Annotated in this window: 51 protein-coding genes, 2 tRNA genes and 1 pseudogene; 41 read left to right on the top strand and 13 right to left on the bottom strand. The window is 70.1% G+C overall.

Features of this window, described 5'->3' with window-relative positions:
• Positions 1-174: 174 nt before the first annotated feature.
• Both ACIHCQ_RS07395 and ACIHCQ_RS07390 read left to right on the top strand, forming a co-directional pair.
• The gene (locus ACIHCQ_RS07395; RefSeq protein WP_399659164.1) at positions 175-630 is read left to right on the top strand and encodes a hypothetical protein; all 456 of its coding nucleotides are present in this window, start codon (positions 175-177) and stop codon (positions 628-630) included.
• Between the two features lie 102 nt (positions 631-732).
• Positions 733-885, top strand: a complete 153-nt coding sequence (locus ACIHCQ_RS07390; RefSeq protein ID WP_399658799.1) for a hypothetical protein — start codon at positions 733-735, stop codon at positions 883-885.
• Positions 886-915: 30 nt separating this feature from the next.
• Here ACIHCQ_RS07390 and ACIHCQ_RS07385 read toward each other — a convergent pair whose 3' ends face one another.
• Both ACIHCQ_RS07385 and ACIHCQ_RS07380 read right to left on the bottom strand, forming a co-directional pair.
• On the bottom strand, positions 916-1,473 hold the full coding sequence (locus ACIHCQ_RS07385) for a CGNR zinc finger domain-containing protein (protein ID WP_399658797.1): 558 nt from the start codon (positions 1,471-1,473) through the stop codon (positions 916-918).
• A gap of 260 nt (positions 1,474-1,733) precedes the next feature.
• Positions 1,734-2,147 (bottom strand): SsgA family sporulation/cell division regulator, encoded by a 414-nt coding sequence (locus ACIHCQ_RS07380; protein WP_003959770.1) that lies wholly within the window; start codon positions 2,145-2,147, stop codon positions 1,734-1,736.
• Positions 2,148-2,337: 190 nt separating this feature from the next.
• On the opposite strand from ACIHCQ_RS07380, the gene ACIHCQ_RS07375 reads away from it, so the two are divergent.
• Together ACIHCQ_RS07375 and ACIHCQ_RS07370 are read left to right on the top strand one after the other, a co-directional pair.
• The gene (locus tag ACIHCQ_RS07375) at positions 2,338-2,871 is read left to right on the top strand and encodes a TIGR02611 family protein (RefSeq protein ID WP_399658796.1); all 534 of its coding nucleotides are present in this window, start codon (positions 2,338-2,340) and stop codon (positions 2,869-2,871) included.
• 54 nt (positions 2,872-2,925) lie between these two features.
• Positions 2,926-2,997 (top strand) — tRNA-Val (locus tag ACIHCQ_RS07370).
• A gap of 48 nt (positions 2,998-3,045) precedes the next feature.
• Here ACIHCQ_RS07370 and ACIHCQ_RS07365 read toward each other — a convergent pair.
• A complete protein-coding gene (locus ACIHCQ_RS07365) occupies positions 3,046-5,952 on the bottom strand; it encodes an SCO7613 C-terminal domain-containing membrane protein (RefSeq protein WP_399658794.1) in 2,907 nt (968 codons plus the stop codon).
• Between the two features lie 117 nt (positions 5,953-6,069).
• Between ACIHCQ_RS07365 and ACIHCQ_RS07360 the strand changes: the two genes are divergently transcribed.
• Entirely contained in the window at positions 6,070-6,516 is a 447-nt protein-coding gene (locus tag ACIHCQ_RS07360) for an SRPBCC family protein (protein WP_399658792.1), read from the top strand.
• A gap of 39 nt (positions 6,517-6,555) precedes the next feature.
• Positions 6,556-6,627 (top strand) — tRNA-Val (locus ACIHCQ_RS07355).
• A gap of 42 nt (positions 6,628-6,669) precedes the next feature.
• Here ACIHCQ_RS07355 and ACIHCQ_RS07350 read toward each other — a convergent pair.
• Positions 6,670-7,395 carry a 3'-5' exonuclease gene (locus tag ACIHCQ_RS07350; protein ID WP_399658790.1) on the bottom strand — a complete coding sequence of 242 codons (726 nt, stop codon included), beginning with the start codon at positions 7,393-7,395 and terminating at the stop codon, positions 6,670-6,672.
• 218 nt (positions 7,396-7,613) lie between these two features.
• On the opposite strand from ACIHCQ_RS07350, the gene ACIHCQ_RS07345 reads away from it, so the two are divergent.
• The 4 genes from ACIHCQ_RS07345 to ACIHCQ_RS07330 all read left to right on the top strand — a co-directional run bounded on the left by ACIHCQ_RS07345 (position 7,614) and on the right by ACIHCQ_RS07330 (position 12,551).
• On the top strand, positions 7,614-8,210 hold the full coding sequence (locus ACIHCQ_RS07345) for a DUF4365 domain-containing protein (protein WP_399658789.1): 597 nt from the start codon (positions 7,614-7,616) through the stop codon (positions 8,208-8,210).
• Positions 8,207-9,496 carry a hypothetical protein gene (locus tag ACIHCQ_RS07340; RefSeq protein ID WP_399659162.1) on the top strand — a complete coding sequence of 430 codons (1,290 nt, stop codon included), beginning with the start codon at positions 8,207-8,209 and terminating at the stop codon, positions 9,494-9,496. Before ACIHCQ_RS07345 ends, ACIHCQ_RS07340 begins: the two co-directional genes overlap by 4 nt.
• A gap of 372 nt (positions 9,497-9,868) precedes the next feature.
• Positions 9,869-11,845, top strand: coding sequence for a threonine--tRNA ligase (gene thrS / locus ACIHCQ_RS07335; RefSeq protein WP_399658787.1), 1,977 nt, complete (start codon positions 9,869-9,871; stop codon positions 11,843-11,845).
• A 145-nt stretch (positions 11,846-11,990) separates the two neighbouring features.
• Entirely contained in the window at positions 11,991-12,551 is a 561-nt protein-coding gene (locus ACIHCQ_RS07330) for an HIT family protein (protein ID WP_399658786.1), read from the top strand.
• 14 nt (positions 12,552-12,565) lie between these two features.
• Here the strand turns inward: ACIHCQ_RS07330 and ACIHCQ_RS07325 are convergent, their stop codons facing one another.
• Together ACIHCQ_RS07325 and ACIHCQ_RS07320 are read right to left on the bottom strand one after the other, a co-directional pair.
• Positions 12,566-14,221: a hypothetical protein gene (locus ACIHCQ_RS07325; protein ID WP_399658785.1), complete on the bottom strand. Its 1,656-nt coding sequence runs from the start codon at positions 14,219-14,221 to the stop codon at positions 12,566-12,568.
• 178 nt (positions 14,222-14,399) lie between these two features.
• Complete coding sequence (locus tag ACIHCQ_RS07320; RefSeq protein WP_399658784.1) at positions 14,400-16,607, bottom strand: elongation factor G-like protein EF-G2; 2,208 nt, start codon at positions 16,605-16,607, stop codon at positions 14,400-14,402.
• 280 nt (positions 16,608-16,887) lie between these two features.
• Between ACIHCQ_RS07320 and pgsA the strand changes: the two genes are divergently transcribed.
• The 15 genes from pgsA to ACIHCQ_RS07245 all read left to right on the top strand — a co-directional run bounded on the left by pgsA (position 16,888) and on the right by ACIHCQ_RS07245 (position 33,144).
• The gene (gene pgsA, locus ACIHCQ_RS07315; protein WP_399658783.1) at positions 16,888-17,583 is read left to right on the top strand and encodes a phosphatidylinositol phosphate synthase; all 696 of its coding nucleotides are present in this window, start codon (positions 16,888-16,890) and stop codon (positions 17,581-17,583) included.
• A complete protein-coding gene (locus ACIHCQ_RS07310; protein WP_399658782.1) occupies positions 17,583-18,539 on the top strand; it encodes a phosphatidylinositol mannoside acyltransferase in 957 nt (318 codons plus the stop codon). Before pgsA ends, ACIHCQ_RS07310 begins: the two co-directional genes overlap by 1 nt.
• Complete coding sequence (locus ACIHCQ_RS07305; protein ID WP_399658780.1) at positions 18,536-19,699, top strand: glycosyltransferase family 4 protein; 1,164 nt, start codon at positions 18,536-18,538, stop codon at positions 19,697-19,699. Before ACIHCQ_RS07310 ends, ACIHCQ_RS07305 begins: the two co-directional genes overlap by 4 nt.
• A gap of 747 nt (positions 19,700-20,446) precedes the next feature.
• Complete coding sequence (locus ACIHCQ_RS07300) at positions 20,447-20,992, top strand: hypothetical protein (RefSeq protein WP_399658779.1); 546 nt, start codon at positions 20,447-20,449, stop codon at positions 20,990-20,992.
• Between the two features lie 61 nt (positions 20,993-21,053).
• A complete protein-coding gene (gene pdxS, locus ACIHCQ_RS07295) occupies positions 21,054-22,010 on the top strand; it encodes a pyridoxal 5'-phosphate synthase lyase subunit PdxS (protein ID WP_399658777.1) in 957 nt (318 codons plus the stop codon).
• Between the two features lie 14 nt (positions 22,011-22,024).
• Positions 22,025-22,603 carry a pyridoxal 5'-phosphate synthase glutaminase subunit PdxT gene (gene pdxT, locus ACIHCQ_RS07290; RefSeq protein WP_399659161.1) on the top strand — a complete coding sequence of 193 codons (579 nt, stop codon included), beginning with the start codon at positions 22,025-22,027 and terminating at the stop codon, positions 22,601-22,603.
• Between the two features lie 62 nt (positions 22,604-22,665).
• Complete coding sequence (locus ACIHCQ_RS07285) at positions 22,666-23,418, top strand: YebC/PmpR family DNA-binding transcriptional regulator (RefSeq protein ID WP_399658775.1); 753 nt, start codon at positions 22,666-22,668, stop codon at positions 23,416-23,418.
• Between the two features lie 184 nt (positions 23,419-23,602).
• A complete protein-coding gene (ruvC, locus tag ACIHCQ_RS07280; protein WP_399658774.1) occupies positions 23,603-24,169 on the top strand; it encodes a crossover junction endodeoxyribonuclease RuvC in 567 nt (188 codons plus the stop codon).
• The gene (gene ruvA, locus ACIHCQ_RS07275; protein WP_399658773.1) at positions 24,166-24,795 is read left to right on the top strand and encodes a Holliday junction branch migration protein RuvA; all 630 of its coding nucleotides are present in this window, start codon (positions 24,166-24,168) and stop codon (positions 24,793-24,795) included. The genes ruvC and ruvA overlap by 4 nt, the downstream gene beginning before the upstream one ends.
• Positions 24,796-24,847: 52 nt before the next feature.
• A complete protein-coding gene (ruvB, locus tag ACIHCQ_RS07270) occupies positions 24,848-25,936 on the top strand; it encodes a Holliday junction branch migration DNA helicase RuvB (RefSeq protein WP_399658772.1) in 1,089 nt (362 codons plus the stop codon).
• A gap of 167 nt (positions 25,937-26,103) precedes the next feature.
• On the top strand, positions 26,104-26,625 hold the full coding sequence (gene yajC / locus ACIHCQ_RS07265; RefSeq protein ID WP_399658770.1) for a preprotein translocase subunit YajC: 522 nt from the start codon (positions 26,104-26,106) through the stop codon (positions 26,623-26,625).
• 148 nt (positions 26,626-26,773) lie between these two features.
• Entirely contained in the window at positions 26,774-28,510 is a 1,737-nt protein-coding gene (secD, locus tag ACIHCQ_RS07260) for a protein translocase subunit SecD (protein ID WP_399658769.1), read from the top strand.
• Position 28,511: 1 nt separating this feature from the next.
• Positions 28,512-29,663, top strand: coding sequence for a protein translocase subunit SecF (secF, locus tag ACIHCQ_RS07255; protein ID WP_399658767.1), 1,152 nt, complete (start codon positions 28,512-28,514; stop codon positions 29,661-29,663).
• Positions 29,664-29,674: 11 nt separating this feature from the next.
• Positions 29,675-30,220 (top strand): adenine phosphoribosyltransferase, encoded by a 546-nt coding sequence (locus tag ACIHCQ_RS07250; RefSeq protein WP_399658765.1) that lies wholly within the window; start codon positions 29,675-29,677, stop codon positions 30,218-30,220.
• A 356-nt stretch (positions 30,221-30,576) separates the two neighbouring features.
• Positions 30,577-33,144 carry a RelA/SpoT family protein gene (locus ACIHCQ_RS07245; RefSeq protein WP_399658763.1) on the top strand — a complete coding sequence of 856 codons (2,568 nt, stop codon included), beginning with the start codon at positions 30,577-30,579 and terminating at the stop codon, positions 33,142-33,144.
• Positions 33,145-33,284: 140 nt separating this feature from the next.
• On the opposite strand, the gene ACIHCQ_RS07240 is transcribed toward ACIHCQ_RS07245, so the two are convergent.
• Together ACIHCQ_RS07240 and ACIHCQ_RS07235 are read right to left on the bottom strand one after the other, a co-directional pair.
• Positions 33,285-34,514 (bottom strand): DUF349 domain-containing protein, encoded by a 1,230-nt coding sequence (locus tag ACIHCQ_RS07240; RefSeq protein WP_399658761.1) that lies wholly within the window; start codon positions 34,512-34,514, stop codon positions 33,285-33,287.
• 178 nt (positions 34,515-34,692) lie between these two features.
• Positions 34,693-35,481 (bottom strand): peptidylprolyl isomerase, encoded by a 789-nt coding sequence (locus tag ACIHCQ_RS07235; protein ID WP_399658760.1) that lies wholly within the window; start codon positions 35,479-35,481, stop codon positions 34,693-34,695.
• A gap of 179 nt (positions 35,482-35,660) precedes the next feature.
• Between ACIHCQ_RS07235 and ACIHCQ_RS07230 the strand changes: the two genes are divergently transcribed.
• Both ACIHCQ_RS07230 and hisS read left to right on the top strand, forming a co-directional pair.
• Positions 35,661-36,368, top strand: a complete 708-nt coding sequence (locus ACIHCQ_RS07230) for an MBL fold metallo-hydrolase (RefSeq protein WP_399658759.1) — start codon at positions 35,661-35,663, stop codon at positions 36,366-36,368.
• A gap of 12 nt (positions 36,369-36,380) precedes the next feature.
• Entirely contained in the window at positions 36,381-37,646 is a 1,266-nt protein-coding gene (gene hisS, locus ACIHCQ_RS07225) for a histidine--tRNA ligase (protein WP_399658758.1), read from the top strand.
• Positions 37,647-38,379: 733 nt separating this feature from the next.
• Here the strand turns inward: hisS and ACIHCQ_RS07220 are convergent.
• From ACIHCQ_RS07220 to ACIHCQ_RS07205, 4 genes and pseudogenes are all read right to left on the bottom strand, one after another.
• Positions 38,380-38,998 (bottom strand): annotated as a pseudogene (locus ACIHCQ_RS07220) (response regulator).
• On the bottom strand, positions 38,995-40,308 hold the full coding sequence (locus ACIHCQ_RS07215) for a sensor histidine kinase (protein WP_399658757.1): 1,314 nt from the start codon (positions 40,306-40,308) through the stop codon (positions 38,995-38,997). The pseudogene ACIHCQ_RS07220 and the gene ACIHCQ_RS07215 overlap by 4 nt, the downstream one beginning before the upstream one ends.
• Positions 40,266-41,123: an ABC transporter permease gene (locus tag ACIHCQ_RS07210; protein WP_399658755.1), complete on the bottom strand. Its 858-nt coding sequence runs from the start codon at positions 41,121-41,123 to the stop codon at positions 40,266-40,268. The genes ACIHCQ_RS07215 and ACIHCQ_RS07210 overlap by 43 nt, the downstream gene beginning before the upstream one ends.
• Positions 41,120-41,974: an ABC transporter ATP-binding protein gene (locus tag ACIHCQ_RS07205; protein WP_399658753.1), complete on the bottom strand. Its 855-nt coding sequence runs from the start codon at positions 41,972-41,974 to the stop codon at positions 41,120-41,122. The genes ACIHCQ_RS07210 and ACIHCQ_RS07205 overlap by 4 nt, the downstream gene beginning before the upstream one ends.
• A 211-nt stretch (positions 41,975-42,185) precedes the next feature.
• Between ACIHCQ_RS07205 and ACIHCQ_RS07200 the strand changes: the two genes are divergently transcribed.
• Positions 42,186-42,821 carry a vitamin K epoxide reductase family protein gene (locus tag ACIHCQ_RS07200; RefSeq protein ID WP_399658752.1) on the top strand — a complete coding sequence of 212 codons (636 nt, stop codon included), beginning with the start codon at positions 42,186-42,188 and terminating at the stop codon, positions 42,819-42,821.
• A gap of 51 nt (positions 42,822-42,872) precedes the next feature.
• Entirely contained in the window at positions 42,873-44,252 is a 1,380-nt protein-coding gene (locus tag ACIHCQ_RS07195; protein WP_399658751.1) for a replication-associated recombination protein A, read from the top strand.
• 18 nt (positions 44,253-44,270) lie between these two features.
• On the opposite strand, the gene ACIHCQ_RS07190 is transcribed toward ACIHCQ_RS07195, so the two are convergent.
• Positions 44,271-44,966, bottom strand: coding sequence for a DUF2470 domain-containing protein (locus ACIHCQ_RS07190; protein ID WP_399658750.1), 696 nt, complete (start codon positions 44,964-44,966; stop codon positions 44,271-44,273).
• 197 nt (positions 44,967-45,163) lie between these two features.
• Here ACIHCQ_RS07190 and rpsD point away from each other — a divergent pair, with 197 nt between their 5' ends.
• The 12 genes from rpsD (at position 45,164) to aroQ (ending at position 56,419) form a co-directional block, all read left to right on the top strand.
• The gene (gene rpsD, locus ACIHCQ_RS07185; protein ID WP_399658748.1) at positions 45,164-45,778 is read left to right on the top strand and encodes a 30S ribosomal protein S4; all 615 of its coding nucleotides are present in this window, start codon (positions 45,164-45,166) and stop codon (positions 45,776-45,778) included.
• Between the two features lie 191 nt (positions 45,779-45,969).
• A complete protein-coding gene (locus tag ACIHCQ_RS07180) occupies positions 45,970-46,419 on the top strand; it encodes a DUF948 domain-containing protein (RefSeq protein ID WP_399658746.1) in 450 nt (149 codons plus the stop codon).
• Between the two features lie 6 nt (positions 46,420-46,425).
• The gene (locus ACIHCQ_RS07175; RefSeq protein WP_399658744.1) at positions 46,426-46,788 is read left to right on the top strand and encodes a DUF6167 family protein; all 363 of its coding nucleotides are present in this window, start codon (positions 46,426-46,428) and stop codon (positions 46,786-46,788) included.
• A complete protein-coding gene (alaS, locus tag ACIHCQ_RS07170) occupies positions 46,788-49,472 on the top strand; it encodes an alanine--tRNA ligase (RefSeq protein WP_399658743.1) in 2,685 nt (894 codons plus the stop codon). The genes ACIHCQ_RS07175 and alaS overlap by 1 nt, the downstream gene beginning before the upstream one ends.
• Positions 49,472-49,936 carry a Holliday junction resolvase RuvX gene (gene ruvX / locus ACIHCQ_RS07165; protein ID WP_399658742.1) on the top strand — a complete coding sequence of 155 codons (465 nt, stop codon included), beginning with the start codon at positions 49,472-49,474 and terminating at the stop codon, positions 49,934-49,936. The genes alaS and ruvX overlap by 1 nt, the downstream gene beginning before the upstream one ends.
• 104 nt (positions 49,937-50,040) lie before the next feature.
• Positions 50,041-51,912 carry an endolytic transglycosylase MltG gene (mltG, locus tag ACIHCQ_RS07160; protein WP_399658741.1) on the top strand — a complete coding sequence of 624 codons (1,872 nt, stop codon included), beginning with the start codon at positions 50,041-50,043 and terminating at the stop codon, positions 51,910-51,912.
• Positions 51,909-52,739: a shikimate dehydrogenase gene (locus tag ACIHCQ_RS07155; protein WP_399658739.1), complete on the top strand. Its 831-nt coding sequence runs from the start codon at positions 51,909-51,911 to the stop codon at positions 52,737-52,739. The genes mltG and ACIHCQ_RS07155 overlap by 4 nt, the downstream gene beginning before the upstream one ends.
• Before the next feature lie 35 nt (positions 52,740-52,774).
• Positions 52,775-53,059: a hypothetical protein gene (locus ACIHCQ_RS07150; RefSeq protein ID WP_399658738.1), complete on the top strand. Its 285-nt coding sequence runs from the start codon at positions 52,775-52,777 to the stop codon at positions 53,057-53,059.
• Positions 53,060-53,191: 132 nt separating this feature from the next.
• A complete protein-coding gene (gene aroC / locus ACIHCQ_RS07145; RefSeq protein WP_399658737.1) occupies positions 53,192-54,376 on the top strand; it encodes a chorismate synthase in 1,185 nt (394 codons plus the stop codon).
• Positions 54,373-54,888: a shikimate kinase gene (locus ACIHCQ_RS07140; protein WP_399658735.1), complete on the top strand. Its 516-nt coding sequence runs from the start codon at positions 54,373-54,375 to the stop codon at positions 54,886-54,888. The genes aroC and ACIHCQ_RS07140 overlap by 4 nt, the downstream gene beginning before the upstream one ends.
• Positions 54,885-55,985: a 3-dehydroquinate synthase gene (gene aroB, locus ACIHCQ_RS07135; protein ID WP_399658734.1), complete on the top strand. Its 1,101-nt coding sequence runs from the start codon at positions 54,885-54,887 to the stop codon at positions 55,983-55,985. The genes ACIHCQ_RS07140 and aroB overlap by 4 nt, the downstream gene beginning before the upstream one ends.
• Positions 55,982-56,419, top strand: coding sequence for a type II 3-dehydroquinate dehydratase (aroQ, locus tag ACIHCQ_RS07130; RefSeq protein WP_399658732.1), 438 nt, complete (start codon positions 55,982-55,984; stop codon positions 56,417-56,419). Before aroB ends, aroQ begins: the two co-directional genes overlap by 4 nt.
• The last annotated feature ends 762 nt before the right edge of the window (positions 56,420-57,181 follow it).

Genomic DNA, 57,181 nt, shown 5'->3' with positions numbered 1-57,181 from the left:
CGCGCCCCAACCGGGACCTGCGGAGGAGTCAATCCCGGGGATGCCCCGGATATCTTCCGGGGATCTCCCGGAGATCCCCCCTGAGGTCGTACGGGACCGTGGCCCGGACCGTGCCGGACGGTGCAGGATGGAAGGGACGTAGCCGCCCCTGCCCGCGAATGCCTGGAGGACCGGATGCTTGCCGAGACCATTTTTTCCGCGGTGTCCGCGGCGGGCCTGGGCATCGCCGCTGTCACGGCGTACCGCAAGCGTTTCCTCGCCGCGACCCGGATCGCCGCCTACTCCCTGGTGCCCATCGGTCTGGTGCTGACCGGCGCGGTCGAATGGGCCGTCGACACGGCATTCAGCCCGACCGCCTGGCTCGGCTTCGGCCTGCTCGGCGGCGCCTGGCTGCTCTTCATGAGCACCCGGGCCGTGGAGCGGCGCCGCGGCGGGACCCGTAAGGAGCGCAGGGCCGCCACCAAGGCGGCACAGCGCGAGGCGGTCGCCCCGGCGGCGTCGGCGCCCTCCCTCGGGCCGGGCAGCGCGGGCCAATCCAAGGCAGCGCAGCCCAAGGCCAAGCCGAAGGCAGCCGGCTCGGGTGACGACTTCAGCGATATCGAGGCCATCCTCAAGAAGCACGGGATCTGATCGCCGCAGGCAGGGACGCGCCACGGGAAGTGATGAACTGCCGCGCTCGCGGGGCGTGTTGATTGATCATGAGGGCGCGCTCTGCGTCATCATCACCCCGAGATGCTCGATACCTCCCGGGGCAAGGCCCCCGCACCGAGCGAAGAGCCGCGTGGCTGCCTCTTCGCGCTTTCCCAGCCACCCCTGATGATCTTTCTCGCGGTGATCGGCAGCTTGCTGCTCATGGCCGCGGTACACGATCTTTTCCTGCTGTGATGCGTATGACACCTGTCACGCCTGTGGTCCTCAGCCGGCCGCTTCCTTGCGGCGCGCGCGGTACGCGGCGACATGCAGGCGGTTGCCGCACGTGCGGCTGTCGCAGTAGCGACGGGAGCGATTGCGCGAAAGATCGACGAAGGCGCGTCCGCAGTCCGGCGCCTCACAGCGCCGCAGCCGCTCCTCCTCGCCCGCGACGACCATGAAAGCCAGCGCCATCCCGCAGTCCGCCGCGAGGTGATCGGCGACCGACGCGCCGGGTGCGAAGTAGTGCACATGCCAGTCGTAGCCGTCGTGGTCGGTGAGTTGCGGGGTGGTGCCCGCCGCCGCGACGAGCTTGTTGACCAGCGCGGCGGCGGTACGGCTGTCGGGCGCGGCGAAGATCTCCGCGAACCGTGCCCGTACGCCACGCACCGCCTTCAGGTCCCGCGGGCCGAGGTCGCCCACACCGCTGACGTTGTGGCTCCGTACGAAGTCGTACAGCCCCGCGAGATCCGCGAGTGCGTCGTCCTGTCCGCCGTCGGGTGCGGTGTTCACCAGATCGACGACGGTCTCGAGGGCGATCCGGGTGTCGTGGGGAATCAGCACGATGCACTCCCTGGCCTGGGTGCCTGCCTGCCGCGGGCCGGTGCCCGCCGAATTGCGCCGACTTTAGCCGTTGGCGGCGGGGGACCGGCCGAGAGGGAGCGCAACGGCGCCGCCACCGCGCTGGATTCCGCGGTGGCGGCGCCGTTGTCCGCCGTGTGGGGTCGTCCCGTATGTGGTTGTCCGCGCGGCGCCGTCGCCCCGAGTTTCGGACGGCGCCGTGCAGGTCTCTGTCCGGGCTCAGCCCCTCGGCCGGCTCTGGTTCAGCTCTCGGCCAGAATGTGCGAGAGCTCCGTATCGAGATCGAAGTGACGGTGCTCGGTGCCCGGAGGCACCGCGGCGTCGGTCCGCTTCAGGAACGACTCCAGGGCGCGCGCGGGCGCCTCGAGGAGGGCCTCGCCCTCCGGGGAGCTCAGGGCGATGCAGACGACGCCCTGGCCATGGCTGCGGGACGGCCAGACTCTGACGTCACCCGTGCCGGTGGGCCGGTGCAGGCCCTCGGCGAGAAGATCGCGGGCGAATACCCACTCGACCGTCTCTTCGGCTCCGGTGTGGAAAGTGGCGTGCACGGCGTAAGGATCGGCCGTGTCATACCGCAGGCCCGCGGGTACAGGCAGTGAGGACTCGCTCGATACAACGAGGCGCAGGTGCAGCTCGCAGCTGACCGTGGTGTTCATAAGCGCCAGGGCCTTTCGCTCAGTGTGCGCTCGGGGATTCGCACGTCGGCGAAATCGACATGCCACCTACGGTGCCGTTGTAAACCCCTCTGACCGTTTTGTGATCCTTCAGGTCGCTCGTACGGCGGTGCGAGACTTTCGGTTGTACCGCCATTCTGGTGACGCGACGTGATCCGGTAGGTTTGGCATCATGAATGCGGAGAGTGACGAGCGGGGAGAGCGGAGCGAAGGTGTCGCGGCGACACCTTCACGATCCGCGGCGGGGGACGCGACGCCGGACGCGGCGGCAGAGGGGCTGGTGGACGCGACGGTGGACGAGGACACGGGACTGACCGTGACCGTGACGCCGGAGCAGTTGCTCGGCTCGAAGGCACCGCACTTCATCAAGCGGTCCAGGACACTGCATCTGAGCTGGCAGGTCGGGGTCTTCGTCGTCGGCCTCGCGGTGGTCGGCGCGGGCATCGTGATGCTGCCGCTGCCGGGTCCCGGCTGGCTGGTGATCTTCGGCGGCATGGCGATCTGGGCGACCGAGTTCGTCTGGGCGCAGCTGGTGCTGCGCTGGACCAAGCGCAAGGTCACGGAGGCGGCTCAGAAGGCCCTCGATCCCAGGGTGCGGCGACGGAACATCATCATCACCACGATCGGTGTCGTGATCATCGCCGTACTGCTCGGAATCTATCTCTGGAAGTTCGGAATGGAGATGCCTTGGAAGATCAAGCAGTGACCCGGAATTTGGTCAGAGGCCGCCGCTGACATGCGGTAAAGTTTCCGGTGCGCCGGGCGATTAGCTCAGTGGGAGAGCGCTTCGTTCACACCGAAGAGGTCACTGGTTCGAACCCAGTATCGCCCACCCGGACGGAAGCCCCGGAGACTCCAAGTCTCCGGGGTTTCCGGCGTTTCAGTGCATGCGGGCGAGGGTGTTCCGCAGCTTGCGCGCGTCGCGCAGCCGCTGCTCGTACGTCGCGCCCACCCCGAGGAGCAGCAGCCCGGCCAGCGCGGGCGGCAGCCACCGGGGGAGCGCCCCGACGGCCTGTACGACGTACGGCGCGAGCTCGTGCAGCGCGACCAGCGACAGCGCCGCGCCGCCGAGCGCCAGCAGCGCCTGAAGCCGCAGCCGCGCACCGACGAGGGTCAGGACCAGGGCCGCGCCGCCGAGCGCCAGCGGACGCGCCCAGTGCTCGTCGCCCCAGGCCGCGACGAGGCTCGGCAGCAGCGTGGCGGCCAGACCGGGGCCGTACGCCGTCCACGACGACGCCTCCGGGTCGCGACGGCGGCGCAGCACGCCCACGACGAGCGCGGGGACGGTGACCGGCAGGGTGTACGCCTCCGGGGACGCGACGCCCGACGCGGCCAGCCGTACCCAGGTGGCCAGGACGAACAGCACTGCCGCGAGATATCCGGCGACGGGGCGGTGTTCGGCCCGTAGCGCCGTACCGGCGGCGATGACGCCGCAGAGCGCGAGCACGAGGGCCAGGGTCGGCCGGTGCCCGGCGGCGAGGCCCACCGCGAGCAGACCCGCCGTGGCGCCGGTGAGCTCCAGGGGCAGGGCGACGGGGTGACGGCCGAGCCGGGCGGCGAGCAGAGCCACGACGGCGGGGACGGCGAGGAGCGCCAGGGCGGCCCGGTGGGCCGGAAGCCCGGCGTCAGCGGCGACCGCACCGACGAGCCCGGTCGCGAAGACCGTGGCGGCGCAGGCGAGGAGAGCCTGCACCGGGGCGATGGCGCGGGGCGGCCGGGCGGCGGCGGCGGCTGCGGCGGCTGCCGCGAGGGCGACGACCAGGACGCCCAGCACGGCGAAGGTGGCGGGGCGGGTGGCGAGGGACAGCAGGGCGACGCTTACGGCCCCCACGAGGCCGCAGACGAGGGCGACGGCGCGGGTGGCGGTGGCGGTGGCCGTGGCCGTGGCGCGCCGGGTGGGGCGCACGGCGAGCGCCAGGGCGGCGATGGCCAGCAGCAGGTGGCAGGTCACGGCCGCCGCGTAGCCGAGATCGAGCACGGGCGGCAGCACAAGCAGCCCCGCCCACGCGAGGACAAGGCCACCACTCCTGGCGGCGGCCCACGATGCTCCGGCGACTCCCGCTCCCGCTCCCGCTCCCGGACCTGGGCCCGGGCCGGGTGCGCCGGTGGGCGGGGTCGTCGCACGGTCCGGAGCGCCCTGGCCCGGGGTACCTGCGGCTCGGCCGGAGGTACCTGCCGCGCCGGGTGCGCCGGTGGGCGGCGGCGGGGGCGATCCCGCTGCCGTGCCGGATGTCGATGCGCCGGGGCTGGACGGGGCCGCCGCCGGAGCGGGCGTCCCGCCGGGCACGGCGGCTTCCCCGGCCGCCGACAGGCCCGTGGGGCCGGGGCGGTCCGCAGCCGCATGGTCCGGAGTACCTGCGGCCTGGCCGGGTGCGCCAGTGGGCGGCGGAGGTGATCCCCGTCCCGCACCCGGCGTCGATGCGCCAAGGCTCGACGAGGTGGGACCGGGAGCGCCCGAGGGCTGTCCCGCAGCCCAGCGCAGCGAACCGGCGGAGGCCGCACTCCGGGCCGGCCACCAGCGGGAGGCCGTGGCCAGAACCGCTGCCACGATCAGCAGTACCAGCGGTGCCGCCGTTAGGCCTGACTCCGCAAGCTCCAGGCCGCCCAGTACCCCGCGCGCGTCCTCCGGCGCCCCCGACCAGATGTCGTTCAGCTGTGCCGCCGGACCCGCCAGCGTGAACACCACCAACGGCAGTGCCGAGAGCGCCGCCGCAGCGTGCACCGCGCCCGCCGCGCCGGTCAGGCCCGAGGTCAGGCCGCGCGGCAGCCCCGCCCGTACCACCGGCAACAACGCGACCGCGCACAGCAGATAGGCCAGAATCGCCCACTCCTCAGGCACCGCCGCGCGGGCTGTGCCGCCCACCGCCACGATCGCCGTGAGGCCCGCCACCACCGAGGTGACGACGGCGGCCGACGGCGCGCGCCAGGCCGCGAAGAGCGCCAGACCGGCCCCCACGAGCAGCAGTACAGCAGGCGCGAGGGCAGCGAGCGGCGTGTCGGCTGACACGGACCGCAGACAGCCGATCAGCAGCGCCCAGCCGCCCGTCACCACCGCGCCGGTCACGGCGCAGACCCGTACGGCCCCGGGCCCGCCCTGCCTGCCCCACAGCGCGACCGCGACACCGAGCGCGGCAGTCGCCAACAGAGCCCACTCCAGCGGCGGCGCGCCCGCCGAGGCGGTCAGCGACCACAGCGGAAGCGGGAGTTGAGCAGTCAACACCGCCGTCGGCAGCGGAATGCGCAGCCGGTCCAGCGAGAGCCCGTACGCGGTCCAGAGGCCGGCGAGCACCGCCGAGGCGAAGGCCGCGTAACCGAGGCCGTCGGTCTCGGGCAGGGCCACCCGGTGCAGCGCGTACGCGTCGAGCACCGTCAGCACCAGGCCCAGCGCGGCCACCGACTCGGCGGTCGATGTGAGCCGCCTGCGCAGCAGCGCGACCGGCGCGGCGAGCGCCGCGACCGTCACCGCGCCGAGCACCGCCGAGCGCCCGCCGATACCCATGTGACCCCAGCTGACCAGCGTGAACGCGATCGCGGCGATGGCCAGGAGCACCCCACCCAGGGAGAGCAGCAGGTTCTGCACGCTCGGCGCGGAGGCCTCGTGCGGCGGCGCGAAGGGCTGCGCGCCAGAGGGCCGCGCAGCCCACACAACCGGCGCGGCAGGCGGCGGCCGCATCGCAATGAGCAGCCAGGACCTACGGGCCAGCAGCTGTGCCCGACGGGCGTCCAGTTGAGCCAGCTCTCGGTCGAGGATCGCCAGTTCCTCGGCAGGTGGCGGAACGTTCTCCATAGTGCCGGAGTGTGGCCCGCGCCACACTCCACGTCATGGGCGCGGATACTCAGACGGCGCCTGAGTACGTTCCTCCCGTCCCTCCCGGGCCTTCCCGGACCCCGCAGACTTGGTGCCATGAACTGGTGCCACTACCGCTTCCGCAGCGTCTGGGATCTGACCGCCCGGCCGAACGCCGTGTACACGGTCCTCGAACGGGCCGAGGACTATCCCCTGTGGTGGCCGCAGGTCCGCGAGGTGACCCCCCTCGACGAACACACCGGCACCGCGCGCTTCCGCTCCTTCCTCCCGTACGAACTGCGCGTCACCGCTCGCGCGCGACTGCGCGACCCGGTCGGCGGGGTGCTCGAAGTGGGCCTGGCGGGCGACCTCGAAGGGTGGGCCCGGTGGACGCTGACCGCACGCTCCACCGGCACCCGGGCAATCTACGACCAGGAGGTCGAGGTCCGTAAACCGCTGATGAGGCGGCTGGCGCTACCGTGCCGCCCCGTCTTCCGCGCCAACCACGCGGCGATGATGCGCGCCGGGCGGCGAGGGCTGGCGGTGTACCTCGGGGGAGTTTGAAGGAAACCCGAGGAGGCCTGTATTGTTCAAGACGTTCCCGGGCGATTAGCTCAGTGGGAGAGCGCTTCGTTCACACCGAAGAGGTCACTGGTTCGAAACCAGTATCGCCCACCGGGAAAGGCCGGTCCGTCACTGACGGGCCGGCCTTTTTTGTCAGGCCGCAGCGGGCAGTTCGGGCCGCAGCGGCCACGCCGGATCCACCAGCTCCGGAGCGCCGTTGCGGGCGAACCACGCCTCAAGCCCGCGCGCCTGTGCCGCGTGCCACACCGCCTGCAGGGTATGCAGCTCGGCCGGTGACAGCCGGTCCATCCGCGCGGCGAAACGGCGCGCCACCGCTCGTACGACCTCCAGCGCCGCCGTCGCGTCCGAGGCCGGGTCATGGGCGTCGTCCAACTCCACCTCGTACTGCGCGCACAGATCGCTGAGCGTGCGCCGCCCCTTGCGGTAGCGGTCGAGGTGCTTGTCGAGGACCCTCGGGTCGAGCACGCACAGCGGTACGTTCTCCAGGTAGCGGCAGAGCGACGACGCGCGGTGCCGCCGCAGCTCGCGGTCGAGGATCGTCAGATCGAACGGCGCGTTCATCACCACGAGCGGGCGGGTGGCTGCGCACTGCTCGGCCAGCGTCCTGGCTATCTCTTCCATCACCGGCGCCGGCCAGCGGCCGTTGCGCTGCAGATAGTCGTCCGTGAGACCGTGCACCTCGATGGCAGCAGGTGGCACGGGGATTCCTGGATTGACCAGCCAGCGGGTAACCCGCGTCCGGCCGCCCGCCATGTCCTGGACGACGACGGCGGCCGAAACGATCCGGTCCTCCTCGACGTCCACTCCGGTCGTCTCGGTGTCAAATGCGGCCAGCGGGCCGTCATACCAGAGAGTCATCCCCGAACTCCTCGCACGCGCCTGGCAGATGCCGTCATACCTCTGCCCGAATCGGTGATACCCGCCCTGTTTGCACCGTACGCAGGCCGGTGACAACACAAATGGGGCGCAATGAAGTTGACCCCCCTTTTGCGGATGGGGCGACTGCTCCCGCACGAAACTGACGCCCCGTCGTGTAAAGGACATTGACCGGCACATCCCGGAAGGCACCAAAAGCAATGGCGCTCGCTCAGCCCGAACCTGGCGGCACCGCACGTGCCGAAGGCCGCGGAGGAGCGCTTCGACCTCAGTCGGCCCCACCGTCGCGCGGCTCGCTCGCCACCACTGCCTGCATGGAGACGCTCCAGGTGGGCTACCTGCACGCGGTCGCGGCAGCGGCCGGCTGTTCGCTTTCGCAGCCGTTCCCCGACAACGGCATCGACTGGCACGTCAGTCACAGCTCAGCCGGACACACGGTCGACGACGAAGTGACCATCAAGGTGCAGCTCAAATGCACCTATCAGGTCGCCCCGCGTCCCGCGGGCCCTGGCTTCTCCTTCACGCTGGACAACGACCACCTGGTGAAGCTGGCCCGTACGCCCGTCTCCGTACACAAAATCCTCGTGGTGATGCTCGTCCCCCGGACCCAGGACGAATGGCTGCGCGCCACCCACGACCAGCTCGATCTGCGGCACTGCTGTTACTGGATCAACCTGGCCGGCCACCCGGTGACCGGCAGGCGCAGGACCAATGTGCGGATTCCCACCTCACGGATCTTCGACGACCGGGCGCTCTGCGAGATCATGACGAGGGTGGGGACGGGAGGGAGACCCTGATGCACCGGCCATTCGACGAGTCGGTCGAGTCCCTGGAGGCGATCGAGCCCTTTGAGCCGGTCCGCTCCATCGGCTCCATCCACCAGTTGGCGCAGCCGGCCGCAGTGCCAAGCCCCTGGTACGGGAGCGGAGAGCCGGACCCGTCCCTGGTCGACCCCGTCGTCCTCGGCGCGCTGCTCGACCGGCACGGCTGGCGGCGGCGCGGCGGCGCGCCGGGGCGCTATGCGCGCTGGACACCGCCGGGGCCGCTCGCGGGCCGTACGAGCCTGCTCCTACCGGCGAGCAGATCATTCCCCGACTGCGAGGACCTGCTCGGCGAGGCGCTCACCGCGCTCAGCGCGCTCGCGCGCGGCGGCGAGCAGTCGGCCCGCGAGGTGCTGGTCGGGCTGACCGTACCCAGCGACGAGATCCGGTGGTGGCGCGATGTGCCGCCGGCGCCCTCGGGCGCGGCCTCGTGGGCCGTACAGGACCAACTGCGCTCAGCCGCCCGGCAGATGCTGATGGCCGGGGCACTCGCGGCACGCGCCCGCGCGGGCTACTACGGCGCGCGCCACCGGCGGCAGGCGCAGGCCATGCTGGAAGGGGTACTGGTGGGACCGGCGCCGGGCGGTTGCAGCTTCGCCGCGTTCATGCCCGTGGAGAGCGGCCGCGCGGTGGCGGTCCGGCTCCACCACGCGCTGCACGCCGCCCGCGAGGCCGCCGACTACCAGCGCGCGACCGGCGGCATGGAGGCTTTCGACGCGGCCGTGCGGGTGGGCGTCAGCCGGGAGCTGACGGAGGCGGTCATCGCACTCGTGCGCGGCTCGGAGGGGGCGAGCATCGCGCTGCAGTGGTCTCCCGCAGCCGGGGTGCCGAGAGGGTGCGTGGCATCGAGCGAGCCGGTGGAGTTCTCGCCGGGCGACCTGCCCGCGCTTCGCGAGGCTGGTGCACGCTACCTCCAGGACGAGCCGTCCGTGCCGGTACGGATCACGGGCACGGTGATCCGTATGCGCCGCTCGCAGCCGGACGGGTCGGGCACGGTACGGCTGCGGGTCCTGGGCGGGGCGGAGGTGCCGCACGTGCGGGTGGCGCTCGACCAGGAGTCGTACCGGACGGCGGGCCAGGCGCATCTGAGCGGGGTGCCGATCAGGCTGGTGGGGCGGCTGGAGAGCCGTGGCGGGTTCAGACGGCTGACGGGAGCGTCGGGGGTGGTGGCGGTGCGGGTGGATGAGGGGGAGCGGGAGCGGTTGCTGAAGTCGCTGCGGGAGAACTTGGAGGTTTTTGGGGGTGAGGTACGGGAGGAGTGACGGCGCGGGGTGCGGTGCGCCTGCGGCGGGCCTTTCCCCACCCCGCCCTCCCCCTACGCCTAGCGGCGTGGGTGGGGGTCCCCCAGGCCCTTTGGGCCGAGGGGGCGTACCCCCATCCCGAACTGGGGCTCCGCCCCAGACCCCCGCGCCTCAATCGCCGGCGGGGCTTGAATTGCCGGGCAATTCAAGCCCGTCCGGCGATTGAGGACACGGCCGAAGGCCGTACGGGGGTCCAGGGGGCGAAGCCCCTTGGTTACGGGAAGGGGCGGGGTGGGGAACCAACCGTTTCGCCAGGCGTCCCCCCGGCTCGGTACGATTCGTATCGCGCGTGCCATACGAGCGCGGCGCACCCCTTCAGTCAGGAGAGAACCGGTGTCAGACGTCCGTGTGACCATCCAACGCGATTCCGAGCGGGAAGAGCGCCTGGTGACGACGGGCACTACGGCGGCCGAACTCTTCGCCGGCGAGCGCACCATCGTCGCGGCGCGTATCGCGGGTGAGCTGAAGGACCTCGCGTACGAGATCAAGGACGGCGAGGAGGTCGAGCCGGTCGAGATCTCCTCCGAGGACGGCCTGAACATCCTGCGCCACTCCGCAGCGCACGTCATGGCGCAGGCGGTGCAGGACCTGTTCCCCGAGGCCAAGCTGGGCATCGGCCCGCCGGTCAAGGACGGCTTCTACTACGACTTCGACGTCAAGACTCCCTTCACTCCCGATGACCTCAAGGCCATCGAGAAGAAGATGCAGGAGATCCAGAAGCGCGGCCAGCGCTTCTCGCGCCGGGTCGTCTCCGACGAGGCCGCCCGCGAGGAGCTCGCCGACGAGCCGTACAAGCTGGAGCTCATCGGCATCAAGGGCGCGGCGTCGACCGACGACGGCGCGAACGTCGAGGTGGGCGGCGGGGAGCTGACCATCTACGACAACCTCGACGCGAAGACCGGCGAGCTGTGCTGGCGCGACCTGTGCCGTGGTCCGCACCTGCCGACCACCCGTAACATCCCGGCGTTCAAGTTGATGAGGAACGCCGCCGCGTACTGGCGGGGCAGCGAGAAGAATCCGATGCTCCAGCGCATCTACGGCACCGCGTGGCCGTCCAAGGAGCAGCTGAAGGCGCACCTGGACTTCCTCGCCGAGGCCGAGAAGCGCGACCACCGCAAGCTGGGTGCCGAGCTGGACCTCTTCTCCATCCCGGAGGAGATCGGCTCAGGTCTGGCGGTCTTCCACCCCCGCGGCGGCATAATCCGCCGGGTCATGGAGGACTACTCGAGGAAGAGGCACGAAGAGGCTGGGTACGAGTTCGTCTACACGCCGCACGCCACGAAGGGCGCGCTCTTCGAGAAGAGCGGTCACCTGGACTGGTACGCCGAGGGCATGTACCCCCCTATGCAGCTCGACGAGGGCACGGACTACTACCTCAAGCCCATGAACTGCCCGATGCACAACCTGATCTTCGACGCGCGGGGCCGGTCCTACCGTGAGCTGCCCCTGAGGATGTTTGAATTCGGGACGGTGTACCGGTACGAGAAGTCGGGCGTCGTGCACGGCCTGACCCGCGCTCGCGGCTTCACCCAGGACGACGCGCACATCTACTGCACCAAGGAGCAGATGGCGGAGGAGCTGGACTCCCTGCTCACCTTCGTGCTCGACCTGCTGCGCGACTACGGCCTGACCGACTTCTACCTGGAGCTCTCCACCAAGGACCCGGTCAAGTTCGTCGGCACGGATGAGGCATGGGACGAGGCCACGGAGGTCCTCCGCAAGGCCGCCGAGAAGCAGGGCCTGCCGCTCACTCCGGACCCGGGCGGTGCCGCCTTCTACGGCCCGAAGATCTCCGTACAGACCCGCGACGCCATCGGCCGCACGTGGCAGATGTCGACCATTCAGGTGGATTTCAACCTCCCTGAGCGCTTCGACCTCGAATACACTGCGCCCGACGGCTCCAAGCAGCGGCCGGTCATGATCCACCGAGCTCTGTTCGGTTCGATCGAGCGGTTCTTCGCTGTTCTGCTGGAGCACTACGCGGGCGCCTTCCCGGCGTGGCTGGCCCCGGTGCAGGCGGTCGGCATCCCGGTCGGCGACGCCCATATCCCGTACCTCCAGGAGTTCGCCGCAGAGGCGAAGAAGAAGGGTCTGCGGGTCGAGGTGGACGCGTCCACGGACCGCATGCAGAAGAAGATCCGCAACCAGCAGCGCAACAAGGTGCCGTTCATGATCATCGTCGGCGACGACGACATGAACGCGGGCACGGTGTCGTTCCGCTACCGGGACGGTTCGCAGAAGAACGGCATCCCCCGTGACGAAGCGATCGCCGAGCTCGTTGATGTCGTAGAGCGTCGCGTTCAGGTGTGACGTGGTCCCCGCGTAGGCGGGGATGGTCCGTCGACTTGGATCGTGCTCATCTGACAGGTGCGCTGCTCCCCGCCGCTGCGGGGATCCGAGGGGCGGTCCCATCAGGGGCCGCCCCTCGCCGCTCCTCCCATCACCCCCAGCGAATATGCTGACCCGCATGACGAGTGAGCCGGAGCAGCAGATCGGAGTCGGGACGCCTGACGCGTTCCAGCGACTGTGGACGCCCCATCGCATGGCGTACATCCAGGGGGAGAACAAGCCAACCGGCTCGGGGGCGGGTGATGGCTGTCCTTTCTGCTCCATCCCGGCCAAATCCGACGAGGACGGCCTCATCATCGCTCGCGGCGAGCGGGTGTACGCCGTACTCAATTTGTATCCCTACAACGGCGGACACCTCATGGTCGTCCCGTTCCGTCACGTCGCCGACTACACGGAGCTGGACGACGCGGAGACCGCCGAGCTTGCCCTGTTCACCAAGCGCGCGATGGTCGCGCTGCGTGCCGCCTCCGGTGCGCACGGCTTCAATATCGGCGTCAATCAGGGCGACGCCGCAGGCGCCGGGATCGCCGCGCACCTGCATCAGCATGTGGTGCCTCGCTGGGGCGGGGACACCAATTTCCTGCCCGTCATCGGCCATACGCGGGTGCTGCCGCAGCTCCTCGCGGACACCCGCAAGATGCTCGCCGACGCGTGGCCCACCGACTGACCAGCAGGGACTGATCACGCGTCGTAGACATCCGCCTTCCGCGGTGTCGGGTCCTGGACCATGCCACCCACGATCGAGGAGCGGTTTCCGAAGCGCTCCGTGTCCACGCCGTTCTCCTCCAGCACCTTCATCGCCGCGGCGTGCGCCACCCGCAGCACCGGCGTAGCCGCGCGCATGGCGTCGTCCGCCATGAACCGGTGCCGCCATGGCTTCTCCGCCCAGGCGTGGCGCAGTCCGAACGGCTCCGGCAGGACCAGTTTGCCGCCCAGGAAGTCCAGCAGCGGCGGGTACCAGGTGAAGGGCGCGCGGACCGCGAGGCGTACCACCTCGGGGGTCTCCACCAGTGGCAGGATCCGGTCGACGGTCTCCCAGAAGCGGATCGTCTTGCTTACCGTGACCTTCTTCGGCTCGGGTTTGGTCGTGAACAGGGAGTGCACCGGGCCGAGGGCGTGGCCGGTCACCTCGATGCGCAGGGTCTCGTGGAGCACGGTGACGGTGATCATCATGGTGATCACCAACTGGCCGTCCCAGAGCGTGAACTGGATGCCGAGATAGTGGCGGTTGCCGCCGCCGAACTGCTGGTGGTTGCAGATCCGCTGTATTTCGTGGCCCTTGACCTGGAAGCTCTCCACGTCCTGGCCCTCCGGCCGGGACACCGCCCCGGCGTTTTCGCCGACCGGGGACACGATCCAGTGCTTGACCGAGGGGGTGGGGAAGCCGCCGGAGTTCAGCGGGCCGCGCTCCATCATCTTCAGCTTGTCGTGGATGGCGCGTATGACGTCCCAGCTGCGGAACTGGTTGATCTCTTTGCCGGGCTCCTTGGAGATGAGCTCCTCGGCGAGCTGCCAGCTGCCCCAGCGGGTGCCCATCCCGAGTATGCCCTTGGGCCCGGCGTAGAAGACGGAGTTGGACTGCTGCTCGGCGGTGAGTTTGTGCAGGCCTTGGCGGAGCTGTTCGCGTGCCGTCTCGTTGGGGTGGCCCGGCACCGCCTCGGGCACCTTCGCGCCGAGGCCGCCGCCCGAGAGCAGGCTGTCCCAGCGGCTGCGCATGTCCTTCGCCGACGTTTCGCAGATCCGTTTGGCCAGCACCCAGCCGATGACCGGGGCGACGATCAGACCGCGTACGTAGTACCCGAGGAATCCGCTGAAGGGCAGCCGGACCAGGAAGACCACGGCGAGGAGGGCGATGCCGGCGAGCAGCGCCGTGCCCAGCGCCCCTGCCCGTTTGTTCTGGGCGCCCGCTATCGTCCGGCGGAGCTGGAAGATGCCCATCCAGACCAGCATTCCGGGCAGGAAGAGCAGTCCGAAGACGGCCATCACGCCGGTGAGTTTGGCGTCCCGTTCCTTGCGGATACGGGTGGCGGCCAGGCAGTGTTCGACCACGGTCTGCGGTTCGGTGCCGAAGGACTGGATGAGCGCGTTGCGTGCGCCGCCGAGCATTCTCATCTGCACGGCGCGTGAGAACGCCTCGCCCAGATTTGGTTCGAAGAGCGAGAACTTGCCCGCCTTCACCTCGGACTTGTGCCATTCGCTATTGGCTTTGAGGATGTCCGCGACCGGGCTGTCCCGGTACGCGGCCGAGGCGAGCGCATGCGTCGCCGCTGTCTGCCCGGCCGAGCCCTGGAGCGGGATCTGAGCTCCAGGAGAGAAATCAAAAACGTCGTTGGCCACTTCCGCCCCCATCGCCGCATACGTCCGCACTGCGGCCTGTTCCCAACTACCGCGCCCCGCACACCTTCTGAGCTGGGCACCACAGCGTATCGGGGGTACGCCGCCTCCGTCAGGGGACACCCAAATGCCGCCCGCCGCAAGAGGGCGTGGCGGGCGGCAAGCGGGGTGCGATCGCCAACTACGAGCCGGCTTCGGCCTGTTCGCGGATCTTGGCGGCCAGTTGCGGCGGCATCGGCTCATGACGGGCGTACGCCCGGCTGAACTGCCCCGTCCCGTGCGAGATCGACCGCAGATCGACCGCGTACCTCCCGATCTCGATTTCCGGCACCTCCGCCCTGACGAGCGTGCGCCCCCCGCCCGCCTGTTCGGTGCCGACGACCCGGCCGCGCCGCCCCGAGAGGTCGCTCATGGCCGGCCCCACGTACTCGTCCGGCACCAGGACCTGCACCTCGGCCACTGGCTCCAGCAGATCGACCCGTGCGTCCGCCGCCGCCTCGCGCAGCGCCAGCGCGCCCGCCGTCTGGAAGGCGGCGTCGGAGGAGTCCACCGAGTGTGCCTTTCCGTCCAGGAGCGTGACCCGTACGTCGACCAGGGGGTGCCCGGCCGCGACGCCGCGCGCCGCCTGGGCGCGTACGCCCTTCTCCACGGACGGGATGAACTGCCGCGGCACCGCGCCGCCCACGACCTTGTCGACGAACTCGATGCCGGAGCCCGCGGGCAGTGGCTCGACCTCGATCTCGCAGATCGCGTACTGGCCGTGTCCACCTGATTGCTTCACATGCCGGCCGCGCCCTGCCGACTTGCTGCCGAATGTCTCCCGAAGGGAGACCTTGTGCGGTACGACGTCGACCTGGACGCCGTAGCGGCTGCGCAGCCGCTCCAGCGCGACATCCGCGTGGGCCTCGCCCAGGCACCACAGCACGACCTGGTGGGTGGCCTGGTTCTGCTCCAGGCGCATCGTCGGATCCTCGGCGACCAGCCGCGAGAGCCCCTGGGAGAGCTTGTCCTCGTCCGCCTTGGTGTGTGCCTGGATGGCGAGCGGCAGCAGGGGATCGGGCATCGTCCACGGTTCCATCAGCAGCGGGTCGTCCTTGGCGGAGAGCGTGTCCCCGGTCTCGGCGCGGCCCAGTTTCGCGACGCAGGCCAGGTCCCCGGCGATGGCGTGGGCGAGCGGGCGCTGCTGTTTGCCGAAGGGCGCGGAGAGCGCCCCGACCCGTTCGTCGACATCGTGGTCCTCATGGCCGCGGTCGGCGAGCCCGTGTCCGGACACATGCACCGTCTCGTCGGGTCGCAGGGTGCCGGAGAAGACGCGTACGAGGGAGATCCGGCCGACATACGGGTCGGACGCGGTCTTGACCACCTCGGCCACCAGCGGCCCGTCGGGGTCGCAGCTGATCTGCGGGCGCGCCGCGCCCTGCGGGGTGGTGACGGTGGGGGCGGCGGGCTCCAGGGGGGTCGGGAAGCCGCGGGTGATCAGTTCCAGCAGCTCGACCGTGCCGAGCCCCTGCTTGGCGCCCTCGGGCGCGGGGGCGGCGGCCAGCACGGGATGGAAGCTGCCGCGCGCCACGGCCTTCTCCAGGTCCTCGATGAGCGTGCTGAGGTCGATCTCATCGCCGCCGAGGTAGCGGTCCATGAGTGTCTCGTCCTCGCTCTCGGAGATGATCCCTTCGATCAGCCGGTTGCGGGCCTGCTCGATCAGCTCCGTCTGCGCGGGATCGGGCGGGACCTCTTTACGCTCGCCGGAGGAGTAGTCGAAGATCTTCTGGGAGAGCAGTCCGACCAGGCCGGTGACGGGGGCGTGGCCGTCGGGGTTCTGTGTTCCGTACTGCGGCAGATACAGCGGCAGTACGGCGTCGGGGTCGTCGCCGCCGAAGATCTGTCCGCAGACCCGGGTCAGCTCCTCGAAGTCGGTGCGGGCGGTCTCCAGGTGCGTGACGACGATGGCCCGCGGCATGCCGACGGCCGCGCACTCCTCCCACACCGTGCGGGTGGTGCCCGCGATCGCGTCGGCCTCCTGTGCTGCGGAGACGACGAAGAGGGCCGCGTCCGCCGCTCGCAGACCGGCCCTCAGCTCCCCGACGAAGTCGGCGTACCCGGGGGTGTCCAGGAGATTGATTTTGAACCCGTCCCATTCGACGGGGACGAGGGACAGCTGTACGGAGCGTTGCTGCCGGTGTTCGATCTCGTCGTAGTCGGAGACCGTGCCGCCGTCCTCGACGCGGCCCGCGCGGTTGAGCGCTCCCGCGGTGAGCGCGAGGGCCTCGATCAAAGTTGTCTTTCCCGATCCGCTGTGGCCGACCAGCACCACGTTCCGTACGGATGAGGGCTGGTCGGCCGTAGCCGCCCTGCCGGCGGCTCCGGTGTGTGCACTCGCCTTGTCGCCCATGATTTCTGCCTCCCGATCGATTGCCCGGAGCCGATGGCCCGGTGCGGAGAGGGCCGCGGGCGCGGGGAGCCGTGGAAGGGGTCGCCGGACGAGTCCGGGGGCAGCTCCGGCGATGCCCGCGGTGGTCTTTCGAGCTTTCCACTCTCGTCACGGTGCGTCCATACGTCTTACGTGACGGCGGGAGGCCGGGTGCCCGGCGGTGGCGGCTGTCAGTCCTGGCTACGATGGGCCAGCCGGTGGCCATGAGGGCCGCGCGGCCCACCGACCCCTCGGGAAGGCCATGCTGAACAAGTACGCGCGTGCATTCTTCACGCGTGTCCTCACACCGTTTGCCGCATTTCTCCTCCGACGTGGGGTGAGCCCCGACGCGGTCACCCTGGTCGGGACGACGGGAGTGGTGGTGGGTGCGCTGGTCTTCTTCCCCCGGGGAGAGTTCTTCTGGGGCACGATCGTCATCACGCTGTTTGTCTTCTCCGACATGGTCGACGGCAATATGGCGCGCCAGGCGGGGATTTCGAGCCGCTGGGGGGCGTTTTTGGACTCGACGCTCGACCGGGTCGCCGACGGAGCGATCTTCGGCGGTTTCGCGCTCTGGTACGCGGGCACGGGAAATGACAACGTACTGTGCGCCGTCGCCATCTTCTGCCTGGCGAGCGGCCAGGTCGTCTCGTACACCAAGGCACGTGGTGAATCGATTGGCCTGCCGGTGGCCGTCAATGGCCTCGTCGAGCGGGCCGAGCGGCTGGTGATCTCACTGGTCGCGGCGGGTCTGGCCGGGATGCACGCTTTCGGCGTGCCCGGGATCGACGTACTGCTGCCGATCGCGCTGTGGGTGGTCGCCGGCGGCAGTTTGGTGACGCTGGGGCAGCGGGTGGTGACCGTACGGCGTGAGTCGGCGGAGGCCGATGCGGCGGGTGGGACGCCAGGGGCGCCGGGTGCGCCGGGGGCACAGGGGAGCGAGGCTGAGGCGACGTGATGCGGGACCGTCTGACCGATGGGCTGTACGGAGTCGGCTGGAGCACCGTCAAGAAACTGCCGGAGCCGGTGTCCGCGGCGCTCGGCCGTACGATCGCGGACATCGCGTGGAAGCGGCGCGGCAAGAGCGTCCTGAGGCTGGAGTCAAACCTCGCCAGGGTGGTGCCGGAGGCGAGCCCCGAACGGCTCGTGGAGCTGTCGAAGGCCGGGATGCGCTCGTACATGCGGTACTGGATGGAGTCCTTCCGGTTGCCGGGCTGGAGCGCGGAGAAGCTGCGGGACAGCGTGGACATCAAGGACATCCATGTGGTGCAGGAGACTCTCGCCTCGGGGCGCGGCGTGATCCTCGCGCTGCCGCACCTGGCGAACTGGGATCTCGCGGGCGTCTGGATGACCAGGGCTCTCGGCGTCCCGTTCACGACGGTGGCCGAGCGCCTGAAGCCCGAGTCGCTGTTCGACCGGTTCGTGGCCTACCGCGAGAGCCTGGGCATGGAGGTGCTGCCGCACACGGGCGGCTCGGCGTTCGGGACGCTGGCGCGGCGGTTGCGTGAAGGTGGTCTGGTGTGTCTGGTCGCCGACCGGGATCTGTCGGCGTCGGGCGTCGAGGTGGAGTACTTCGGGGACATCGCGCGGATGCCGGCGGGGCCGGCGATGCTGGCGCAGCAGACGGGGGCGCTGCTGATGCCGGTGACGCTGTGGTACGAGGAGCCGCCGTACTTGAAGGGGCAGGTTCACGCGCCGATCGAGGTGCCGGAGACAGGTACGACGGCCGAGAAGGCGTCCTTGATGACACAGGCGCTGGCGGATGTCTACGCCGCGGGGATCAGTGAGCACCCGGAGGACTGGCACATGCTGCAGCGACTGTGGCTCGCCGATCTTGAGCCGCGGGCCGATCCCTCCGGCCGTGCCGATTCGTCTGCACGTGCCGATTCCTCTACTGAGGAGCGGCCGCGGTGAAGATCGGCATCGTCTGCCCGTACTCCTGGGACGTACCGGGCGGCGTCCAATTCCACATCAGGGACCTCGCGGAACATCTGATCCGGCTCGGGCACGAGGTGTCGGTACTGGCGCCGGCGGACGACGAGACGCCGCTGCCGCCGTACGTGGTCTCCGCGGGCCGGGCCGTCCCGGTTCCGTACAACGGCTCGGTCGCCCGGCTGAACTTCGGCTTCCTGTCGGCGGCGCGGGTGCGGCGCTGGCTGCACGACGGCACGTTCGACGTCATCCACATCCATGAGCCGACGGCGCCGTCGCTGGGGCTGCTGACCTGCTGGGCGGCGCAGGGGCCGATCGTCGCCACGTTCCACACCTCCAACCCGAAGTCGCGGGCCATGCTCGCGGCGTACCCGATCCTCCAGCCCGCGCTGGAGAAGATCAGCGCGCGGATCGCGGTGAGCGAGTACGCCCGGCGCACGCTGGTGGAACATCTGGGCGGGGACGCGGTCGTCATCCCGAACGGCGTCGATGTCGGCTTCTTCGACAAGGCCGAGCCGAAGGCGGAGTGGCAGGGTGGCACGCTCGGCTTCATAGGGCGCATCGATGAGCCCCGCAAGGGCCTGCCCGTGCTGATGAAGGCGCTGCCGAAAATCCTCGCGGAGTGCCCGGATACGCGGCTGCTGGTGGCCGGACGGGGCGACGAGGAGGAGGCGGTCGAGTCGCTGCCCGTCGATATGCGGGAGCGCGTGGAGTTCCTCGGGATGGTCAGCGACGAGGACAAGGCGCGGCTGCTGCGCAGCGTCGATGTCTACGTCGCGCCCAATACGGGCGGCGAGAGCTTCGGGATCATCCTGGTCGAGGCGATGTCGGCGGGCGCGCCGGTGCTCGCGAGCGACCTGGACGCGTTCGCGCAGGTGCTGGACCAGGGGGCGGCCGGTGAGCTGTTCGCGAACGAGGACGCGGACGCGCTGGCCGTCGCGGCGGTACGGCTGCTGGGCGACCCGGGGCGGCGGGCGGAGCTGCGGGAGCGGGGGAGTGCGCATGTGCGGCGCTTCGACTGGGCGACGGTGGGAGCGGATGTGCTGTCGGTGTACGAGACGGTGACGGACGGCGCGTCCTCGGTGGCGGCGGACGAACGCGGACCGGGCTTGCGGGCGCGGTTCGGGTTGGCGCGGGGGTAGGGGGCGGGGGTAGGCGGGTGCGGCCTGCGGGCCGCCTCGGATGGGTCACCCCCGCGACCTGGGGTGCGGGGTGCGGCTGACCTGGCGGGTCACCCCCGACCTGGGGTGCGGGGTGCGGCTGACCTGGCGGGTCACCCCCGACCTGGGGTGCGGGCCTGGGGCTTCTCGGGCGTGCCCGGCTTCGCGGGTGTCGGGTTGGGGCCGCTCCGGGGCTCGTGTTCTGGACTGCACTGCATTCGATGTGCGGCTCCGGCGCGTGGTCACCGAGCTTTGTGCGACCTGCGCACTGGGAACCCTGGGCCCTCGGGGCCGGCGCGCACGGCAAGCTGAGGCGCAGGCCTCATGCGTACCGGTTCTGCGGCGAAGCCGCTGGAGTGCGGGGGCGTCAGCCCTGAAGGTCCGCCCTCCGGGCGCGAAGCTGCCCGGCCGGTGCGGGGGCGTGGGGCGTTCAGCCCCACAGTTTCTCGCATCCTCCGCGGCGGAGCCGCTGGAGTTCAGGGTGTGGGGGCGCCAGCCCTCACAGTCGAAGCCGCCGCACCGCGAAGTAGGAGTGACCGGCTCCGCGGCGGAGCCGCTGGAGTTCGGGGGTGCGGTCAGCCCCGCGTCCCCCTCGCCCAGCTGCCGCGTCCGGGTGTGGGGGCGTCAGCCCCCGCAGGGTGTCTGGGGCGCAGCCCTCAGTTTCGGGAATGGGGGAGGCGGGGTGGGCGAGCGACAACGCCCGAGCCGCCCCCGGTACTCTTGCCGCCCGTGACCGTAACCCTCATCTGGATCGTCGTCGCCCTCGTCGCGATCGGCCTGTACCTGAGCTGGACCGCCGGCCGGCTCGACCGGCTGCACGCCCGCATCGACGCCTCCCGCGCCGCCCTCGACGCCCAGTTGCTGCGGCGCGCCTCGGTCACCCAGGAATTGGCCACCTCCGGAGTCCTCGATCCCGCCGCGTCGATCGTGCTCTACGAGGCCGCGCACGCCGCCCGGCAGGCCGAGGAGGAGCAGCGCGAAGTGGCCGAGAGTGAGCTCAGCGCCGCGCTGCGGGCCGTCTTCGGGGAGGTGGCGCAGGTCGAGGCCGTGCGGGAGGTTCCCGGCGGTGAGGAGGCCGCGGGGGAGCTCGCGCAGGCCGTGCGCCGGGTTCCGATGGCCCGGCGGTTCCACAACGACTCGGTGCGCGCGGCACGGGCGCTGCGCCGCCACCGTACGGTCCGCTGGTGCCACCTCGCGGGCCACGCGCCGTTCCCCCTCGCCTTCGAGATGGACGACGAGGCGCCCGTCGCGCTGGCCGACCGCCCCGGTACCTGAACACAAAATGATCCAGTGGCCTCCCATTGGCCCTTGCTGTGGACTGGTCCGCAGGGGTTGCATGAATGCGCAATCACTCTCTTTCCCCGAGCGAGGTCCTTCCGTGTCCAGCACCCTCCCCACCACTCCGCAGACCCCCGAGACCGGCACCGCCCGCGTCAAGCGCGGCATGGCCGAGCAGCTCAAGGGCGGTGTGATCATGGATGTGGTCAACGCCGAGCAGGCGAAGATATCCGAGGACGCGGGCGCGGTCGCCGTCATGGCCCTGGAGCGGGTCCCCGCCGACATCCGCAAGGACGGCGGCGTGGCCCGGATGTCCGACCCGAACATGATCGAAGAGATCATCGACGCCGTGTCCATCCCGGTCATGGCCAAGTCCCGGATCGGCCACTTCGTCGAGGCCCAGGTCCTCCAGTCCCTCGGCGTCGACTACATCGACGAGTCCGAGGTGCTGACCCCCGCCGACGAGGTCAACCACAGCGACAAGTGGGCCTTCACGACCCCCTTCGTGTGCGGTGCCACCAACCTGGGCGAGGCTCTGCGCCGTATCGCCGAAGGCGCGGCCATGATCCGCTCCAAGGGCGAGGCCGGCACCGGCAATGTCGTGGAGGCCGTCCGCCACATGCGCCAGATCAAGCACGAGATCGCCCGCCTGCGCGCCTACGACAACAATGAGCTGTACGCCGCTGCCAAGGAGCTCCGCGCCCCGTACGAGCTGGTCAAGGAGGTCGCCGAGCTCGGCAAGCTGCCCGTCGTGCTGTTCTCCGCGGGTGGTGTGGCCACCCCCGCCGACGCCGCGCTGATGCGCCAGCTCGGCGCCGAGGGCGTCTTCGTCGGCTCCGGCATCTTCAAGTCCGGCGACCCCGCCAAGCGCGCCGCCGCCATCGTGAAGGCCACCACCTTCTACGACGACCCGAAGATCATCGCCGACGCCTCCCGCAACCTGGGCGAGGCCATGGTGGGCATCAACTGCGACACCCTCCCCGAGGCCGAGCGCTACGCGAACCGGGGCTGGTAGTGGAGCGCTCCCTTGTGATCGGCGTGCTGGCGCTCCAGGGCGATGTGCAGGAGCACCTGATCGCCCTGGCCACGGCGGGCGCCGTGGCCAGGCCGGTCCGGCGCCCCGAGGAGCTCGCCGAGGTCGACGGCCTCGTCATCCCCGGCGGCGAGTCGACGACCATGTCCAAGCTCGCCACGCTGTTCGGCATGGCCGAGCCGCTTCGTGAGCGGATCGCGGCGGGTCTGCCCGTCTACGGCACCTGCGCCGGTCTGATCATGGTCGCCGACAAGATCCTCGACCCGCGCTCCGGCCAGGAGACCTTCGGCGGCATCGACATGATCGTCCGCCGTAACGCCTTCGGGCGGCAGAACGAGTCCTTCGAGGCGGCCGTCGAGGTCGCGGGCGTGGCCGGAGGACCCGTCGACGGCGTCTTCATCCGCGCCCCGTGGGTGGAGTCGGTCGGCGCCGAGGTGGAGGTGCTCGCCGAGCACGCCGGCCATATCGTCGCCGTACGCCAGGGCAACGTCCTGGCGACGTCCTTCCACCCCGAACTGACGGGCGACCATCGCGTGCACGCTCTGTTCACCGACATGGTGCGCGCCACCGCCTGAACCGACCCCGGTAGGATTCCTGGGGTTCGTTCAAGATTGGGTTACGCGAAGGAGACAGGCAGATGTCCGGCCACTCTAAATGGGCTACGACGAAGCACAAGAAGGCCGTGATTGACGCCAGGCGCGGCAAGCTCTTCGCGAAGCTGATCAAGAACATCGAGGTCGCGGCGCGCACCGGCGGCGCCGACCCCGAGGGCAACCCGACGCTCGTCGACGCTGTCCAGAAGGCGAAGAAGAACTCCGTCCCCAACAAGAACATCGACTCCGCGGTCAAGCGCGGCGCCGGTCTTGAGGCGGGTGGCGTCGACTACCAGACGATCATGTACGAGGGTTACGGGCCGAACGGCGTCGCGGTGCTCATCGAGTGCCTCACCGACAACCGCAACCGCGCCGCGTCCGACGTACGTGTCGCGATGACGCGCAACGGCGGCTCGATGGCCGACCCGGGCTCCGTCTCGTATCTCTTCAACCGCAAGGGCGTGGTGATCGTCCCCAAGGGCGAGCTGTCCGAGGACGACGTTCTCGGCGCGGTCCTGGACGCGGGCGCCGAGGAGGTCAATGACCTCGGTGAGTCCTACGAGGTCGTCAGCGAGGCCACCGACATGGTCGCGGTCCGTACCGCGCTCCAGGAAGCGGGCATCGACTACGACTCCGCCGAGGCCAACTTCCTGCCCACGATGCAGGTCGACCTGGACGAAGAGGGCGCACGCAAGATCTTCAAGCTGATCGACGCGCTGGAGGACAGCGACGACGTGCAGAACGTCTTCGCCAACTTCGACGTCTCGGACGACGTCATGGAAAAAGTGAGCGCCTGAGGGCTGCCTTTGCGACTGAACCGGCGCCGCTTTCGCGGAGGCGGCTGAGCACCGTTGGGGTTGCTCAATTGATGGTTGCGCCTACAGCGGTCAACGGGCCGACGGGACACACACCCGTCGGCCCGTCGGTTTGTCAGTGGCAGCGGATAGCCTGCACAAACAGGCGATCGAAGGGAGGGGCTTCGTGCGGGTACTGGGCGTGGACCCGGGGTTGACCCGGTGCGGTGTCGGCGTGGTCGAAGGCGTCGCGGGCCGTCCCCTGACGATGCTCGGCGTCGGAGTCGTGCGTACGGCGGCGGACGCGGACCTCGGCAGCCGGCTGGTCGCCATCGAGCAGGGCATCGAGCAGTGGCTCGACGAGTACCGGCCCGAATTCGTCGCCGTGGAGCGGGTGTTCAGCCAGCACAACGTCCGTACGGTCATGGGCACCGCGCAGGCCAGCGCGGTCGCCATGCTGTGCGCGTCCCGCCGCTCCATCCCCGTCGCCCTGCATACGCCCAGCGAGGTAAAGGCCGCCGTCACCGGCAGCGGCCGTGCGGACAAGGCACAGGTCGGGGCGATGGTGACGCGGCTGCTGCGGCTCGGCGCCCCGCCGAAGCCCGCTGACGCGGCGGATGCGCTCGCGCTGGCCATCTGCCACATATGGCGTGCTCCCGCGCAGAACCGCCTCCAGCAAGCCGTCGCCCTCCAAGCCGTCGCCCTCCAAGCTCAGCAGGTTCAGCTGCGTGTATTGAAAGGCCGTACCTCATGATCGCCTTTGTGAGCGGCCCGGTTGCCGCGCTCTCCCCCACCACCGCGGTCATCGAGGTCGGCGGCGTCGGGATGGCCGTCCAGTGCACGCCGAACACCCTGTCCGAGCTGCGTATCGGCCAGGACGCCAAGCTCGCGACCTCCCTCGTCGTACGGGAGGACTCGCTCACGCTCTACGGCTTCGCTGACGACGACGAGCGCCAGGTCTTCGAGCTGCTGCAGACCGCGAGCGGTGTCGGCCCGCGCCTCGCGCAGGCGATGCTTGCCGTGCATGCCCCGGACGCTCTGCGGATAGCCGTTGCGACCGGCGACGAGAAGGCGCTGATCACCGTGCCCGGCATCGGCAAGAGGGGCGCGCAGAAACTGCTGCTGGAGCTGAAGGACCGCCTCGGCGAGCCGGTGGGAGCGCATCCGGGCAGGCAGGGCGGCAGCGGCGGCGCAGGTCAGCTGGGCTGGCGCGACCAGCTGCACGGCGCCCTGATCGGCCTCGGCTACGCCGCGCGCGAGGCCGAGGAGGCGGTCGCCGGAGTCGCCCCGCTGGCCGATGCGGTCGTCGCCGAAGGCGGCGCGCCCCAGGTCGGGCAATTGCTGAAGGCCGCCCTCCAGTCGCTGAACCGCACCCGCTGAACCACACACATCCTGGCCCACCCACCCGCTGAACTCGCGAGGCAATCGAACTGTGAACTGGGACGACACCGCACCGCCGACCGACGGCCCCGCCGACGCCGCCGCCGAGCGGCTCGTCGGCGCGGCGGCGGACGGCGAGGACCAGGCCGTGGAGGCGGCGCTGCGGCCGAAGTCGCTGGAAGAGTTCATTGGCCAGGAGCGCGTACGCGAACAGCTCGACCTTGTCCTGAAAGCGGCCCTCGCCCGCGGCGCCACCGCCGATCACGTCCTGCTCTCCGGCGCCCCCGGCCTCGGCAAGACGACCCTCTCCATGATCATCGCCGCCGAGATGAACGCCCCGCTCCGGATCACTTCGGGCCCCGCCATCCAGCATGCCGGCGACCTGGCCGCGATCCTTTCCTCCCTCCAGGAGGGCGAGGTCCTCTTCCTCGACGAGATCCACCGGATGTCCCGGCCCGCCGAAGAGATGCTCTACATGGCCATGGAGGACTTCCGTGTCGACGTGATCGTCGGCAAGGGCCCGGGAGCCACCGCCATCCCGCTCGAACTGCCGCCTTTCACCCTGGTCGGCGCCACCACCAGGGCCGGGCTGCTGCCGCCGCCGCTCCGGGACCGCTTCGGCTTCACCGCGCACATGGACTTCTACGACCCCGCCGAGCTGGAGCGGGTCATCCACCGCTCCGCCCAGCTCCTCGCTGTGGAGATAGAGGCCGCCGGCGCCGCCGAGATCGCCGGCCGCTCCCGCGGCACCCCCCGTATTGCCAACCGGCTGCTGCGCCGTGTCCGCGACTATGCCCAGGTCAAGGTCGACGGGCGGATCACCCCCGAGGTGGCCGCCGCCGCCCTGCGGGTGTACGAGGTCGACGCCCGGGGACTGGACCGCCTCGACCGGGCCGTGCTCGGCGCGCTGCTGAAGCTCTTCGGCGGTGGCCCGGTGGGCCTGTCCACGCTCGCGGTGGCCGTGGGCGAGGAGCGGGAGACGGTCGAGGAGGTGGCAGAGCCCTTTCTCGTACGGGAAGGACTGCTTGCCCGCACCCCGCGCGGACGGGTGGCGACCCCCGCCGCATGGGCGCATCTCGGCCTTGTACCACCACAGCACGTCACTGGCGCAAGCGGACAAGGCGGCCTGTTCGGGGCGTGACTGGCGCGGAGAGTCGCCCTTGCAGGAACGAGGGTGCGATGCTGGGCGTTGTTCCATTGACGCGGACTCGCTTAGACTCCGCCGATGCCGCCCCTACAGGTCGGCGTGCCCACCCCCGTAGATAAGGCCGCCTCATCAGTGCGGTCGTGCGAAGGAAGTTCCGTCCCGTGAGTCTCGTGACCCTCCTCCCCTTCATTGTGCTCATTGGGGCCATGTTCCTGATGACCCGGTCGGCCAAGAAGAAGCAGCAAGCAGCTGCGCAGATGCGCAATGACATGCAGCCCGGCACCGGCGTTCGGACGATCGGGGGCATGTACGCCACCGTCAAGGAGCTTCACGACGACACGGTCCTCCTTGAGGTCGCGCCCGGCGTCCACGCCATCTACGCCAAGAACGCCATTGGCGCGGTGCTCGACGACGACGAGTACAACCGCATCGTGCACGGCGAGAGCGACGACGAGACCGACGGCACGGTCGTCCCGGACGACGCTTCCTCGCTGACCGAGGGTGCGGACTCCGATGCGGTGGACACGGGCTCCTCGGATACTGACAAGATCAACCTCGGCAAGAAGCCCGAGACGGACGACGCCGCGCCCCAGGACAAGGCCGAGGACGAGGCCAAGACCGAGGACAAGGCAGAGGCGAAGAGCGACAACGGCAAGGCTGACGGCGAGACCGAAGCGAAGTAGCCACGATCGGGGACCGCGGCGGCGCACACACCGGCGCCCGGCGGTCCCCCGGCCGTTCTGACTTCTGCGGGGGCAGGTTTCCACAACACTTCGTGGCCGCCTCGACGCATACCCGGCGCGGGACGGTTGGACAGGGAGAAACGAGAAGGTGGCAGCACCGAATAGGGGCCGAAAGCCCGCGGGGGCTCAGGGCAAGCCGGGGCGTGCCCTGGCTCTGATCCTGATCGCCATGGTCGCACTCACGGGCGGGATGTTCTTGGCGGGACAGCTCACACCGCGTCTGGGGATCGACCTGGCGGGCGGTACGACCATCACGCTTCAGGCGAAGAACACCGTCGCCAACAAGAACGCCATCAACGAGACCAATATGAAAACCGCGGTCGGCATCATCGAGCGCCGTGTCAATGGTCTGGGCGTTCAGGAGGCCGAGGTTCAGACCCAGGGCAACAGCAACATCATCGTCAACATTCCCAAGGGGACGAACTCCCAGCAGGCCCGTGACCAGGTCGGCACCACCGCCAAGCTCTTCTTCCGGCCGGTGCTGACCGTCGCCGCCGGGAGCCCGGTGCCGCCGGCCTCAGCCCCGCCCACGGCCTCACCCACACCCAGCGGATCGCCGTCCTCCACGGCGAAGACGAGCACGCCGCCCGCCGCGCCCTCGGTCAGCGCGACCACTCAGGGCCGCGCGGTGACCGGCGACCTGAAGAAGGCGCCGACGCCCTCGCCGGGTGCCTCTTCGCCGGCCGCGCCGACCCCGACCCCGACCCCGCCCGCCGACCCGGCCGCTACGGCTCTGCAGAAGCAGTTCACCGAACTCGACTGCACGAACGAGGCGGCCCGCTCCAAGCTCGGCGACGACGCCAAGCCGAGCGATTCGGTGGTCGCCTGCGGTGAGGACGACGGCCAGTGGTCCAAGTACCTCCTCGGCCCGGCCGAGGTCGACGGCACGGACATCGACGAGGCCAAGGGCGTGCTCGACCAGCAGCGTGGCATGTGGATCGTCACGATGGACTTCACCAAGAGCGGCTCGAAGAAGTTCGCGAAGATCACCAGTGAGCTGTCGAAGCAGCAGGCCCCGGCGAACCAGTTCGCCATCGTCCTCGACGGGGAAGTCGTCTCCGCGCCCTCGGTGAACCAGACGCTCAGCGCCAACGCCGAGATCTCCGGCAGCTTCAACCAGCAGTCCGCCCAGGACCTGGGCAACATCCTGTCGTACGGTGCGCTGCCGCTCGAGTTCGAGGAGCAGAGCGTCACGACCGTCACCGCCGCACTCGGCGGCGAGCAGCTCAGGGCGGGCCTGATCGCCGGTGCGATCGGTCTTGCGCTGGTCATCATCTATCTGGTGGCCTACTATCGCGGCCTGGCGCTGGTCGCGATTCTCAGCCTCATCGTCTCCGCGATCCTGACGTACACGATCATGACCCTGCTCGGCCCGGGTATCGGCTTCGCGCTGAACCTGCCCGCGGTCTGCGGGGCGATCGTCGCGATCGGCATCACAGCGGACTCGTTCATCGTGTACTTCGAACGGATCCGGGACGAGATCCGCGAAGGCCGTACGCTGCGGCCGGCCGTCGAGCGCGCCTGGCCGCGCGCCCGGCGCACGATCATGGTCTCCGACTTCGTGTCGTTCCTCGCCGCCGCGGTGCTGTTCCTCGTCACCGTCGGCAAGGTCCAGGGCTTCGCGTTCACGCTCGGTCTGACCACCGTGCTCGACGTGGTGGTGGTCTTCCTCTTCACCAAGCCGATCATGACCATCCTCGCCCGCAAGAAGTTCTTCGCGGACGGCCACTCCTGGTCCGGACTGGACCCGAAGCGGCTCGGCGCCAAGCCCCCGCTGCGCCGTTCGCGCCGTATCTCCGCCCCCATCGACCCGAAGGAGGCGTGAGATGTCGCGACTTGGCACTCTTGGCGCCCGGCTCTACAACGGCGAGGTCGGCTATGACTTCGTCGCCAAGCGCAAGCTCTGGTACGGGATCTCGATCCTGATCACCGTTGTGGCGATCCTCGGCGTAGTGGTGCAGGGTCTCAACCTCGGTATCGAGTTCAAGGGCGGCGCGGTCTTCAACACCCCGAAGACGAGCATCTCGGTCAGCGAGGCCGAGGAGTACGCCGAAGAGGTATCGGGCCATGACGCGATCGTCCAGAAGCTCGGCAACGGAACGCTGCGGATCCAGGTCAGCGAGCTCGACCAGGCCGCGGCGAACAAGGTCAACGTGGAGCTGGCCGAGAAGCTGGACATCCCGGTAGACAAGATCGCCGCCGAGATCGTCGGCCCCAGCTGGGGTGAGCAGATCGCCAACAAGGCCTGGACGGGCCTTGGGGTCTTCATGGTCCTGGTGGTGCTCTATCTCGCCGTCGCCTTCGAGTGGCGCATGGCCGTCGCCGCGCTGGTCGCCCTGATCCACGACCTCACCATCACCGTCGGCGTGTACGCGCTCGTCGGCTTCGAGGTCACCCCGGGCACGGTGATCGGTCTGCTGACCATTCTCGGTTACTCCCTCTACGACACCGTCGTCGTCTTCGACGGTCTCAAGGAGGGCTCGCGGGCCATCACCAAGCAGACCCGCTTCACCTACAGCGAGATCGCCAACCGCAGCCTCAACGGCACGCTGGTGCGTTCCATCAACACCACCGTGGTCGCGCTGCTGCCGGTGGCCGGTCTGCTGTTCATCGGTGGCGGCGTCCTCGGCGCGGGCATGCTGAACGACATCTCGCTGTCGCTGTTCGTCGGTCTGGCCGCCGGCGCGTACTCCTCGATCTTCATCGCCACACCGCTCGTCGCCGACCTCAAGGAACGCGACCCGCAGATGAAGGCGCTGAAGAAGCGGGTGCTCGCCAAGCGCGCGGCTGCCGCGGCCGCCGGCGAGGCCCCGGACGACGGTGGCCCGGCCCGCGGCTCGGACGAGGGCTTCGACGACGGTTCCGACGACGGTTCGGACGAGCCGCAGGACGAGGGACCGGGCGCGGCCGCGCCGGCCGGCGCCGTGGCGGGCCCGCGCAGCCGCGGCCGTGGCCGTCCGTCGGGCAGGCGCCGATGAGCTCGGGGCCGATGACCCCCACCGCGACGCGGGAGCTGCTGCTCAGCCGCATCCGTGATGTCGCCGACTACCCCAAGCCGGGGGTGATGTTCAAGGACATCACGCCCCTGCTGGCGGACCCGGCGGCCTTCACGGCCATGACGGGCGCGCTCGCCGAGCTCTCCGTACGTCATGGGGCGACGAAGATCGTCGGCCTGGAGGCGCGCGGCTTCATCCTGGCCGCGCCGGCGGCGGTCCGCGCCGGGCTCGGGTTCGTCCCCGTGCGCAAGGCGGGGAAGCTGCCCGGAGCGACGCTTTCGCAGACGTACGAGCTGGAGTACGGCAGCGCCGAGATCGAGGTGCACGCCGAGGACCTGCGAGCGGGCGACCGGGTCATGGTCATCGACGACGTGCTCGCGACCGGCGGCACGGCGGGCGCCTCGCTGGAGCTGATCCGCCGGGCGGGCGCCGAGGTCGCGGGCGTCGCGGTCCTGATGGAGCTCGGCTTCCTGGGCGGCCGGATCCGGCTGGAGCCGGCGCTGCGCGGTGCTCCGCTGGAGGCTCTGATCACCATCTGAGATCACCATCTGAGATCAGCGTCTGAGATCAGCGTCTGAGATCAGCGTCTGAGATCAGCGTCTGAGATCAGCGTCTGAGATCAGCGTCTGAGATCACCGTCCGACCTGATACGCAGGTCCGGCCATGGGCGCCCCGGGAACCCCCGGGGCGCCCATGGTGCTGCTCCCCGCTGTGCCGCGGATGCCGCGCTCAGCGACAGTCCGTGACGCGACTACAACAGGCCGGGGAGTCGCCCGGGGAGTCGCTACGCACGGCCAACCCGGCTGATTCAGCCTCCTGAGCATCAGAAGTCAGAGGTCGATACCATGGCTTCTCCGGACCTGACCGTTCAGCCGGAACCGCACGAGGAGTGCTCTTGCCAGACAAGGCCCAGTCCGCCGCCGCGCACCCCGACCAGCAGGCCGAGAAGGCCGCGGCCGGCCCTGTCACGCCCGTCGCGCCCGCCGGCCCAGCCGCGCCCGGGCAGAAGCCCTCCGAGCCGAAGCCGTCGGAGCAGCCGGAGCGGCCCGAGCAGACGGCGCCGCCCGCCCGTGCGAACGGCGTGACCCCCGTCTCCGCTCCGAAGCCCGCGCCCGCACCTTCGCCCGCGCCCGCGCGAGCCCCTGCGCCCGCGTCCCGCACCGGCGGCTCCTCGAACCGCGTACGCGCCCGCCTCGCCCGCCTGGGCGTGCAGCGCTCCTCCCCGTACAACCCCGTCCTGGAACCGTTGCTGCGGATAGTGCGCTCCAACGACCCCAAGATCGAAGCCTCCACGCTGCGCCAGGTCGAGCGCGCCTACCAGGTCGCCGAGCGCTGGCACCGCGGCCAGAAGCGCAAAAGCGGCGACCCGTACATCACGCACCCCCTCGCCGTCACCACGATCCTCGCCGAGCTCGGCATGGACCCGGCGACGCTGATGGCCGGGCTGCTGCACGACACCGTCGAGGACACCGAGTACGGCCTGGACACCCTGCGCCGCGACTTCGGCGATCAGGTGGCCCTCCTCGTCGACGGCGTCACCAAGCTCGACAAGGTCAAGTTCGGCGAGGCCGCGCAGGCCGAGACCGTACGCAAGATGGTCGTCGCCATGGCCAAGGACCCGCGCGTCCTGGTCATCAAGCTCGCCGACCGGCTGCACAACATGCGCACGATGCGCTATCTCAAGCGGGAGAAGCAGGAGAAGAAGGCCCGCGAGACCCTGGAGATCTACGCGCCCCTGGCCCACCGGCTGGGCATGAACACCATCAAGTGGGAGCTGGAGGACCTCGCCTTCGCGATCCTCTACCCCAAGATGTACGACGAGATCGTTCGCCTCGTCGCCGAGCGGGCCCCCAAGCGCGACGAGTACCTCGCGATAGTGACCGACGAGGTCCAGTCCGATCTGCGTGCCGCCCGCATCAAGGCCACCGTCACCGGACGGCCCAAGCACTACTACAGCGTCTACCAGAAGATGATCGTCCGCGGTCGCGACTTCGCGGAGATCTACGACCTGGTGGGCATCCGGGTCCTGGTCGACACCGTCCGCGACTGCTACGCGGCGCTGGGCACCGTCCACGCGCGCTGGAACCCGGTTCCGGGGCGGTTCAAGGACTACATCGCGATGCCCAAGTTCAATATGTACCAGTCGCTGCACACCACGGTCATCGGTCCCAACGGCAAGCCCGTCGAGCTCCAGATCCGTACGTTCGACATGCATCGCCGCGCCGAGTACGGCATCGCCGCGCACTGGAAGTACAAGCAGGATGCCAGCGCCGGGGTCTCCAAGGTCCGCACCGACGTGCCGAAGCGGGCCGGTGGCAAGGACGACCACATCAACGACATGGCGTGGCTGCGCCAGCTGCTCGACTGGCAGAAGGAGACCGAGGACCCCAGCGAGTTCCTGGAGTCGCTGCGCTTCGACCTCTCCCGCAACGAGGTCTTCGTCTTCACGCCGAAGGGCGACGTCATAGCGCTGCCGGCCGGCGCGACGCCCGTCGACTTCGCGTACGCCGTGCATACGGAGGTCGGCCACCGCACCATAGGCGCGCGGGTCAACGGCCGCCTCGTCCCCCTCGAATCGACCCTCGACAACGGCGACCTGGTCGAGGTCTTCACCTCCAAGGCCGAAGGCGCGGGCCCTTCCCGCGACTGGCTGGGCTTCGTCAAATCACCCCGCGCCCGCAACAAGATCCGCGCGTGGTTCTCCAAGGAACGCCGCGACGAGGCCATCGAGCAGGGCAAGGACGCCATCGCGCGGGCCATGCGCAAGCAGAACCTGCCGATCCAGCGCATCCTCACCGGCGACTCGCTGGTCACGCTGGCGCACGAAATGCGCTACCCCGACATCTCGTCCCTGTACGCGGCGATCGGCGAGGGCCATGTGGCCGCGCAGGGCGTCGTACAGAAGCTGGTGCAGGCGGTGGGCGGCGAGGAGGCCGCCAGCGAGGACATCGCCGAGTCCACACCGCCCACGCACGGCGGGCGCGCCAGGCGCCGCTCCAGTGCGGACCCCGGTGTGGTCGTCAAGGGCGTCGACGACGTCTGGGTCAAGCTGGCCCGCTGCTGTACGCCCGTCCCCGGCGACCCCATCATCGGCTTCGTCACCCGCGGCAGCGGCGTCTCCGTGCACCGCGCGGACTGTGTGAACGTCGACTCGCTCTCGCAGCAGCCGGAGCGGATGCTGGAGGTCGAATGGGCCCCGACCCAGTCGTCGGTCTTCCTGGTGGCCATCCAGGTCGAGGCGCTGGACCGGTCCAGGCTGCTGTCGGATGTCACCCGCATTCTGTCCGACCAGCACGTCAACATCCTCTCGGCGGCGGTCCAGACCTCGCGCGACCGGGTGGCCACCTCGCGCTTCACTTTCGAGATGGGTGACCCGAAGCACCTCGGGCACGTCCTGAAGGCTGTACGGGGCGTGGAGGGCGTCTACGACGTCTACCGCGTAACTTCGGCCCGTCGGCCGTAACGGCAAGCACAAAAGGGCCCCGGTACGGAATCCGTACCGGGGCCCTTTTGTGCTTGCCGCATCAGCCATCAATTGAGCAACCCCCACGGCGAGCAACCACAACCGCGAGAGCGGCGGCGGTTCAGCCGCAAAGGGGGCTGCTAGCCGCCGAACTCCTCCAGGCCCTTCAGAGCCTGGTCGAGCAGCGCCTGCCGCCCTTCCAGTTCACGCGCCAGCTTGTCCGCCTTGGCGTTGTTGCCCGCCGCGCGCGCCGCGTCGATCTGCCCGCGCAGCTTGTCCACGGCCGCCTGGAGCTGGCCCGTCAGACCCTCGGCACGCGCACGCGCCTCCGGGTTCGTCCGGCGCCACTCGTTCTCCTCGGACTCCTGCAGCGCCCGCTCCACCGTGTGCATCCGCGCCTCGACCTTGGGGCGTGCGTCACGCGGTACGTGCCCGATGGCCTCCCAGCGCTCGTTGAGAGCCCGGAAGGTGGCACGCGCCGCCTTCAGGTCCCTCACCGGCAGCAGCTTCTCGGCCTCAGCGGCGAGCTCCTCCTTGAGCTTGAGGTTCTCGCCCTGTTCGGCGTCCCGCTCCGCGAAGACCCCGCTGCGCGCGGCGAAGAAGACGTCCTGGGCACCGCGGAAACGGTTCCACAGCTCATCCTCGGCGTCGCGCTGCGCACGGCCCGCGGCCTTCCACTCCGCCATCAGGTCGCGGTACTGGGCGGCCGTGGCCCCCCAGTCGGTGGAGCCGGAGAGCGCCTCCGCCTCGGCGACCAGCTTCTCCTTTGCCTTGCGGGCCTCCTCGCGCTGCGCGTCCAGCGAGGCGAAGTGCGCCTTGCGGCGCTTGGAGAACGCCGAGCGCGCGTGCGAGAAGCGGTGCCACAGCTCGTCGTCGGACTTCCGGTCGAGCCTGGGCAGGCCCTTCCAGGTGTCCACGAGGGCCCGCAGCCGCTCGCCCGCGGAGCGCCACTGCTCGCTCTGCGCCAGCTCCTCCGCCTCGGTGACCAGCGCCTCCTTGGCGTGGCGTGCCTCGTCGGTCTGCTTCGCCTTCTGCGCCTTGCGCTCTTCACGGCGCTTCTCGACCGTCGCGACGAGACCGTCGAGGCGCTTGCTGAGCGCGTCGAGGTCGCCCACGGCGTGATGCTCGTCCACCTGCTGACGCAGATGGTCGATGGCGGCCTGGGCGTCCTTGGTCGAAAGGTCGGTGGTCTTCACCCGCCGTTCGAGGAGGCCGATTTCGACCACCAAGCCCTCGTACTTGCGCTCGAAATAGGCCAGAGCCTCCTCGGGAGAGCCTGCCTGCCACGATCCGACGACCTTCTCGCCGTCGGCTGTACGCACGTACACGGTGCCCGTCTCATCGACACGGCCCCACGGGTCGCTGCTCACAGCGCCTCCTCCACCTGATGCCTGCGATGGGGGGTTCCGCCCCCGGGCATCGTCCACAGTTTCCTGGACGGGCCTCGCCCGCCTTCCACAGCGCGAAGCGATACCCGCGCCGCACAACGCCAATCTAGGCGACCGGCCGCCCGGCTGTCCGCACTCAGCGCGGCCGAAATTCCCAGGCTCACGCCTTGGGCACGGCCGCCTTCGTAATGGTGACGGCGGTTTTCGGAGCGCCGTCCTTCGCGCCGCCCTCGACGCCCGCCTTCGCCACCTCCTGCACGAGCTTCAGGCCCGCGGCGTCCATCTTTCCGAAGGTGGTGTAGGTGGGTGGCAGTTTTGTCTCCTTGTAGACAAGGAAGAACTGGCTGCCGCCGGAGTTCGGCTGGCCGGTATTGGCCATCGCCACCGTCCCGGGCGGATACGTCACAGTGCCGTCGGCGGCCGCCTTGCCCAGCGCGGTCAGATTCTCGTCGGGGATCGTGTAGCCGGGCCCGCCTGTGCCATCGCCCTTCGGGTCGCCGCACTGGAGCACGAAAATACCTTCCGTGGTCATTCGGTGACATTTGGTGCCGTTGAAGTAGCCCTTGTCGGCCAGGTGCTTGAACGAGTTCACCGTCTGCGGCGTCTTCGCCGCGTCCATCGCGATGGCGATGCCGCCCTTGTTCGTCGTGAGCGACAGCGTGTACTTCGCCGTCTTGTCGATCGCCATGGCGGGCGGCGGAGTGGTGCTCTCGGTCGCCGAAGGGCTCGGGGACTGGCTGGCGTCCGCCGCCGCATCGGACTTGCTGTCGTCGTCGTCGGACAGCCCGATCGAGAGGTAGGCCGCCGCGCTCGCCGCGAGCACCACGGCGAGCGCTGCCGCGATGATCGTGATCCGCTGCTTCCTCTGACGGGACTGCTGTCGACGCTGCTGCTGGCGCTCGAACTTCTCCCTGGCGAGCTGCCGCCGCCGCTGATCGCTGCTGACCACCGGGTGATCTCCTTGTACGTCGTACGGCGCGTGATGCCGACCGGCTGAGTTGCCCCGTACCGTATACGGGTTCGCTGTGGGACGAGCAGCGCCGGTAGGCTCTGATCTGCCGCAATTCGCTGCGGCTACAGCCATATCCCTCTCGACTACCACGCCGAGCCACCACACCGAGGACGATCGTGCTTATTGCCGGGTTCCCCGCCGGGGCCTGGGGGACCAATTGTTATCTGGTCGCCCCCGCCGCGGGTGAGGAGTGCGTGATCATCGACCCGGGCCATCAGGCGGCCCAGGGAGTCGAGGAGACGCTCGCCAAGCATCGGCTCAAGCCCGTCGCGGTCGTGCTCACCCATGGGCACATCGACCATGTCGCCTCCGTCGTGCCGGTGTGCGGAGCCCATGACGTACCGGCATGGATCCACCCCGCCGACCGGTACATGATGAGCGACCCGGAAAAGGCGCTGGGCCGTTCCATCGGGATGCCGCTGATGGGCGAGCTGACCGTGGGCGAGCCGGACGACGTCAAGGAGCTGGCCGACGGAGTGGAGCTGAGCCTGGCCGGTCTCGGCTTCTCCGTCGCGCATGCGCCCGGCCATACGAAGGGGTCGGTGACCTTCCGGTTGCCCGAGTCGGCGGACATTCCGTCCGTCTTCTTCTCGGGTGACCTGCTGTTCGCCGGCTCCGTCGGACGCACGGACCTGCCCGGCGGCGACCACGCCGAGATGCTCGAGTCGCTGGCACGGGTGTGCCTGCCGCTCGACGACTCGACAGTGGTGCTGTCCGGCCACGGCCCCCAGACGACCATCGGCCGCGAGCGCGCCGCGAACCCCTATCTGAGGGACGTGGCCGCCGGCTCAGGGAGCATCAGCGCTCCTCGACGAGGAATGTGACGAGAGAACCACGTGAGTACCTTTCAGGCCCCCAAGGGCACGTACGACCTGATCCCGCCCAACTCCGCGAAGTATCTGGCGGTGCGCGAGGCGATTGCCGCGCCGCTGAAGAACTCCGGCTACGGCTATATCGAGACGCCCGGCTTCGAGGATGTCGCGCTTTTCGCGCGCGGCGTCGGCGAGTCGACCGACATCGTCTCGAAGGAGATGTACGCCTTCGAGACCAAGGGCGGAGACCAGCTGGCGCTGCGGCCGGAGGGCACCGCCTCCGTGCTGCGCGCGGCGCTGGAGGCGAACCTGCACAAGGCGGGCTCGCTGCCCGTGAAGCTGTGGTACTCCGGCTCGTACTACCGCTACGAACGCCCCCAGAAGGGCCGCTACCGCCACTTCTCCCAGGTCGGCGCGGAGGCGATCGGCGCGGAGGACCCGGCGCTGGACGCGGAGCTGATCATCCTGGCCGACCAGGCGTACCGCGCGCTGGGGCTGCGGCAGTTCCGGATCCTGCTGAACTCGCTCGGCTGCCGGGAGTGCCGTCCCGTCTACCGTGATGCCCTGCAGGGCTTCCTGCGCGGGCTGGACCTGGACGAGGACACCCGCGCGCGGATCGAGCTCAACCCGCTGCGGATCCTCGACGACAAGCGGGCGGACGTACAGAAGCAGCTGGTGGGCGCGCCGCTGCTGCGCGACTACCTGTGCGAGGCGTGCCGGACCTACCACGGGGAGGTGCGGGGGCTGCTCGGCGCGGCGGGTGTCGTGTACGAGGACGACGAGAAGCTGGTGCGCGGCCTCGACTACTACACGCGTACGACGTTCGAGTTCGTCCACGACGGCCTCGGCTCGCAGTCGGCGGTGGGCGGCGGCGGTCGCTACGACGGCCTCTCCGAGATGATCGGCGGCCCGGCGCTGCCGTCGGTGGGCTGGGCACTGGGCGTGGACCGTACGGTGCTGGCGCTGGAGGCGGAGGGCGTCGAGCTGGACATCCCGGCGGCGACGAGTGTGTTCGCGGTACCGATCGGGGACGAGGCGCGCCGGGTGCTGTTCGGTGTGGTCACGGAGCTGCGCCGGGCGGGGGTCGCGGCGGACTTCTCGTACGGCGGGAAGGGCCTGAAGGCGGCGATGAAGGCGGCCAACCGCTCGGGCGCGAGGTACGCGATTGTCGCGGGGGAGCGGGACTTGGCGGACGGGAAGGTCCAGCTCAAGGATATGGAGTCGGGGGAGCAGGGCCCGGTTGCGCTGGACGCGGTGGTGGAGGCGCTGAGCTCCCGCGTCCTGGGCTGACGGCTCGGGCGGGTTGGTTTCCCCCCCCCCCACCCGCCCTTTCCCGAAACTGGGGCAGGCCCCCAGGCCCCCGTGGGGCGGCAGCCTCGCGCCGCATGCGAAACCCGGTGCGGTGCGGCGAGGCAGGCGGGCTGATGCCCCGCCTGCCTCGGGCGTCAGCTTCACGCCACGTGCAACGCGCGGCTTCCGCGCCCGTACGCCGAGGGGCGCGTGTCTGCGGGGCCGGAGTGCATGCTCGCGCCGAAGCGGCTCGGCGGGCATGGCGCGTGTGTTGCACGGCGGGCCATGGTCGCGGGGTGCGGAGCGGTCGCGCTGCGAGGGTCGTGTGCTTGCGGGGTGGGGTCTGGGTTCCACGCGGGCGGTGGTCGCAGGGAGGGGAGTTGTTGCGCTGCAAGGCTCGCGTGCCGGCGGGGTGCGTGTTCCACGGGCAGTGGCTGCCCGCCAGGGCCGTGGCCGTTCAGGCCGTTCCCGGTGCGTGTTCCACGCGGCGGTGGTCGCCGAGAGGAGCCGTCGCGGTGAGGGGAGCGTGCCCGTCGAGGAGCGGCTCAGCAGGCAACGGGCCGCGGTGTTCCGCACGCGCCGCTGGGCTGTGGTCGCACGGACGCGGAGTCGTCGCGCCGCGAAGCCGGCGCCCCAGGGGTGTGGGGGCGTCAGCCCCCACGTCTACCTCCCCCTCGGGGGCTGGGGGCCCCGCCCCCAGTTTCGGGAAAGGGCGGGGTGGGGGAAACCGCCCTCACAGCAACCCCTCCCGCATCGCGCTCGTCACCGCCGCCGTTCTGTCCGCCACCCCCAGCTTCCCGAACGCCCGCAGCAGATGCGTCTTCACCGTCGACTCCCCGATATACAGCCGCCGCCCGATCTCCGCGTTCGTGCACCCCTCCGCCACCAGCCGCAGCACCGCCGTCTCGCGCTCCGAGAGCCGTGGCCGCTCCGGCTGGCTGCGCAACTGGTCGACCAGGCGCGGCCACCGACGGCGCCAGAACCGTTTCGCCGCGTGCCGCCGCCCGGATCGCGTCCGCCAGTTCCTTGCGGGCGAGGTCCTTCAGCAGATAGCCCGCCGCCCCCGCCTCCACCGCGCGCAGGATGTCGCCGTCCGTCTCGTACGTCGTCAGGACGATCACCCGGCACGGCAGTCCGGCCAGCCGCATCCTGTTGATCGACTCGACGCCCCCGCCGCCCGGCATCCGCAGGTCCATCAGCACGATGTCCGGGTGGAGTTCCGCGCTGAGCGCCTCCGCCTGTGGGCCGTTCGACGCCTCGCCGACGACCGTCAGGTCGGGCTCCGCGCCGAGCATGCCGCGCAGGCCCTCCCGTACGACGGGGTGATCGTCGGCGAGCAGAATGCGAATCATTGAGAGCTCCTGTCCGTCAACGGCAACGGCAACGGCAACGGCAACGGCAACGGCAACGGCAACGGCAGCGGCAGCGGCAGTGGCAGTGGCAGCGGCAGGCGTACGGCGACGGTCGTGCCCAGGCCAGGCCCGCTGTGTACCTCCACCCCGCCCCCCACCTCCGCCGCCCGCGCCCGCAGCCCGTTCAGCCCGTACCCCCGCGCCGGTACGGAGTCGTCGAAACCGCACCCCGTGTCCCGTACCGCCACAGTGAGCGCCCCCTCCGCGTACGTCAGCGAGATGGTCACACTCGCCCCCGCCCCCGCATGTCTCGACACATTGGCGAGCGCCTCCTGGCAGGTGCGCAGCGCCACCACTTCGAGCGCCGGTGACAGCGACCGGGCCGTGCCCGTGACCTCCACCGACGCGGGCTGCCCATGGCGCGCGGCCAGCCGCCGCAGGGCGTCCGGGAGCGAGCTGCCGTCCAGGTCGGCGGGTGCGCCGCCGGCCACCAGCGCGCGGGCCTCGGCGAGGTTCAGCCGAGCCGTGTCGGCCATCAGGTCCAGATGGCGCCGCGCCGCGGGCATATCGCGCTCCAGCTCCGAGTCCACCGCCTGGACCAGCATCAGCAGGCTGGTGAACCCCTGCGCGAGCGTGTCGTGGATCTCGCGGGACATCCTCTCCCGTTCCGTCAGCGCGCCGCGCTCCGAGGAGAGCCGCGCGATTTCCTCCCTGCTGGCCTCCAGCTCGGCGATCAGCTCAGCCCTTTCCTTGCTCTGCTCGATGATCCGGATGATCCAGCTGCCGAGAACCGCCGAGAAGACCAGGGTGACCACGGCGAACAACGCGTTGAAGAAGACGAGTCGTTCGTCGGGCCGCCACAGCGCCGCCCATCCCACAACAGGGGCGATGTTGATCATCGCCACGGCCACCAGCGCGGTCCGCATCCGCAGCACCATGAAGCACTGCGGCGCGAGCGCGAACGTCGCGACGCGGGTCTCGCCCACCAGGATCGCCGCCCCCAGGAACAGCAGTACCGCCCCGGCGATATAGCTCACCGAGCGCCGCTGGTCCTCGCCCTGGGCCATCAGTTGCGTACGCCCGACCCACACGTACCACGGCGCCAGCAGCACCATCAGCCCTGCCGCGGCCGTACGGACAAGCGGCGTGTGCTCCTCCACGCCGAGCGTGAAGATCAGCGTCGCCGACCAGACGATCCCGAAGTACACGTCCCACGCCAGGAACCCGCGGTCCCACACATCCGAGTCGCGCGCGCCGGCCGGATCGCTCAGTCTTCGCGCCGGTTCTTCCACCGGAAGGTCATCAGGCACAGGATCAGTCCTCCGATGCACCACGCGCCCATCACCAGCGCGACCCGCCCATACTCCCAGCCACCCGCCTGCTCCAGCACGGCCGCCGACTCCGGCAGGAACACCCCGCGCAGGCCCTGGCACATCCACTTCAGCGGGAACAGCGCGCCGATGTTCAGCAGCCAGTCCGGGATGGCGTCGACCGCGATGTACACCCCGGAGATGAATTGCAGCACCAGGAAGGGCAGGACGACCACGGACGTGGCGCTCTGCGCGTTCTGCGGGACACTGCTGATCGCGATGCCGAGCAGCGCGCAGCCGGTCAGCCCGAGGACGAAGATCCAGCCGAAGGTCAGCCACGCGCTCGCGCTCGTCGGCAGGTCGACATCGTAGAACACCGTGCCGACAGCGAGCAGCGCCGCCGTCTCCAGCAGCCCCGCGACCAGTACGAGCCACACCTTGCCCAGGAAGTACGCGGCGGGCGGCATCGGCGTGCCGCGCAGCCGCCGCAGCTGCTTCTGGTCCCGTTCGAGCGCGATGGAGATGCCCAGCGACTGGAAGCTCGTCGACATGATGCCCGCGGCGATCATCGCGGGCACATAGAGCTGGGACGCCGTGATGCCCGCGCCCTCCACGTCGTCGCTGAAGATCGACGCGAAGAGAAAGAGAAACACGATGGGAAAGGCGAAGGTGAAGATCGCCTGGTCGCGCTGGCGGAAGAACGCCCGCAGCTCCATCGCGCCGCGCAGCAGCCCCAGCCGCCACGCGCCGGGCAGGGCCGCGGCAGTGGTCCGTATGCCGCCGTCGAGCCGGTCGTCGGTGGTGACCGTGGTCATTGGGTCGCCTCCTGTCCCGTGAGCCGCAGATAGACGTCTTCCAGGGTGGGCCGGGTGATCACGAGCCCGGGGATCTCGCCGTCGAAGCGGCGCATCAGCGCGGCGACGGTACGGGTCGGGGTCGCCGTCCGCTCCGCACGCGGTGAGCCGTCCGGCTCCTGCCACGCGACCATGGCCTGCTTGTCGTGCTGTTCGCGCAGCCCCGCCGGAGTGCCCTCGGCCACCACCCGGCCCGCGCTGATCACCGCCAGCCGGTCGGCGAGCGCCTCGGCCTCCTCCAGGTAGTGCGTGGTGAGCACGATGGTGGTGCCGTCGTCCGCGAGCTGCCGGATCAGCTCCCAGAACTGGCGGCGCGCGGCCGGGTCGAAGCCGGTCGTCGGCTCGTCCAGCAGCAGCAGTTCGGGGCTACCGATCACGCCCAGCGCCACATCCAGCCGCCGCCGCTGCCCGCCGGAGAGCGCTTTGGTCCGGCTCGACGCCTTCTGATCGAGGCCCACCAGCGCGATGACGTCGTCAGGGTCACGCGGATTCGGGTAATAGGCGGCGAAATGAGACACCGTCTCGCGGACCGTCAACTCCGCGGGCGCGGATTCGTCCTGCCAGACGATGCCGATACGGGAGCGCCAGCGGCGGTTCCCGGTCGCGGGATCCGAGCCGAGGACCGTCACTTCGCCCGCGTCCCGGGTGCGGTGGCCCTGGAGTATCTCCACCGTTGTGCTCTTGCCCGCTCCGTTGGGGCCGAGGATGCCGAAGACCTCGCCCTGCCGGATGCCCAGGTCAAGGTCGTCCACCGCGGTCACTCCGCCATAACGCTTGCGAAGTCCGCGTACGTTCACCGCGAGTTCTGTCATGGCCACGAGCCTGCTCGCGGAAGCGGGGCGTCCGGGACAACCGTCCGTACATCCTTACGTCCATCGAACGGTGGACACGGGCGCGGGTGCGGCACAATGACCGTGCCCCCAGCAGGCACCCCAGCAGGCACCCCAGCAGGCACCCCAGCAGGCACCCCAGCAGGCACCCCAGCAGGTATCCCAGCAGGCTACTGAGCGATGGAACGGCGATATGACGGCTGCAGCTATTGACGACGTGTCCTCCGGCCGGCAGGCCGACGGCGCCACGCGCACGATCGGCGGCAGTCGTGTCTTCGCCTGGCTGCTGATGGTCACGGGCGCGGCGGGGCTCCTCGCCTCCTGGGTGATCACGATCGACAAGTTCAAACTGCTGGAGGACCCGTCGTTCACGCCGGGCTGCAGTCTGAATCCGGTGGTGTCCTGCGGCAACATCATGAAGAGCGAGCAGGCGTCGGCGTTCGGGTTCCCCAACCCCATGCTGGGTCTGGTGACGTACGCGGCCGTCATCGCGATCGGGGCCGGGCTGCTGGCCGGGGCGCGCTACCGCCGCTGGTTCTGGCTGGGCCTGAACGCGGGCTGTCTGTTCGGGGTCGGGTTCTGCACCTGGCTCCAGTACCAGTCGCTGTACAACATCAACGCGCTGTGCCTGTGGTGTTCGCTCGCCTGGGTCGCGACGATCGTGATGTTCTGCTACGTCACCCTGCACAACATCGAGCACCGGATCATCAAGGTCCCGGAGGGGCTGCGCAGCGGGCTGCTGGAGTTCCACTGGATGCCGCCGGTGCTGTGGACCGGGATCATCGGGATGCTGATCCTGACCCGCTGGTGGGACTTCTGGACCAGCTGAGCGGGCTCTGCGGGCGGGGTGCTGTCAGTCCCCTGACATAGGCTGCACAGCGTGGAGCCCGACCTTTTTACCGCCGCAGCCGAAGCACGCCAGGAGAAGGATCCGTCCAGCAGCCCCCTGGCCGTACGGATGCGCCCGCGCACCCTGGACGAAGTCGTCGGCCAGAGTCATCTGCTGAAGCCGGGGTCACCCATGCGGCGACTGGTCGATCAGCGGGCTGAGGGGGGCGGCCCCGGCCCCGCGGGTCCCTCCTCGGTGATCCTCTGGGGCCCGCCCGGCACCGGCAAGACGACTCTCGCGTACGTCGTCTCCAAGGCCACCGACAGACGCTTTGTCGAGCTCTCCGCGATCACCGCGGGCGTCAAGGAGGTACGGACCGTCATCGACGGCGCCCGCCGCGCCTCCGGCGGGTACGGCAAGGAGACCGTCCTCTTCCTCGACGAGATCCACCGCTTCTCCAAGGCCCAGCAGGACTCCCTGCTGCCCGCCGTGGAGAACCGCTGGGTCACCCTCATCGCGGCCACCACCGAGAACCCGTACTTCTCGATCATCACCCCGCTGCTCTCCCGCTCCCTGCTGCTCACCCTGGAGCCGCTCACCGACGAGGACGTGCGCGGACTGCTACGCCGGGCCGTCACCGAGGACCGTGGCCTGGGCGGCGCGGTCACACTTCCCGACGACACCGAGGCGCACCTGCTGCGCATCGCGGGCGGCGACGCGCGGCGCGCGCTGACCGCGCTGGAGGCCGCGGCGGGCGCCGCGCTCGACAAGGGCGAAAAGGCGATCGGCCTCAAGACCCTGGAGGAGACCGTCGACCGGGCGGCGGTGACGTACGACCGTGACGGCGATCAGCACTACGACGTGGCCAGCGCGCTCATCAAGTCCATCCGCGGCTCGGACGTGGACGCGGCGCTGCACTACCTGGCCCGCATGATCGAGGCGGGGGAGGACCCGCGGTTCATCGCGCGCCGGCTGATGATCTCGGCGAGCGAGGACATCGGCCTCGCCGACCCGACGGCCCTGCCGACCGCGGTCGCCGCCGCGCAGGCCGTGGCCATGATCGGTTTCCCCGAGGCCGCGCTCACCCTCAGCCACGCCACCATCGCGCTCGCACTCGCCCCGAAGTCGAACGCCGCCACCACCGCGATCTCCGCCGCCCGGCAGGACATACGCAACGGACTGGCGGGACCGGTCCCGCCGCATCTGCGCGACGGCCACTACAAGGGCGCGGCCAAGCTCGGCCATGCCCAGGGCTACGTCTATCCGCACGACGTCGCGGGCGGCATCGCCGCCCAGCAGTACGCCCCGGACGAAGTGCACGGCAAGCGCTACTACGAACCGACGCGGTACGGCGCGGAGGCGCGGTACGCCGACGTGGTGGAGAAGGTGCGCGAGCGCCTGCGCGGGGAGAGCCCGCCCGAGGGTCGGTGACCGTTCGCGGACCTGCCCTCAGTGCGACGCGGCCTCGAAGAGGGCGTGCATGGCCCGGCGCAGTTCGGTGATATCGCGTACCGGCTCGGGAAAGTCGAAGCGCGCGTCGAAGCCGTGCTCGCCGGTGAGCCGCACCCGCAGCCCGAACCGGTCCAGCGCCAGCGGCACCGCCAGCAGCCCGTTCTCGTACGCCTTTCCAGCCCTCTCGCCGAGCAGCGCGCAGCACACGCCCTGCACCTGATCGCTGTGCGCGGTGTGCAGATGCTGGAGCAGCTCGGTCTCGTGCGCCACCAGCGGATCGACGGACGCCCGCGCGAAGTCCTCCGGCTCGACGCTCTCCGCGCCCCACAGATCGTCCACCCACGCCTCGCCCACTTCGAGGCGCAGCATCATGCCGCCATGCTCCGCGAGGCCGGGTTCGCAGGTCAGCCAGCCGGAGACCCGGGCGCGACCGCGGATACGGTGGGGCACCGAGACCGGTGCGACATCGGTGATCTCCAGCACGGCGGGCAGTTCGTCGTCCTTCGCGTGGGTGGCGGCCCGTACCGCCGGAGAATCGGTGGGGAAGAGCAGGAACACCTCACCGTCCGGTGCCACTACCCGTGCCTCCGGTGTCATGTGCTCGGCGCGTGCTCCCGCCAGCCCCGGCAGAAGCAGTACCGCCGACGAGGTACTCTGTACGAGAGTTCGTGTGCGCTCGGCTGCTGACGGCATCCGAGGGATTTCAAGCCCGCTGGGACGCGGCTGACCATGAGCTGATCGGACCTCCGTCGCCTCGACGCTCTCAAAGCTTTCAGAAGCGTCGACGTTCTCTGTGCTGTCCGTGATGCGTGTGGTGTTCCCAGGGCGAGACATGCGATCTCCTTGAGTAAGGTGAGCCTAACCTAACCTACAACGGAGGTCTGGAGAACGTGCCTAACCAGTCGCGTCCCAAGGTCAAGAAGTCGCGTGCGCTCGGTATCGCGCTGACGCCGAAGGCTGTCAAGTACTTCGAAGCCCGCCCCTACCCGCCGGGCGAGCACGGCCGTGGGCGCAAGCAGAACTCTGACTACAAGGTCCGTCTGCTGGAGAAGCAGCGTCTGCGCGCCCAGTACGACATCAGCGAGCGCCAGATGGCGCGCGCCTACGACCGCGCCAAGAAGGCCGACGGCAAGACCGGCGACGCGCTCGTCATCGAGCTCGAGCGCCGCCTCGACGCCCTGGTCCTGCGTTCGGGCATCGCCCGCACCATCTACCAGGCCCGTCAGATGGTCGTCCACGGCCACATCGAGGTCAACGGCGGCAAGGTCGACAAGCCGTCGTTCCGCGTCCGTCCCGACGACGTCGTGATGGTCCGTGAGCGCAGCCGCGAGAAGACGCTCTTCCAGGTCTCTCGCGAGGGTGGCTTCGCCGCCGACGGCGAGACCCCGCGCTACCTGCAGGTGAACCTGAAGGCCCTGGCGTTCCGCCTGGACCGCGACCCGCAGCGCAAGGAAGTTCCGGTCATCTGCGACGAGCAGCTGGTCGTCGAGTACTACGCCCGCTGATCAAGGCGTAGGACACAGCGCTTCGGCCCGCCGACTCCCCGCCCTCACCGGTGGGGGAGCCGGCGGGCTCTCGCGTTCCGTACGGTAATGCGGTATGGGGGGCGACCCTGGGCGCGATAGGGTCGAGGGACGATTTTCGAGATGCCCCATGTACTCATCTGTACTCATCGACCAGCAGAGAGCGGTGCGGAGTGACCGGTGGAGAGGTTGCCGGGATCCTGGTGGCCGTCTTCTGGGCGATCTTGGTTTCCTTCCTCGCCGTGGTGCTGGTGAGGCTGGCCCAGACGCTCAGGGCGACCACCCGGCTCGTGGCGGAAGTGACCGAGCAGGCAGTGCCGCTGCTGGCCGACGCCTCCGCGACCGTGCGCTCCGCGCAGACCCAGCTCGACCGGGTCGACGCCATCGCGACGGACGTCCAGGAGGTCACCTCCAACGCCTCGGCGCTCTCCACGACGGTCGCGTCGACGTTCGGCGGGCCGCTGGTCAAGGTCGCCGCCTTCGGCTACGGCGTACGCAGGGCGATGAGCCGCAAGGTCGACGATGCTCCGGCCGTGCCTTCTCGCCGTACGGTGATCGTCGGCCGCGCAGTGCCGTCCGCCCGGCGCAAGAACCGCAGAAACGCCAAGAACCAGAAGGGCTGACGCACCATGTTCCGCCGCACGTTCTGGTTCACCGCGGGCGCAGCAGCCGGTGTGTGGGCCACCACCAAGGTCAACCGCAAGCTCAAGCAGCTGACCCCCGAGAGCCTCGCCGCGCAGGCCGCGACCAAGGCGGTCGACGCGGGCCACCGGCTCAAGGACTTCGCGCTCGACGTCAGGACAGGCATGCTCCAGCGCGAGGCCGAACTGGGCGAAGCGCTTGGCCTGGAGACGCCCGTGCCCGCCGAGCGTGAACTGCCCGCGCGGCGCCGCCTCGCCGCCCTCGACGGCCCGAGCACCCCGTACGCCCCGCACACCCCCATTGACCCGTACAACTCGCACAACTCGTACAACCGGAATGAGGACCACTGATGGAGTCGGCTGAAATCCGCCGCCGCTGGCTGAGCTTCTTCGAGGAGCGCGGGCACACCGTCGTGCCTTCGGCGTCGCTCATCGCGGACGACCCGACTCTGCTGCTGGTCCCCGCGGGCATGGTCCCCTTCAAGCCGTACTTCCTCGGCGAGGCCAAGCCGCCGTCCCCGCGCGTCACCAGCGTGCAGAAGTGCGTGCGTACGCCGGACATCGAAGAGGTCGGCAAGACCACCCGCCACGGCACGTTCTTCCAGATGTGCGGCAACTTCTCCTTCGGGGACTACTTCAAGGAAGGCGCCATCAAGCTCGCCTGGGAGCTGCTGACCGGCTCCGTCGCGGACGGTGGCTACGGCCTCGACCCCGAGCGCCTGTGGATCACGGTCTACAAGGAGGACGACGAGGCCGAGCAGATCTGGCGCGATGTGATCGGCGTGCCCGCCGAGCGCATCCAGCGCCTGGGCATGGGACCCAACTTCTGGTCGATGGGCGTCCCCGGACCCTGCGGTCCCTGCTCCGAGATCAACTACGACCGTGGCCCCGAATTCGGCGAAGAGGGCGGCCCCGCCGTCAACGACGAGCGTTACGTGGAGATCTGGAACCTGGTCTTCATGCAGTACGAGCGCGGTGCCGGCGAGGGCAAGGAGGACTTCCCGATCCTCGGCGACCTGCCCTCCAAGAACATCGACACCGGTCTCGGTCTTGAGCGCCTCGCCATGATCCTGCAGGGCGTGCAGAACATGTACGAGACCGACACCCTGCGCGTCGTCATGGACAAGGCCACCGAGCTGACCGGAGTGCGGTACGGCGCCGAGCACGGCACGGACGTCTCCCTGCGCGTGGTCGCCGACCACATCCGTACGTCCGTGATGCTCATCGGCGACGGCGTCACCCCCGGCAACGAGGGCCGCGGCTACGTCCTGCGCCGCATCATGCGCCGCGCCATCCGCAATATGCGGCTGATGGGCGCCACCGGACCGGTCGTCGCCGAGCTCGCCGACGTAGTGATCAAGACGATGGGGCTGCAGTACCCGGAGCTGATCACCGACCGCAAGCGGATCGAGGCCGTGGCCCTCGCCGAGGAAGCCGCCTTCCTCAAGGCGGTGAAGGGGGGAACCAACATCCTCGACACCGCCGTGACGGAGACCAAGGCCGCCGGCTCCACGGTCCTCCCCGGGGAAAAGGCCTTCCTCCTCCACGACACCTGGGGCTTCCCCATCGACCTCACCCTGGAGATGGCCGCCGAACAGGGCCTCTCCGTGGACGAGGACGGCTTCCGCAGCCTGATGAAGAAGCAGCGGGACATGGCCAAGGCCGACGCCAGGGCCAAGAAGACCGGCCACGCCGACCTGTCCGCCTACCGCGAGGTCGCCGACCGCTCCGGGGCCACGGAGTTCACCGGCTACACCTCCACCGCGGGCGAGTCGACCATCGTCGGCCTGCTCGTCGACGGCGTCCCCTCGCCCGCCGCCACCGAGGGCGACGACGTCGAGATCGTCCTCGACCGCACCCCCTTCTACGCCGAGGGCGGCGGCCAGCTCGCCGACCAGGGCCGGATCAGGCTCGACACCGGCGCGGTCATCGAGGTCCACGATGTGCAGCAGCCCGTCGCCGGCGTCACCGTCCACAAGGGCACGGTGCAGGTCGGCGAGGTGACCCTCGGCTCCGCCGCCTACGCCGCCATCGACCTCAGGCGCCGGCGCGCCATCGCCCGCGCCCACAGCGCCACGCACCTCACACACCAGGCGCTGCGCGACGCTCTCGGCCCGACGGCCGCCCAGGCCGGTTCCGAGAACGCGCCCGGCCGCTTCCGCTTCGACTTCGGCTCGCCCGCCGCCGTACCCGGCACGGTGCTCACCGACGTAGAGCAGAAGATCAACGAAGTGCTCGCCCGTGAACTCGACGTCCAGGCCGAGGTCATGAGCATTGACGAGGCCAGGAAGCAGGGGGCCATCGCCGAATTCGGCGAGAAGTACGGCGAGCGGGTGCGGGTCGTCACCATCGGCGACTTCTCCAAGGAGCTGTGCGGCGGCACGCATGTGCACAACACCGCCCAGCTGGGTCTGGTGAAGCTGCTCGGCGAGTCCTCGATCGGCTCCGGTGTGCGCCGTATCGAGGCCCTCGTCGGCGTCGACGCCTACCAGTTCCTGGCCAGGGAGCACACGGTCGTCGCCCAGCTCCAGGAGCTGGTCAAGGGCCGGGCGGAGGAGCTCCCCGACAAGATCTCCGGCATGCTCGCCAAGCTGAAGGACGCCGAGAAGGAGATCGAGAAGTTCCGCGCGGAGAAGGTGCTCGCCGCCGCCGCCGGTCTCGCTCAGGGCGCCACGGACGTACGCGGCGTGGCCCTGGTCACCGGCCAGGTGCCGGACGGCACCTCCGCCGACGACCTGCGCAGGCTCGTACTGGACGTACGCGGCCGGCTGAATCAACTGGCGGGGACGGGCGACCGCCCGGCGGTCGTGGCGCTGTTCACCACGGCCAACGGCCGCCCGCTGACCGTCATCGCCACCAACGAGGCCGCCCGCGAACGCGGTCTCAAGGCCGGTGACCTGGTCCGTGCCGCCGCCAAGACCCTCGGCGGCGGCGGTGGCGGCAAGCCGGACGTCGCTCAGGGCGGCGGCCAGAACCCGGACGCCATCGGCGAGGCCGTGGCCGCCGTCGAGCGCCTGGTCATGGAAACCGGCTGATGCGCAGAGGCCGCCGCCTCGCCGTCGATGTCGGGGACGCCCGGATCGGGGTCGCCTCGTGCGACCCCGACGGGGTCCTCGCCACGCCGGTGGAGACCGTGCCGGGACGCGATGTCCCCGCCGCCCACCGGCGGCTGCGCCGGCTGATCGAGGAGTACGAGCCGATCGAGGTCATCGTGGGCCTGCCCCGTTCGCTCAGCGGCGGGGAAGGCCCGGCCGCGGCCAAGGTCCGCGGCTTCGCACAGGAGCTCGCACGCTCCATCGCGCCGCTTCCGGTCAGACTGGTCGACGAGAGGATGAGCACAGTAACGGCCGCTCAAGGGCTGCGCGCTTCGGGCGTGAAGTCCAAGAAGGGCCGTTCGTTCATCGACCAGGCTGCCGCTGTGGTGATCCTTCAGAACGCACTGGAGTCCGAACGGGCGTCAGGAGAGGCCCCGGGCGAGGGCGTCGAAGTGGTTGTCTGATCGCGGTACGGTAACGTTCCGCGCTGTGGCGCTGTTCGAACAGCCACCGCACAGCAGAGAGGCCGGCCCGCGTTCAGCGTCTGCCTCGCGGCCCAAGGGGATCGATGACTGAGTATGGCCGGGGCCCAGGCTCCGAACCGTGGCACCCCGAGGACCCTTTGTACGGGGACCAGGGGTGGGGAGGACAGCAGGCTGCCGCCGGCGAGCCTCCGTACGGCGGCCAGCCGCAGCAGCAGTACCCGCAGCAGCCGCAGCAGTACGGCACTGAGCAGGACCCGTACCAGCAGCAGCAGTACAACCAGCAGCAGTACGACGAGCAACAGCAGCAATACAACCAGCAGCAACAGCAGCAATACAACCAGCAGCAACAGCACCAATACAACCAGCAACAACAGCAGTACGACCAACAGCAACAACAACAGCAGTACAACGGGCAGCAACAGCAGTACGACCAGCAGCAACAGCAGTACCAGCAGCAGCAGTACCAGAACGGCGGCTGGGACACCGGCCAGCAGGCCCCCATGCCGTACGCCGCCAACCCGGCCGACGGCTACGACGGTCAGCAGCCCGGTCCCGGTCCCGGTCCCGCTCCCGGTTACGGCGACCAGAACGCCGACTACTACGCGACGCCCGAGGCCTACCCGCCGCCGCAGCCCCCGGGCCGCCGCCGGGCAGAGCCGGACCAGCCGGAACAGCCGGAACAGGCTTCGCCCGACTGGCAGCCCGAGGCGCCCCAGGAGGAGGAGAGCCACCCCTTCTTCACCGGCGCGGACGACACCGACGACGACGGCGACACGGACGACGACCCGCGCGAGTCGCGCCGGGCCGCGGGCGGCGGCGGTCGTGAAGGCCGCGGCAAGGGCAAGGCGAACACCGGCACCAAGAAAAAGAAGAGCCGCAACGGCTGCGCCTGCCTGATCGTTTCTCTTGTTCTCGCGGGCGGCCTCGGCGGTGTCAGCTACTTCGGCTACCAGTTCTGGCAGGGCCAGTTCGGCGCGCCCGAGGACTTCAGCGGCAAAGGCACCGGTTCGGCCCAGGTCGAGATCCCCAAGGACGCGGGCCTCGCGGAGATCGGCTCCATCCTCAAGAAGGCCGGTGTCGTCAAGAGCATTGAGGCCTTCATCGCGGCGGCCAACAGCGACCCCAAGAGCAAGACCATCTCCTTTGGCGTCTACACGCTCAAGAAGGAGATGTCGGCGGTGAGCGCCGTCGATCTGATGCTCGATCCGGTCAGCCGCAACAACCTCATCATCCCCGAGGGCAAAACGAACGTCTTCATCTACGCGGAGATCGACAAGCGCCTCGGGGCCAAGGCCGGCACCACCGAGGCCGCCGCCAAGGCCAATGTGAAGAAGCTCGGCCTGCCGGACTGGGCCAACGACAACAAGAACATCAAGGACCCGCTCGAAGGCTTCCTGTTCCCCGCGAGCTACCCGGTCGCCAAGGGCATGAAGCCGGAAGCCGTCCTCCAGAAGATGGTGGCCCGCGCCAACGAGGAGTTCGGCAAGCAGGACGTCGAAGCCGAAGCCACCAGGCTGGGCCTGAAGTCGCCGCTCCAGTTGCTCACCGTCGCGAGCCTCGTCCAGGCCGAAGGCAAGTACAAGAAGGACTTCGACAAGGTCTCCCGGGTCGTCTACAACCGCCTCAAGCCGAACAACGCCGAGACGGTCGGCCGGCTCGAATTCGACTCGACGATCAACTACATCAACAAGGACAGCAAACTCGACATCGGCTCCGTCGACTCGCTGCGGAAGATCGACGATCCGTACAACACGTACGACATCAAGGGCCTGCCGCCGGGACCGATCGGGAACCCGGGGCTGTCCGCGTTCAACTCGGCCCTCAAGCCCACGCCGGGCCCCTGGTACTACTTCGTGTCGGTCACCGCGGACGAGACGCTCTTCGCGGTCACCAACGCGGAGCACGAGAAGAACCGGCAGAAGTACGAAGAAGAGCAGGAGAAGAACGGCCAGTGAGCAGCACCACGAAGCGTGCGGCGGTCCTCGGATCGCCGATCGCCCACTCGCTCTCCCCGGTACTGCACCGCGCCGCCTACGAGGCGCTCGGCCTCACCCACTGGTCGTACGACCGCTTCGAGGTCGACGAGTCCGGGCTGCCGGGCTTCCTGGAAGGGCTCGACGCCTCCTGGGCCGGTCTTTCCCTGACCATGCCGCTCAAGCGCGCGATCATCCCGCTGCTCGACTCCGTCAGCGACACCGCGGCCTCGGTGGAAGCCGTCAACACCGTGGTCTTCACCGAGGACGGCCGCCGCCTCGGCGACAACACCGACATCCCCGGCATGCTCGCCGCCCTGCGCGAACGAGGCGTGGACAAGGTCGAATCGGCCGCCGTGCTCGGCGCCGGCGCCACAGCGTCGTCCGCGCTGGCCGCGCTCTCGCGGATCTGTACGGGACCGGTCACCGCGTACGTACGCAGCGCCTCCCGCGCCGCCGAGATGCGCGGCTGGGGCAAGCGGCTCGGCGTCGAGGTGCGCGTCGCCGACTGGGCCGAGGCCGCCGAGGCGCTCCGGGCGCCGCTGGTCATCGCGACCACCCCGGCAGGCGCCACCGACCCCCTCGCCGCCGAGATCCCGGCAGGACCCGGGACGCTGTTCGACGTGCTGTACGAGCCGTGGCCGACCGATCTGGCCGCCCGCTGGTCCGCGCGCGGCGGAGCCGTCGTCGGCGGCCTCGATCTCCTGGTCCACCAGGCCGTTCTCCAGGTCGAGCGGATGACGGGGCGCGCGCCCGCCCCGCTGGCAGCCATGAGGGCCGCCGGGGAGCAGGCACTCGCCGCCCGTTAAGATCCGCTGGATCCGCACAACGCACGGGGGCACAGATGGAGTACGGGCAGCCGCAGGCGTCCCGGTTCGGAATAGTCCTCGACGTGATCGACGCGATCGTGACCTTCCTGCCGGACTGGGCGCAATGGACCGCGCTCTCGGTGGTCGTGGCCGGGTTCGGGTGCCTCGGAGCGGTGAAGGTCCGGCGCAGGATCCAGTACCGCAGTGCGGTCCGTGCGGGCCGTCCCGTCCACGCGGCGGCGCGGTACGGGCAGGGCCGAGGCGCCGACTATCTCGGCTCGTACGCGCCGCCGAGACGTCCGGACAGCGACCCGGGCTGACCGTGGGCCCGTCCGGTTGCTGGACCGGACAGCGGATCACGGGCGCGGACGTGGGAGGATCGAGACAGGCGGGCCAGGGCCGCGCACCCGGGCGCGCCGTCGCAGTCCCAGGCGCGAGCAGGAGGAGCACCGTTGAGCAGGTTGCGTTGGCTGACGGCGGGGGAGTCGCACGGACCCGCATTGGTTGCGACGCTGGAGGGTCTTCCCGCCGGTGTGCCGATCACGACGGAGATGGTGGCGGACCATCTCGCGCGGCGACGCCTGGGCTATGGGCGCGGCGCGCGGATGAAGTTCGAGCGGGACGAGGTCACCTTCCTCGGCGGCGTACGCCACGGGCTGACCATGGGCTCGCCGGTCGCCGTCATGGTGGGCAACACCGAGTGGCCCAAGTGGGAGAAGGTCATGGCGGCCGACCCCGTGGACGTCGAAGAGCTCGCGAAGCTGGCGCGCAACGCGCCGCTGACCCGGCCCCGTCCCGGCCACGCCGACCTGGCCGGCATGCAGAAGTACGGTCTTGAGGAGGCCCGGCCCGTCCTGGAGCGGGCCAGCGCCCGCGAGACGGCGGCGCGGGTCGCGCTGGGCGCGGTGGCCCGCTCGTACCTCAAGGAGACCGCCGGGATCGAGATCGTCTCGCATGTGGTGGAGCTGGCGGGCGCCAAGGCTCCGTACGGCGTCGTCCCGCTGCCCGGCGACGAGTCGAAGCTCGACGCCGACCCGGTGCGCTGCCTGGACACGGACGCGAGCAAGGCCATGGTGGCGGAGATCGACCAGGCGCACCGCGACGGCGACACGCTCGGCGGCGTCGTCGAGGTGCTCGCGTACGGCGTACCGGTCGGCCTGGGCTCGCATGTGCACTGGGACCGCCGCCTCGACGCACGCCTCGCCGCTGCCCTGATGGGCATCCAGGCGATCAAGGGCGTCGAGGTCGGGGACGGCTTCGAGCTGGCGCGCGTCCCGGGTTCGAAGGCGCACGACGAGATCGTGCCCACCGCCGACGGAATACGCCGTACGACCGGCCGCTCCGGCGGTACGGAGGGCGGCATGACGACGGGTGAGCTGCTGCGCGTGCGCGCGGCGATGAAGCCGATCGCCACGGTGCCGCGCGCGCTGGCCACCGTCGATGTCGCGACCGGGGAGGTCGCGGCGGCCCATCACCAGCGGTCCGACGTGTGCGCGGTCCCGGCCGCCGGGATCGTCGCGGAGGCGATGGTCGCCCTCGTCCTCGCGGACGCGGTCGCGGAGAAGTTCGGCGGCGACAACGTCACCGAAACCCGCCGCAATGTCCGTTCGTACCTCGACAACCTGCAGATCCGGTGAGCGAGCCGCTGATCGTCCTGGTCGGGCCCATGGGCTCGGGCAAGTCCACGGTGGGCCGGCTGCTCGCCGAGCGCCTCGGCGTGGACTACCGGGACACCGACGCCGACATCGTCGCGGCCCAGGGCCGGGAGATCTCCGACATCTTCGTCGACGAGGGCGAACCGTACTTCCGCGAGCTGGAGCGCGCGGCTGTACGAGCCGCCCTCGCCGAACACGAGGGCGTCCTCTCGCTCGGCGGCGGCGCGGTCCTCGACGACACGACGCGCGAGCTGCTGGCCGGGCTGCCGGTCGTCTATCTCTCGATGGACGTGGAGGAAGCGGTCCGGCGGGTCGGCCTCAACCAGGCGCGCCCGCTGCTCGCCGTCAATCCGCGCAGGCAGTGGCGGGAGCTGATGGACGCCCGCCGCCCCCTGTACACCGAAGTGGCCCGCTTTGCCGTGGCCACCGACGAACGCACCCCCGAAGAGGTCGCCGAGGCGGTCCTCGACGCTTTGGAGCTGAAGGACGTATGACGGACCAGGCAGTGACCCGTATCCAGGTCGGCGGTACGGAGGGCTCCGCTCCGTACGAGGTGCTGGTCGGCCGGCAGCTCCTGAATGAGCTGCCGGGGCTGATCGGCAACGCGCAGCGAGTCGCGGTGCTGCACCCGGAGGCGCTGGCCGGGACCGGCGAGTTGATCCGCGAGGACCTCACGTCCCAGGGTTACGAGGCCATCCTCATCCAGCTGCCGAACGCCGAGGAGGCCAAGACCGTCGAGGTCGCGGCGTACTGCTGGAAGGCGCTCGGCCAGACCGGCTTCACCCGCAGTGACGTCATCGTCGGCGTCGGCGGCGGCGCGACCACCGACATCGCCGGGTTCGTGGCCGCGACCTGGCTGCGCGGGGTGCGCTGGATCGCCCTGCCGACGACGGTGCTGGGCATGGTCGACGCGGCGGTCGGCGGCAAGACCGGCATCAACACCGCCGAGGGCAAGAACCTCGTCGGGGCCTTCCACCCGCCCGCCGGGGTGCTGTGCGACCTGGCCGCGCTGGACTCGCTGCCGGTCCATGACTACGTCAGCGGACTGGCCGAGATCATCAAGGCGGGCTTCATCGCCGACCCGGTCATCCTGGACCTGATCGAATCCGACCCGCAGGCCGCGCGTACGCCCGCCGGGGTGCACACCGCGGAGCTGATCGAGCGCTCGATCCGCGTCAAGGCCGAGGTCGTCTCCAACGACCTCAAGGAATCCGGTCAGCGCGAGATCCTCAACTACGGCCACACCCTCGCCCACGCCATCGAGAAGAACGAGCGCTACAAGTGGCGGCACGGCGCGGCGGTCTCGGTCGGCATGGTCTTCGCCGCGGAACTGGGCAGGCTGGCGGGGCGGCTCGACGACGCGACGGCTGACCGGCACCGCGCGGTCCTGGAGTCGGTGGGCCTGCCGCTGACCTACCGGGCCGACCAGTGGCCCAAGCTTCTGGAGACCATGAAGGTCGACAAGAAGTCCCGCGGCAATCTGCTGCGCTTCGTGGTCCTCGACGGTCTGGCCAGGCCGACGATCCTGGAGGGCCCGGACCCGGCGCTTCTGATGGGAGCCTATTCCGAGGTCGCGGCGGTGTCCGAGTGACCCGGGTGCTGGTACTCAACGGCCCCAACCTGGGGCGACTGGGCTCACGGGAGCCCGATGTCTACGGCGCGACGTCGTACGCGGGTCTGGTGGAGACGTGCCAGGCGTTCGGCAAGGAGCTCGGCTTCGACGTCGACGTACGCGAGACGAACGACGAGGGCGAGCTGATCCGCTGGCTGCACGAGGCGGCGGACGGTTCAATTCCGGTCGTCCTCAACCCCGGTGCGTTCACGCACTACTCGTACGGGATGCGGGACGCGGCCGCGCAGCGGACGGCGCCGCTCATCGAGGTGCACATCTCGAACCCGTACGCGCGGGAGGCTTTCCGCCACACGTCGGTGGTCGCGGCGGTGGCGAGCGGCACGATCGCGGGGTTCGGCATCGGCTCGTACCGGCTGGCTCTGCGCGCGCTGGCGGAGGAGCTGGCGGGCTGACACAGGGCGTGGCCGGGAATGGGCGGGACCTTCTGGCCGGCAGCTGGGAGGTACGGTTCGGTAGCAAGGCGGCCGAACTGCCGCCCGACGAGCGTGAGTCGTAGTCGTACGAGACGGAGTGGCACCGGATGCAGGACGCAGTGGGGGCCCCGCTGCCGCCGCCCCTCGGCCCGGGGCACGGCCCGGCCGCATGGGGGCACAGCGGTCACCCCCCGCCCCCCCGGTCCATACCGCAGGAGCCAACGGCCCGCCCACTCGCCGGCGAGGTGCCGCCGGCCCCTGCGGAGCCGCCTGCGGCTCCCGGTGAGCCTGCGCAGCCGAATGGCCGGCCGCAGCAGCAGTCGCCCGCAGTGCCCGCCGGGTCCGCGGATCCGCAATGGCAGCGGCCTGCCGGGCCGCGACATGCGGCTCCTGCGGGGCGGCCCGGTGAGGGACGGCCGCCTGTGGCTTCCGCCGGGTCTCTCGCGCCGCGGGGTGGCCCGCTCCATGGGCAGTCGCCTGCGGTTCCTGCGGGGTTTCCGGAGCCGAACCGGCAGCTGTCTCACGGTGGGCCGCCGGTGGGGTCTTCGCCTGTGGCTTCCGCCGGGTCTCTCGCGCCGCGCGGTGGCCCGCTCCATGGGCAGTCGCCTGCGGTTCCTGCGGGGTTTCCGGAGCCGAACCGGCAGCCGTCTCACGGTGGGCCGCCGGTGGGGTCTTCGCCTGTGGCTTCCGCCGGGTCTCTCGCGCCGCGCGGTGGCCCGCTCCATGGGCAGTCGCCTGCGG

It is taken from the genome of Streptomyces sp. NPDC052236, from assembly GCF_044548015.1.
In the GTDB taxonomy this organism is placed as follows: Bacteria; Actinomycetota; Actinomycetes; order Streptomycetales; family Streptomycetaceae; genus Streptomyces.
This window is presented reverse-complemented; position numbering and strand designations above follow the sequence as displayed.

Bases quoted from the DNA above. Each gene is read 5' to 3' on its own strand.
- ACIHCQ_RS07150 (WP_399658738.1), top strand. From the start codon at position 52,775: ATGGAGTACGGGCAGCCGCAGGCGTCCCGGTTCGGAATAGTCCTCGAC.
- pgsA (WP_399658783.1), top strand. From the start codon at position 16,888: ATGCTGAACAAGTACGCGCGTGCATTCTTCACGCGTGTCCTCACACCG.
- ACIHCQ_RS07200 (WP_399658752.1), top strand. From the start codon at position 42,186: ATGACGGCTGCAGCTATTGACGACGTGTCCTCCGGCCGGCAGGCCGAC.
- ACIHCQ_RS07320 (WP_399658784.1), bottom strand. From the start codon at position 16,607: ATGGGCGACAAGGCGAGTGCACACACCGGAGCCGCCGGCAGGGCGGCT.
- ACIHCQ_RS07365 (WP_399658794.1), bottom strand. From the start codon at position 5,952: ATGGAGAACGTTCCGCCACCTGCCGAGGAACTGGCGATCCTCGACCGA.
- ACIHCQ_RS07395 (WP_399659164.1), top strand. From the start codon at position 175: ATGCTTGCCGAGACCATTTTTTCCGCGGTGTCCGCGGCGGGCCTGGGC.
- pdxS (WP_399658777.1), top strand. From the start codon at position 21,054: ATGAATGCGCAATCACTCTCTTTCCCCGAGCGAGGTCCTTCCGTGTCC.
- ACIHCQ_RS07345 (WP_399658789.1), top strand. From the start codon at position 7,614: ATGGCGCTCGCTCAGCCCGAACCTGGCGGCACCGCACGTGCCGAAGGC.
- ACIHCQ_RS07175 (WP_399658744.1), top strand. From the start codon at position 46,426: ATGTTCCGCCGCACGTTCTGGTTCACCGCGGGCGCAGCAGCCGGTGTG.
- ruvA (WP_399658773.1), top strand. From the start codon at position 24,166: ATGATCGCCTTTGTGAGCGGCCCGGTTGCCGCGCTCTCCCCCACCACC.
- ACIHCQ_RS07250 (WP_399658765.1), top strand. From the start codon at position 29,675: ATGACCCCCACCGCGACGCGGGAGCTGCTGCTCAGCCGCATCCGTGAT.
- ACIHCQ_RS07360 (WP_399658792.1), top strand. From the start codon at position 6,070: ATGAACTGGTGCCACTACCGCTTCCGCAGCGTCTGGGATCTGACCGCC.
- ACIHCQ_RS07375 (WP_399658796.1), top strand. From the start codon at position 2,338: ATGAATGCGGAGAGTGACGAGCGGGGAGAGCGGAGCGAAGGTGTCGCG.
- ACIHCQ_RS07380 (WP_003959770.1), bottom strand. From the start codon at position 2,147: ATGAACACCACGGTCAGCTGCGAGCTGCACCTGCGCCTCGTTGTATCG.
- ACIHCQ_RS07330 (WP_399658786.1), top strand. From the start codon at position 11,991: ATGCTGACCCGCATGACGAGTGAGCCGGAGCAGCAGATCGGAGTCGGG.
- ACIHCQ_RS07285 (WP_399658775.1), top strand. From the start codon at position 22,666: ATGTCCGGCCACTCTAAATGGGCTACGACGAAGCACAAGAAGGCCGTG.
- ACIHCQ_RS07205 (WP_399658753.1), bottom strand. From the start codon at position 41,974: ATGACAGAACTCGCGGTGAACGTACGCGGACTTCGCAAGCGTTATGGC.
- ACIHCQ_RS07190 (WP_399658750.1), bottom strand. From the start codon at position 44,966: ATGCCGTCAGCAGCCGAGCGCACACGAACTCTCGTACAGAGTACCTCG.
- ruvX (WP_399658742.1), top strand. From the start codon at position 49,472: ATGCGCAGAGGCCGCCGCCTCGCCGTCGATGTCGGGGACGCCCGGATC.
- ACIHCQ_RS07390 (WP_399658799.1), top strand. From the start codon at position 733: ATGCTCGATACCTCCCGGGGCAAGGCCCCCGCACCGAGCGAAGAGCCG.
- mltG (WP_399658741.1), top strand. From the start codon at position 50,041: ATGACTGAGTATGGCCGGGGCCCAGGCTCCGAACCGTGGCACCCCGAG.
- alaS (WP_399658743.1), top strand. From the start codon at position 46,788: ATGGAGTCGGCTGAAATCCGCCGCCGCTGGCTGAGCTTCTTCGAGGAG.
- ACIHCQ_RS07350 (WP_399658790.1), bottom strand. From the start codon at position 7,395: ATGACTCTCTGGTATGACGGCCCGCTGGCCGCATTTGACACCGAGACG.
- aroB (WP_399658734.1), top strand. From the start codon at position 54,885: ATGACGGACCAGGCAGTGACCCGTATCCAGGTCGGCGGTACGGAGGGC.
- secF (WP_399658767.1), top strand. From the start codon at position 28,512: ATGTCGCGACTTGGCACTCTTGGCGCCCGGCTCTACAACGGCGAGGTC.
- ACIHCQ_RS07310 (WP_399658782.1), top strand. From the start codon at position 17,583: ATGCGGGACCGTCTGACCGATGGGCTGTACGGAGTCGGCTGGAGCACC.
- ACIHCQ_RS07210 (WP_399658755.1), bottom strand. From the start codon at position 41,123: ATGACCACGGTCACCACCGACGACCGGCTCGACGGCGGCATACGGACC.